This is a genomic window from Streptomyces sp. NPDC015171 (assembly GCF_043079545.1).
GTDB lineage: Bacteria > Actinomycetota > Actinomycetes > Streptomycetales > Streptomycetaceae > Streptomyces.
In genome coordinates this window covers 1-57,671 of sequence record NZ_JBIBUO010000031.1, presented here as the reverse complement: position 1 = coordinate 57,671, position 57,671 = coordinate 1, and the positions used below count along the sequence as shown (strand labels likewise).

The window sequence follows — 57,671 nt, the reverse complement described above, 5'->3', positions numbered from 1 at the left end:
GTTGACGGAGATGTTCCAGTAGGCCGCGCCACCGCCGCTGACCTTCTTGATGGTGTCGACGGAGAAGTCGTCGAACGAGGCGTACCAGGTGCCGTCCCAGCGGAAGTGGTGCTTGCGGGCGGCGTCGTCGAGGGCCGCCGTGGGCGTCGGCACGGCCGAGGGGTGGGCGGCGCCGTTGGTGCCGTCGCATCTGTGGGTGCCGCCGGTGGCGGTGGTGACGTCATGTCCGCGGGTTCTGATCTTTCCCTTGAACAGCAGGCCGTCCGGTCCGTTCACGGTCAGGGTGACCTTCACGGGGGCGTTCGTGCCGGGCGCGCTGTGGGCGTGGGCGGTGGCGGGCATGGCGGCCAGCGCGAGTCCGAGAGCGGTCGCGGCGAGCGCGGTGCGGTGTGCGGAGGTGCGGTGCACGGTGGGAGCCTTCCGGTGGAGGGCGGTCCGCGGCCCGTCACCGAGCGAGCGGCCCCGGGGCGGGGGACGGCGGGACCCGCGCACGGGACGGCACACCGGCCCCGGGGCACCGGGACGAGGCTCTCGGCTTCGCGCTGCGGACCATGACAGTGGGAAGCGGTTCACGGCACGCGCCGGGTGCTCCGACTCGCGGCCGGCCGGCCGCACACGGTTGCAGGTCAGCGCCGGATTCCCACCGGCTTCCCCCGGTCACGCACCTATGCGGTCGTGGTGCGGACGGTTCACGCGCGTACGCCGATCACGTTCGTCACGGCGCATGGCGCGAACCGGCCCGATTCTAGGGTGATTTGACGTCCTTGAGCCAGGTCTTCACGCCTCGTCGCGCCGCCCCGGCGCGGTGAAGGCGTAGAGGTCGAGGATCTCCGGCAGGGGGGCCACGCCCGGCCCGCCCGCCCGGACCCAGCCGACGATGTCCTCGGTCGCGTCCTGGTCGTTGACGAGTCCCAGCCAGACCGGCCGGCCGCCGGCGGCCCGCCCGGCGGCGGACGGCTGGACGACGATGACATTGGCCTGGTCGCACACGTCGAGGCAGTCGGAGATCCGCACCGGTACCTCGGCGCGCAGCCGCGCGGTCTGCGCCGCGTGGTCGATCCCGGTCACCTTGGGGCTGCCGCAGCAGCAGTCCCGGCACACGACGACCCGGCACGGCGCCGGGCCGCCCCCTGCCACGGCCTCGGCCGGCGTCTCGTCCAGCGGTCCTTCGGGCATGCCGCACCACTCCCCTCCCGGGGAGATCCGCCCCGGTGTCGTGTGAGGAGGCGACCGCGTGAGTCTCCTGGCTCCCGGGGCGCGGCTCGTCCGGCCTTCCCACCCGGGTCCGGGTGGTGGCCTGCCGGAACGCGCTCACCGGTCACAGTGGCGGGACCGCGCCGGATTCACACCGGCTTCCTCGGACCGCCGTCGCCCTATGTCGTCGATCATCATCCCATCGCCGGTACCGCCCCCGTCACCCGGCCGCCGGACAACAAGAGGTGTCCGGCGGCGGCAGGTCAGCTCAGCTGCCGCAGGAAGAAGGCGGCGGCCTCCCCGCCGACCCGCAACCGGGCATCCGGGTCGGCGGGTCGCGGCGCGAAGAAGTCGTCGTGGCGCACCCCGGGACCGGCCGAGCGACCGCTCGCCGTGGGAATGTGTTCCAGGTACGGCCTGGTGTCGACGTCGTACGGGGTGACGGTGTCCGCACCGCCCCAGCGGATCTCCACCGGCACCCGCACGCCCGCCAGGCTCTCCGGCGTCACTAACGCGCCGACTCCCGGGGCCACTTGGAAGACGGCGCGCACGCGCCGGTCCGTCAGGTCCGCTCCCGCGGCGTCCAGCGCGTGCCGCGTCGACTCGTCGTCCGGATGCTTCGCGCGCAGCGCCTCCAGCACACCGGGGAACTCGGGGATCTCCGGCGGGGGCACCGCTCCGGTCAGCAGGGCCCGCACGACGCGCGGATCGACGCGGGCCCCGGCGAGGGCGGCCGCCGTATAGGCGCCGACGGAGAAGCCCGCCGCGCCGACCGGGCCGAGGGGCCGCTCCCGGGCGAGCGCGTCCAGGGCGAAGGAGACGTCCCGGGGCCGCTCCCACACATGAAGGAAGCCCTCCGGCTCGTAGCCGTCGACGAAGTTGTTGCCGTGGTGGTCCAGGGCGACCACGCGCAGGCCCGCCTCGCACAGCGGTCGTACCAGCCACTCCATGTCGCCGCCCGAGCCGCCGGTGCCGTGCGAGACGACGACCAGCGGGGCCGGCTCGGCGGCCGGACGGTCCGGCTCCCACTGGTAGAGGCGGACGGGACGCGGACGCCCCGGTTCTCGAAGGTCGGGGCGCAACTCGTCGTACAGCACACGTATGACGGGCTGTTCCCGGTCGGTGAGCGTCATGGCGGCATCCTACGAAGCCGTTGATCACCCGCCGGCGGGCCCGCCCAGCCGCGCCGTCGCGAGGTGGATCCTGAACGCGCGGGGGACGACACCCTCCGGTGTGGTGATGTCGCGCACCTCGGCGACGAAGTCCGCGCGCAGCCGCTCGACGGTCACCGCGTCGAGCGGGCCGAGGTCGTAGAGTCCGGAGACGGCCGCCCAGACCCGGGCGACCGGGCCGCTCAGATCGATGGGAACGGTCTCCCAGTCCACCGGGCCGAAGCCCGCCGGAGCGAGGACCTCGTCGAGCCCGTCGCGGCAGCGTGTCCTCCTGTCGCCCGGCGCCGGGATGCGTCGCGTGACGGGCGTCCTCTCGACCGTGCTCCGCAGCAGCGCGAGGAACCGCTCATAGGCCTCTCCGCCCGCGGCCCGCCGCCCACCACGCAGGCCGGCACCCCTCCGGGGGACAGCACGCGGGCGATCTCGGCCATGACCAGCTCGATCTCCCCCATCAGCATCAGGGCCATGGGGCAGACACAGGCGTCGAAGCCGTCGTCGGCGAAGGGCAAGTGCCTGGGCGCGGCCCGTCTCCAGCCGCGCCCCGGCGAGCGCCGGTCGGCGTCGTGCCGGCGCCACGGAGTCCGCGGACAGGTCGAGTCCGGCGAGGCGGTGCCGTTCGCAGGGAGGCGTGTCCGGTCTCTCCCCGGGCGGCGCGCGACGCGTTCCCGGGCGGCCGGCCCGGAGCCCGGACTCAGCCGTCCGGATGAGGCGCGGCAACCCGTTCGTGGGCGGCCGTCCGCCCCCCGGCGCCCGGGGGGCGGAGGAGGCTCGCGACTCACCCGATGTGACTAATGACGGAACGTGCACCCCTTGTCCCCACTGGCCCCTCCCCCATTCGGAGTTGCAGCCGTACGGGCGACATGAGTCCTTGGAGTCGTGTCCTGCCGGATCTCAATCAGGAGGAGACATGGGCACCAACCACAAGGGCCATTCGGCCGACAAGCTGAGCGTCGTATTCGCCGTCCGGGTGATCGAGGGCGGCGAGCAGGGCTTCCTGGAGCTGTACGAGGACCTCCGGAAGTCGGTGGCCGGCTCCCCCGGCCACATCGTCGAGAGGCTCGGCGAGCCCGCCGACGACTCCCGTCAGTGGGTGATCACCAGCGAGTGGGAGTCGGCCGAGCACTTCTTCGCCTGGCAGCAGAGCGAGGAGCACCGCGAGCTGGTGGCCCCGCTGCGCCAGTGGGTGGACCAGCGGCAGTCACTGCGGTTCCGGATCGTCAAGGAGACCAAGGGGGTGGCGTCGTGACACGCACGACCCACGGCCCCGTAGCCGTACTCGGCCTCGGCACGATGGGCGCCGGCCTGGCCGGCCGCCTCCTCGACCAGGGCATACAGGTACGAGTCTGGAACCGTACGGCGGACCGGACCGCTCCGCTCGCCGAGGCGGGCGCCCACGTCGCCGCGCACCCCGCCGACGCCGTGGCCGGCACGAGCGCCGCCATCTGCGTCGTGGCCGACGGCGAGGCGCTCGGCGCCGTGCTGCGCGGACCCGACGGGGTGCTGGCCAAGGGCCGCTACCCAGGTGTCCTGATCTGCGCCAGCACCGTCTCCCCCGAAGAGGTCGTCCAGATCGCCGGCGACGCCCCCTCGGTCCTGGACGTCGGCATGCTCGGCAACCGCGACCACGCCCGGGACGGAGAGCTGCGGCTCTTCGCCGGCGGCGAGCAGCAGGCGTTCAACACCGTCCGCCCGCTGCTGGAGACGCTGGGCAAGGAGGTCGTCCATCTGGGCGCACTCGGTTCCGGCATGCGGATGAAACTGCTCCTCAACCTGCTGATGGGCATCGAGGTGCAGGCCATGGCCGAGGCCAGCGAGCTGGCGGCGGCCTGCGGACTGGACCGGCAGCTGGTCCTCAAGACCATCGCGGGCAGCGGTTTCGCCTCGCCGGTCATGGCGTTCAAGTCGCGGCGGCTGGCCGCCGGCCGCTTCGAGGAGCCGGACTTCCGGCTGCGGCTGATGGCGAAAGACCTCATGCTCGCTTCCAAGCAGGCAGCGGCAGTCGGCCTGAGTCTGCCGCTGGCGAACGCCGCGGCGGAGACCCACGTCCGCGCCACCGAGCAAGGACTGGGCGACCAGGACTGCGCCGCGGTCGTCCGCGCACTCACACCGAAACCGGGAACCGACACGTGATCATCGACATACACGGGCACCTGTCCCCACCGGAGGCGGCCAAGCGCTTCCCCATGCCCCCGAGCCTGACCGACGTCGACGGCATGCTCTCCGCCCGCGCCGAGGCCGGGATCGACCTCACCATCATCGGCAGCCCCGTGGGGGCCGGTGCGATGGCGCGGGTGCCGGGCGTCGACAACTACGCACAGCCACGCGACCGGCTGCGCGGCTTCCACGCCTGGATGTCAGGCCTGATCCGCAGGTTCCCGGACCAGTTGCGCGGCTACGTGTACGCCAACCCGTTCGGCGACGACGATCACCTCGAAGGGGTGCGCGAGACCCTGGCGGATCCGGCCTTCGTGGGCCTGATCACCACGTCCAGCGTCCACGGCGAGCTGCTCGGCTCGCCGCGCGCCGACTCCTTCTTCGCGCTGGCGGCGGAGGCGGGCGTGCCCGTTCTGGTGCACGCCCCGGCGGAACCGGTCGGCACCGAGCGGGTCGACGAGATCGGCTTCGTGGAGCAGATCGGCCGGTTCGGCGACGTCACCCTGGGCATGGCCATGATCGCGTTCGCGGGATGGCTGGACAAGTACCCCGGTCTGCGGTTGATCGGCGCGACCGGCGGCGGCGCGATGGCGCTGCTGCCGGAGCGCCTGCAGACGGCGGCGCGTCCCCGGCACTGGGCCGGGGGCGCACCGCCCTCCGGCCGGCCCGGGGCGGCCTCCGCCCCGCCGGCGGCAGCGCGGCCCGCGACCTGGAATCCGACGGCCGGGAATCCGACGGCCGGGAATTCCGTGGCGCGGGAACCGGCGTCCGACCCGATCGCCGCGCTCCGGCGCATGTACGTCGACACGAGCCCGTTCAGCGCGGCCCATCTGGGCCTGAACGCCGAGGTGCTGGGCCCCGAGCGGATGCTGTTCGGCACCGACTCGCCACCGATGGCGGCGCCGCTGGAGGACTACATCCGCATGATCGAGAAGCTGCCGGTCGACAAGGCCGCCCAGCAGCTCATCCTCGGCGGCAACGCCGAGGCCCTCTTCGACCTGAGGAGTCGGCCGTGACCACGACGCAGGAGGCCGTCGCAGCGGCCGAGCGGTGCACACCGGAGTTCCGGCGGGATCCGCACGCCGTCTACGCCCAGCTGCGCGACGAGGCGCCGGTGTGCCCCATGAGGCCGCCGCACGGCAACGAGACGTACCTGGTCACCCGGTACGAGGACGCGCGGGCCGCGCTGTCCGACCCGCGGCTGAGCAAGGACATGTACGGCGCCATGGACGCCTACCGGAGGATCTTCGGTGACTCGTCCGTCGCGCTGGACGACAACATGCTCAACTCCGACGCACCCAAGCACACCCGGCTGCGCAGGCTGGTCAACTCCGCGTTCACGCCGCGGCGGGTGCAGGCGCTGCGGCCCCGGATCGAGGAGATCGTCCAGAGCCTGCTGGACGCGTGTCCCGCCCGCGAGCGGTTCGACCTGCTGCCCGCGTTCGCGTTCCCGCTGCCGATCATCGTGATCTGCGATCTGCTCGGCGTGCCGCCCGAGGACCGGTCGCGGATGCAGCACCTGTCCACCACGGTGGCGCAGACCGGCTTCGGCGAGGAGGCCAAGCGGGCCCAGCAGCAGGCGGAGGAGGACCTGCACGCGTACTTCTCGGAGCTGATCGGCGCCAAGCGCGACCGTCCGGGTGATGATCTGCTCAGCGCGCTCACCGCGGTCCGCGACGGCGACGGCGGGCTCACCGAGAACGAACTGGTCTCCACCGCGTTCCTGCTGATGTTCGCGGGCCACAAGACCACCGCGTACCTGATCGGCAACGCCGTCCACCACCTCCTGACGCATCCCGCTCAGCTGCGCGCCGTACGCGAGGACCCGGAGCTGATCCGCGCGGCGGTCGAGGAACTGGTGCGCTACGACGGCTCCGTCGAGAGCGCCACCTTCCGTTACGCCACCGAGGACGTGGAGTACGGCGGCACCCGGATCCCCAAGGGGGCGCTGGTACAGATCGCGATCAGCTCGGCCAACCGCGATCCGCGGAAGTTCGACGCGCCGGACGAGCTGGACGTGACCCGGCCGGGCAACGCGCAGGACGCGCACATCGGCTTCGGGCACGGCAGCCACTACTGCCTGGGGGCGCCGCTGGCCCGGCTGGAGACGCAGCTGGCCCTCACCCGGCTGTTCGAGCGGTTCCCCGGCATGGCCCTGGCCGACCCCGCCGCTGGGCCGCACTGGCTGGAGGTCCCCTTCCCGGCCTTCCGCGGCCTGGCGGAACTCCAGGTCGTCCTCAACCCCGCCGGCTGAGCGGGGACGACCGGCCCTGCCGGGCGGTCCGACCCGCACCGGCCGTACGGCACGGGTCGCGCGGCAGGGGTGGCAGCGGTCGAGCCGTCAGGGCAGGACCGCCCGCCTCCGCCGCGTGGCCCGTGCGCCTCGCGCGGGCCGTGCGAGCCGCGCGGGGCGACGGTCGGGTACGAACGGCTCGCCGGCCGACGAGAACCGGCCCGTCCGCCCCCGCACGCACGCCCGTACGGCACGGGTCCCGCGCAAGAGGTGGCGGCGGCCGAGGCCTGGGGGGCAACCGCACGCGCGGCCCGCGCTTCTCTCGTCCCCGCACCGGGCGACCGGCCCCGTAGCGCCCCGCTCCGGCAGGGGTCAGGTCGGCGTCCGGTGGAGTGCCGCCGGGTCGCCGTCCGCCGGGACATCCCCCCGAACCGACTCGTCCGGCCGCTGCCGGCGGCGGCCGGCGGGTGTGGGGCTGGTGAGGACGGCGAGGCAGGCGACGACGAGGGCGATGCCGGCCCAGCCCGCCGCCGGCAGGCGTTCGCCGACGACCAGGACGGCGAGTACGGCGGCCACGGCCGGTTCGAGCAGGGACAGCGTGGTGGCGGTGCTGGCGGGCACATGGGCGAGTCCCCAGCCGAACAGCAGATAGCCCGCGAACATGGGCACCAGCGCCATGTAGGTGCCGACGGCCGCGTTGGACCAGGAGCTGACGAGCGGGGCACCGGTGGCCAGCAGGACGGGCAGCAGGAGCAGTCCGCCGAGCCCGAAGACGGCGCCCATCGCCGCGCGGGAGGGGATCCGGCGGGTGATGAGCCGGTGCGCGGCCCAGGAGTACAGGGCGTAGGTCACGGCGGCGATCAGACCGAGGCCCACGCCGAGCAGGGTGGCCGCCGGGGACGCCGGTCCGGTGCCGGCACCGGCACCCGTGGCTTCGGCGACGCACAGCAGGACGGTGCCGAGCAGGCCGAGGGCGGCGGCGGCCGTCCAGCGGCGCGTGAGCCGGCGCCGGTCCAGGAAGCGTTCGATCAGGGCCGAGGCGAGGGGGGCGGTGCCGATCGACACCACCGTGCCCACGGCGACGCCGGCCAGGTGCATGGAGCTGTAGAACGCCAGGGGGTAGACCGCCACCGATGCCGCGCCGAGCAGTACCGAGCCGCGCCGCTCGCGCAGACGGGGTGCGTGCCGGGCGATCCGTCCGGCGGCGGCGAGGGCCTGGAGGAGCCCGCCGAGGCCCATGGCTGCGGCGCCGATGGCGAGCGGACCCACGTCCGGCGCGAACGTGGCGGCGGTGCCCGTGGTACCCCACAGCACGGAGGCCGCGAGCACGCACAGCGCTCCCGTCCCGGCGGACCGGCCGGGACGCGAGGGCCGCTTCACAGCCGGTCCAGCAGGGCCGCCGCCATCGAGCGGGCGTGCCGGAGCCGTTCGCCGTCCCCGTCGAGGCCGGCCCGGGCCATCGCGCCCTCCAGGAGGAAGGCCAGGTGCTCGGCCAGCACCCGTGCCTCGTCGGGGCGTTCGGGCAGCAGGCGGGTCACGTGGCCGGCGATGAGGCGCTCGACCTCCTCCTTGTGGGCGCGCACCACGGCCCGGCCCTCGTCGCCGGCCGGCAGCTCGGCGGCGGCGTTCAGCAGCCCGCAGCCGCGGAATCCGCGCTCGTAGGCGAACTCCGCGTGGTCGGCGTACGCGTCGAAGACCGCCAGCACGCCCTCGCGCGGGCTGCCGGCCTGCTCCAGGCGGGCCCGGTAGAGGCCGAGCCACTCCTCGTGCCGGGCGTCCAGATAAGCCCTGACGAGGTCGGCCTTGGAGGAGAAGTTGTTGTAGAGGCTCATCTTCGCCACGCCCGCGTCGGCGGTGATGGTGTCGATGCCGGTCGCCGCGACGCCGTCGGCGTAGAAGCGGCGAGCCGCCGCGGCCAGCAGCCGTTCCCGCGCCGGACGCCGCCGTCCGCTCTCCGCCGTACTCACACCGGGCTCCCTCGTCAGCATCCAGATTAGGTAGGTCGACCTACCTAGAATAGCCGATCGGCGGGAGCAGCGGTGCGGGCCCGGGGCCGCCGGCGGGACGGCCGCGTCAGCCCGCCGCCTTCCTCCAGACGGTGAGCAGGGCCGTGTAACCGGGCGGGTCGAAGGACGTGCTGCCCGAGGAGACGACGTCCGTGAGGCGGAGCATGGCGAGATCGCCCTCGGAGGTGACCGTGCACAGGACGTCGCCCTTCTTGAGGGCTTCCCCCTTGTCCAGCGCGTCGTTGGGCAGCTCCGCGGGAAGCGGCGCGCTGTCGACGGACTGCCGGCAGGTCTCGGGGGCGGTGCCGGGGCTCTTGGCGGTGGCGGTGCGGAAGGTCAGGTACTGGTAGATGTACTGGATCTCGGCGGCGTCGTCGCCGATCTCGCCGTTCGGGTTCACCACGGGCTTGTCCAGGTCGACGGTGATGACCTGCCCGGTGCCCGGCGGCCCGAACGTCAGCGCGCGGTCCTTGACGAGGACTTCGTACGCCGTGGCCGGAGGGTTGCGCCGGGCCCGCGCCGACGGCTTCTCGCCCCCGGCGGTGCCGTGGCCGGCCGAGGCGGTGGCCTGCGCCGGGTGATCGCCCGCCCCGGTCCTGGTGTCATGGCCGGTGTCGCCGTAGACCGACCAGGCCGTGCCGACCGCGGCGGCCAGCACCGCGGCGCCGACGGCGAGGTACACGGGACGCCGCTTGGCAGGGCCGCGCCGGAACCGGGACACGGTGGAGTGCCGCTCCGCGTGCCCGGCGGCGGCCCGCGGTGGCGCCGTGGGCCGGGAGGGGGCGGCCTCGGTGGGGGCGTGGTGCAGGGGGTGGTCGGCGCGCGTGGGCACGTAGGCGGCGGCGGGCCGGTCCCGTTCGGCGGGCTCCGGGGCGAGCAGGCGGCGTACGGCCCGGCTCCGCTCCTCGACCGCCTCGGCGAGCGGTGCGGGGAGCCAGCCGGCGACGTCGCGCGAGGGGCGGCCGGAGGCCCGTTCGCACAGCTCGGCGAGTGCGGCGGGCGCCGGACGGGCGGCCGGGTCCGCGGTGAGGCAGCGCTCAAGGAGCGGGCGCAGCACGTCCGGGTAGCCGGAGAGGTCCGGCGGGCGCTGCGCCGTGTTGGCGATCCGGGTGGCGAGGGCGAGCGCGCCGCCGGAGCCGTAGGGATGCCGGCCGGTGGCGGCGACGGCGGCGATGAGGCCCAGCGAGAACACGTCGCCCGCCGGACCCGCCTCGCCGCCCGTGCCCTGCTCCGGTGACATGAACTGCGGGGTGCCGATGAAGCCGCCGCTGCGCGTCAGCCGGGTGGACTCGGCGGCCCGGGCGATGCCGAAGTCGATGACCCACGGCCCGTCGGCGCCCAGCAGGATGTTGCCCGGCTTGAGGTCGCGGTGCACGACTCCCGCCGCGTGCACCGCGTCCAGGGCGCGGGCGACGCAGGCGACGAGCTGGAGCGCGGTGGCCGCGGGCAGCGGACCGTACCGGTCGACGGCCTCGTCGAGGGGGACTCCCGGTACGTACGTGGAGGCCAGCCAGGGCTGGTCGCCGCTCGTGTCGTGGTCGACCACGGGCACCAGGTGGTATCCGCGGACCCGCCGCGCCGCCTGGACCTCGTGCTGGAACCGCCGCCGGAACTCGCTGTCGTCCGCGTACTCACGGCGGATCATCTTGAGTGCGACGGGCTGGTTGCCCCGGGTGCGGGAGAGGTAGACGGATCCCATGCCGCCCTCCCCGATCCGGGCCAGCAGCCGGTAGCCGGCCAGTTCCCGCGGTTCCTGTGCCGTCAGCGGGCGAAAGACGCCTTCGGTTCCCGTGATGGGACCCACCCCCGTTATGCAGCTGTGCAGCGCTCGTGCCGCCGCATCCTGTCCTCGATGCGGCCGTGTCCAAGATCAGCATCGTAATCGCACACCACCGGGCGGCAGCCGGTCACCGCCTGCGGGCCCGCGGCCCGCGGCGGGGCGGTCACCGGCTCGCGCTCTCCTTGGCCGCGGCGGCGAGGCCGGGCTGGAGGCGGCGGGCGGCGTCGACGTGGTCGGCGGTCCAGATGATCCGGACGGCGGTGGCCGTGGCCCGGCCCCGGCCGTCGACGAGGTCGGTGCGGACCGACTCCACCATGCGGGCCGCGATCTCGGGCCGGCGCCGCAGGGTGTCCGGTACGGGCGTGTTCCGGCCGAGGCCCGCGGCGAGGCCCCGGTACCACTCCGTGACACGGGTGGCGGAGCCGAGGATGGCGCGGTGGGCTTCGGTCTGACCGGCCACGGGGGACGGCGGGCCCGCGCCCCGCCACAGCGAGACGACCGCGTCGGCGGCCAGGCGCAGCGCGGCCACTCCGGTGACGAGCGTGGTCATGTCGGCCAGCGACACGGGCTTGGCGCCGCGCTCGGCCAGATAGGTCCGGAAGGCGTCGTCGAGGCGGCGCGCGGAGGCCGCCGCCTCGCGGTTCTGCCGCTCGGGTTCGCCCGTGTGCGGCGCGGAGGTGCAGTGGCCGAGGGCGTAGTCCACGGCGCCCGCGAGATAGGCGGCGCTGGAGGTGTACGCCTCGGCGAGGGCCTGGTGGACGGCGGCCGCGGCGCCGCGCGGCCAGAAGAACAGCGCGACGACGATACTGACCGCGCAGCCGAGGGCGATGTCCTGGACGCGGAGCAGGGCGATGTGCCAGTCGGGGTTCTGGTCGATGTTGAACAGCACGACGAGGGTGACCGTGAAGGCGGCCTGGCCGGCGGTGAAGGAGATGGCCGCGGGGGCGATGCCGGCCACCAGCACGGCGACCGGGAGCAGGAACCACAGCGCGGCGCCGTGGTGCCCGATCAGGTGCAGCAGCCCGGCGCCGACGAAGGAGCCGAGCACCGTGCCGAGGACGGCCCGCAGGGCGTTCTGGCCGGTGCTGAGCGCGTTGGAGCGCAGTACGGACAGGGTGCCGAGCAGGACCCAGAAGGAGTGCTGTACGCCGGTCAGGTCGGCGAGCAGCACCGCGATGCCGAGGCCGACGGCGCCGCGCAGGCTGTTGTGCAGCCACACCGAGCGGGGCCCGAGATGGGCCGCTGCCCGCTCGCCCGCCGCGGCGAGGGGTTCGGTCAGCGCGCCCGGGTCGCGGCCGAGCAGCCGGTCGGTCCAGGGGCGCTGCCAGGCGGTGGCGGCCAGCTCGACGTTCCCGGCGATCTGCAGGACCACGAACCCCAGCTCCTGGGCGCGGAAGGAGAGGTCGAGGGCGGCGATGAATCCGTAGGTCGCCGCCGGGCTGCCGTCGACCGGGCGGCCGAAGGGCAGGCGGGAGGTCGAGCTCTGCTCCATCCCGTTCATGGCCGTGCGCAGTTCGCTCATGGCGGCCCGCAGCGGTCCGACGTCCCGGCCGGGGTCCGCGAGGAGGTCGGCCGTGCGGTCGAGGACGTCGGCGGAGACGAGCCGTACCGTGCGCGCGGCCGGGTCGCAGGCCGGGGGCTCCTCGGCGGTGTCGGGCTCGTCCGCCAGGATGGTGCTCAGCCAGGTCAGCTCGTCGACCAGGCGGACCAGGGCGCGGGAACTCGTGGCCAGGCCGGTGGGGCGGTACGGGGTGGTGTCGAAGGCGTACCGCAGGTCCGTACTCGCGTCGGCGGTGCGTTCGGCCGCCGCCCGGCGCTGCGCGGGATCGGCGGCGGGGCCCAGTCCGCCGAGGCCGGAGGCGTCCGTGCGCAGGTGCGCGGCGGCGGCGCCGCAGACCCGGGCGGCGGGCCGGCTGAGCGGATCGGCGACGGGACGCGGCCACAGCAGGCCCACGGCGGGCAGCGCCACCGCTGCCGCGAGGCCGGCGCCCGCGAGGCGGTCGGGCAGCTGCGCCAGCGGCACCGGTGCGGTGACCGGCAGGACGAAGCCCAGCAGGAGGGCGGTCGCGCTGCCCGCGAGGACGGAGCTGACGACGCCGCAGAAGAGGATCACGAAGGCGACCAGCAGCGTCGTGACGACGGCGAGCCAGACCGTGGGCGCCACCAGCGTGCCCAGGGAGATCAGCGCCGCCCAGGCCACCGCGAGCCCGGCCTGCGCCCGCAGCCGCTCCATGACGGGGCCGGCGAAGTCGACCAGCAGCAGCATGGAGAAGGAGCCGAAGGCGGCATAGCTCGCCATGGTCGGATTGTGGAAGCCCTCCCCGCACAGGGCGAACAGGGCCGGCATGACCAGCGCGGTCCGCCCGGCCCGCCGCGTGGCCGCGAGATCCGGATCGCGGTCGCGCAACCACGTCGCCCAGCGCGACGCGGGCCGTATCCGCTCCCGGGCCCGCACGGACATGACACCTCCCGTCGACACGGTGACGGCCGGCCGTGACGCACCGCGCCACACGCGTCCCCCACCCCCCATATGCGGACACCGGGCGGGCCCGCGCAACCTAGGCGGGGGCCTCGGCGGCGGGGGCCCGGGCGGGGCGGCGGCGCGAGCGCCGGGATCCCGTCGCCGCACCACGCCCCCTGAGCCGGGTCGCTCAGGACTCCCGGCCCGCGAGGAAGGCGGCCAGGGCCGAGGCCGTCTCCTCGGGTGCTTCGAGCTGTGGATAGTGGCCGACTCCCGGCAGCACGGCGAAGGCGGCGCGGGGGCGGCGTTCGCGCAGGCGGACCAGGACGTGGGCGCCGCTGACGGGGTCCTCGGGACCCCACACGAACAGGAGCGGCCCCTCGTACCGTTCGAGGGAGCCGGTCCAGCGGTCGAAGTGGACGCGGCGTTCGTCGATGTAGCGGAGCAGACGCGGGGCCAGACGGTGGCCGTTCTCGCGGGCCACGGACGTCCACATGTCGTGCAGCAGCGCGTCCGGGACGGGTTTGGCCAGGACGCCGCGCAGGCTCGCGGTGAACCTCTTCTCGTCGGTGAACCGCGCAAGGAGCGGGCCGAGCCGGCCGTGCAGGAGGCGCTGCACGGGGATCGGGCGGTGCAGGTCGGCGTAGAGGCCGCCGTTGAGCAGTGCGGTGCGGGTGATCCGGCCGGGATCGCGGGCCAGCAGTTCCTGGGCGACCGAGACCCCGTAGTCGTGCGCGACCAGCGCGGTCTCGCCGATGCCCAGGCGCCGCCAGAGGGCCTCGATCAGATCGGCCTGTTCAGGGATGGAGTAGCGGTGGCGGCGCGGCTTGTCGCTGTGTCCGAATCCGAGCAGATCGAGGGTGGTCACCCGGCATCCGGCCGCGACCAGGCGCGGGACGGCCGGCGCCCAGTCGTGGGACGAGGTGGGGAAGCCGTGCACCAGTGTCACGGGGATGCCCGTGCCGTCCTGGCGGACGAACAGGCGATGTCCGTTCACCTCCGCCTCGGCGCCGCCGGCGATCCAGTCGGTGAGGTTCATCGGGGGTCTCCCACTCCGTCGAGCAGGGCGGTCAGGCCGAAGCGGAACTCCTGGTCGCCATCGGGAAGGTTGAGCGGTTCGGCGAGTCGTCTGACGAGCGGGTACTCGGGCAGCCCGGCGAAGAGTTCCGTCATCGCGGCCCGCTCCCCGGCGCCGCGTGCGGAGCCGCCGGCGCCCAGCAGCGCGGTGCCGATGACGAAGTGGGCGACGGTCAGATAGATCCGGACGGCCCGCGCCGGTTCCCATCCGGCGCGGATCAACAGGCCGAGGCCGACCTCACGGGCCCGCAGGGCGTGCGGCCCGAGCAGCTGTCCCATGGTGAGCAGCGGTACGACGGCGGGGTGCGCGAGCAGCACCCGCCGGAACTCGTGCGCGCCCGCCTCCAGGTCGGCCCGCCATCCGTCGCCGGTGGCCGGCGGCACCCCCTCGCCGAGCACATGGTCGACGAGTTCCACCAGCAGCTCGTCCCGGCTGGCCACATGCCGGTACAGCGAGGTGTGCCGCACCCCCAGCTCCTCGGCGACCCGGCGCATGGTGAGCGCGGCGAGTCCTTCGGCGTCCGCGATGTCCAGCGCCGCCTGGGTGATCCGGCGCAGTTCGAGACCGCCCGGGCGCGGCCGCTGCCGCTCCCGCGCCGCGTACCGCGCCCGCCACCATGCCGCCGATCCCGCCTTCATGGCGCCACTATGCGTCCACTGGACGCATAGTGCAAGAGCGGGCGCGGACGGACGGGGGTGGGCGGCCGTGCGCGCGAGTACGGGTGCGGGTACGCGTGCGGGTGCGACTAGAAGCAGAGTTCCGCTCGCCCGGGTGACGTGACGTCAGGGCCGTCGGCTGAGCAGATCCGGACCGACGTCGGCGAGCGTGGACCGGCCGGCCAGGGCGAGGGTGAGGTCGAGCTCGGCCATCAGGGAGCGCAGCACATGCCGTACGCCGTCCTCGCCCGCAAGGCCGAGGCCGTAGGCGTAAGGGCGGCCGATCAGTACGGCCTTCGCGCCGAGGGCCAGGGCTTTGGCCACATCGGCGCCCGAGCGGATCCCGGAGTCGAACAGGACGGTGGTCAGCGCGCCGACCTCGGAGGCGATCGCGGGCAGCGCGTCGAGGGAGGCGATCGCCCCGTCCACCTGCCGTCCGCCGTGGTTGGAGACCACGATCCCGTCCATGCCCGCGTCGACGGCGCGGCGGGCGTCGTCGACGTGCTGGATGCCCTTGAGCACGATCGGGCCGTCCCACTGTCGGCGCAGCCACGCCAGGTCGTCCCAGGTCAGGCTGGGGTTGCCGAAGTTGGCCACCCAGTGCAGCAGGGCGAGGTCACGATTGGCGTCGGTGACCGGCCCGCCGACCGCCTTCTGGAAGACCGGGTCGCTCCAGTAGTTCTGTACGCCGATCCCCCGGAGGAACGGCAGGTAGGCGCGGTCGAGATCGCGTGGCCGCCAGGCCATGGCGAAGGTGTCGAGGGTGACGACCAGGGCGGTGTAGCCCGCTTCCGCGGCACGGTGCACGAGGCTGGCCGCCAGCTCGCGGTCCTTCGGCCAGTACAGCTGGTACCAGCGGGGGCCGGCCTCGGCGGCGACCTCCTCCAGCGTGGTCGAGGCGGCCGTCGAGAGGGTCACCGTGACGCCGAGCGCCTTGGCGGCGCGGGCCACGGCGAGTTCGCCGTCCGGGTGGAGGATCCGCAGCACGCCGACCGGGCCGATGATGACCGGGGCGGGCATCTCCGTGCCGAGGACCGTGGTCGAGAAGTCGCGCTCGGCGACGTCGCGGAGCATCCGCGGCACGATCCGCCACTGGTCGAACGCGGCGAGATTGGCGTCGGCCGTCCGCTCGGCCCCCGCCGCCCCCGCGACATAGCCATGGGCCTGCGGGGTCAGCCGCGCCGCCGCCAGTTCCTCCAGCCGGTGCAGATCGGTCGGGAGGTCCGGGACGGCCCCACCGAGGCCGGAGAGGTAGATCTCGTTCTGGAAGTCGGCGAGGTCCAACGGGGCTCCTTCGGCGAGACACGGCTACGGCCGCCACTCTGCGTCCACTGGACGCATAGGGCAACCCCCTGACGGCGGCGGCAGGGAGCGGAAGCCGGACGGACACCGGGGGCGGGGGCGACCACCCGGTCGGCGGCGTCGTCGCCGCTGAAGGCGCCCCCCGGCCGTGCGGCGAACCCCGCCGCCTCCCGTCCGGTGCGGCAGGACCCGCCGGGCACGGCACGTGCCGCCGGGGGCCCCTGGGGTGAGATCATCCCGTTCTGGCCGGATGTGCCGGTCCGAATGGCAGGAGGCGATCGCCGTGCCCGTCCCACCTGTGCTGGTCACCGGCGTCGGCGGCGGAGTCGGCGGCGTCGGACGCACGGTCCTCGACCGCCTCCGTGCCGAGGGCGTGCCGGTCCGGGCCCTTGTGCACCACGACGACGAACGGGCCTCGGCGCTGCGGGCCATGACCGGCGTGGAGGTGGTGGTCGGCGATCTCACCCGCGGCGCCGACGTGGTGAGGGCGCTGGCGGGCTGCCGCCGGGGCTACTTCGGGATGAGCGTGTCGCCCGTCTTCCTGGAGGCCGCCGCGACGGTGGCCGCGGCGGCGCGGGCGGCGGACGGCCTCGAACTGCTGGTGAGCATGTCGCAGCTGACGGTCTCGCAGATGACCCTCACCAGCGACACCGAGTCCCGGCAGCAGCGCCTGCACTGGCTCGCCGAGCACGTCCTCGACTGGTCGGGGGCGCCGGTCGTCCACGTCAGGCCCACGGTGTTCATGGAGAATCCGCTGTTCTCCCGGGTCGCGGTCGCGGGGATCCTGCGGGACGGCACCATCCGGCTGCCGTTCGGGTCCGCCCGGACCTCACCGGTCGCCGCGGCCGACGCGGCGGACGTCGTCGCCCACCTCCTGCTCGCCCCGGCACCGCCGGCCCGCCGGGTCTACGAACTCACCGGGGCCCGTTCCCGTGACATGGCCGCCATCGCGGCCGAGTTCAGCGCCGCCCTGGGCCGTACCGTGACCTACGCCGACGTGCCGTACGAGGAGTGGCTGGCGGACCTCGACGGGCTTGAGCTGCCGCCCCATGTCGCCGAGCACATCGCCACGATGGCCCGGCTGCACGGCGAGAACCGGTACGACCGGGAGACGCACGACATCGCCGACCTGCTCGGACGCCCCCCGCGGGGCTTCGACAGCTTCATCGCCGACACACCCGCCCTGCGGCCGTAGCCGGCGTCCCAGACGCCCGCCCGCACCTCCCTGGCCGCCCCGCCGTTCTCGCGCCGGTCAGCGGGGGACGCCGTGGACCGGTGCGGAGCGGCGGCGTCCGCCGGCGGCCCACGGGGAACACTCCCTGCACGCGCCGCCCCGAGGAGGAACCTCCGCATGACCGCCACCACCCCCGCCGTGCCGGACCAGCAGCGCCAGGTCGAGGACGAGCTGGTCCGCAGGGTGCTCGCGTCCTTCGACGACACACCGGATCCCCGGCTCAAGGAGGTGATGCGGGCCCTGGTCCGGTATCTGCACGCGTTCATCCGCGAGGTCCGGCCGACCGAGGCCGAGTGGCAGCGGGCCGTCGACTTCCTCACCGCGGCCGGCCACCTCACCACCGACCGCCGCCAGGAGTTCGTGCTGCTCTCGGACGTCCTCGGTGCCTCCATGCAGACCATCAACGTCAACCACGAAGCCGCCGACGGCGCCACCGAGGCCACGGTCCTCGGACCGTTCTTCGTGGCGGACTCCCCGGAGATCCCCCGGGGCGGCGACATGGCGGCGGGCGCCCCGGGCGAACCCTGCTGGATCGAAGGCACCGTCACCGACACCGCGGGCGATCCGGTGCCCGGCGCCCGCCTCGACGTCTGGGAGGCCGACGCGGACGGCCTCTACGACGTGCAGTACGACGACGGGAAGCTCGCATGCCGGGCCCGTCTCCACACCGGCGACGACGGCGGATACGCCTTCTGGGGGCTGACCCCCACGCCGTATCCGGTCCCGCACGACGGACCGGTCGGAGCCCTCCTGCGCACCACGGGGCGCTCGCCTCTGCGCGCCTCCCACCTGCACTTCATGGCCACGGCACCCGGCATGCGCACCCTCGTCACCCACATCTTCGTCGCCGGTGACGGCGCGCTGGACTCCGACGCCGTGTTCGGCGTCAAGGAATCCCTCGTCAGGCCGTTCGAACGGCAGCCGGCCGGCACCCCGGCCCCGGGCGGACGCGATCTGTCGGGGCGGAGCTGGAGCCGCGTACGGTTCGACATCGTGCTGCGGCGGCAGTGAGGGCCACCCGCTCCCCCGGCAGCCGCCGCCACCGGCAGAAGAGGAGAAGGCCCCGTGCGATTCGAGCACGAAACCCTGCCGCAGCGCGTGTACTTCGGCTCCGGTGGAGCGGCGGACGCGGTCGGCGCCGAGGCCGCTCGGCTGGGCGCCGCGCGGGTGATGGTGATCGCGTCGGCCTCCGGCGCAGGTCCGGCCGAGAAGATCACCGCGCGGGTGCCGGTGGTCGTGCGCCATGACGAGGCCGTCACGCACGTCCCCGTCGCCGCGGCCGAGCGGGCCCGCGCCGCCGCGACCGCGCACGCGGTGGACCTGCTGGTCAGCGTGGGCGGGGGCGCGGCGACCGGCCTGGCGAAAGCGGTAGCGCTGACCACGGGGATCCCGATCGTCGCCGTCCCCACGACCTACGCGGGTTCGGAGGCCACCAGCGTCTGGGGGCTGACCGAGGGGGCCCGCAAGACCACCGGCAGCGACCCGCGGGTGCTGCCGCGCGCCATCGTGTACGACGCGAGCCTGACCCTGTCGCTGCCGGTGCCGATGAGCGTGGCGTCGGGCCTGAACGCGCTCGCCCACTGCGTGGACTCCTTCTGGGCCCCGCGCACGGACCCGGTCGACCGGGCGCTGGCGGGCGAGGGCATCCGCGCGCTGGCGGCCGGGCTGCCGGCGGTGGTCGCCGACCCGGGCGGGCTCGACGGGCGCGAACAGGTGCTGTACGCGGCCTATCTGTCGGCCCTGGCGTTCTCCTCGGCCGGTTCGGGGCTGCACCACAGGATCTGCCATGTGCTGGGCGGGAGGTACGGACTGCCGCACGCCCAGGCCCACGCGGTCGTCCTGCCGTACGTCCTGGCGTTCAACGCGCCCGCCGCGCCCGAGGCGGAACGCGGGATCGCCGGGGCGTTCGGTGCCGCTTCGGCCGTCGAGGGGCTGCGGCGGCTGCGGAGCGCGGTGGACGCGCCCGTCGCGCTGCGCGACCACGGGTTCCGCGAGGCCGACGTCGAGGACGCCGTGCCGGCCGTCCTGGAGGCGGTGCCGGCGGGCAACCCGCGCCCGGTGACGGCCGAGGACGTACGGCGGATGCTGCGGGCCGCGTGGCAGGGTGCCGACCCGCTGACGGCCGCCTGACGGACTACGCGGCCTCCGCGCCCCGGCCCCGCGCACCTGGCCGGCACCGTGTACGCGGCCGGTCTCGACGGATCGGACCGGCGCGAGATACTCGTCGCGCAGGGCAATCTCACGGGCATCGCCCATGCCGTCCGGCTGGCCGGGAGCTGACCCGTCCCGCGGACGCGGACCGAGGCGTGCGCAACACATGCCTCCCGCATCCGTCCCGGCGCTCCGCGGCGCACCGCCCCCGAAGGGTGGGCGAATCCCTAGTGGCCGGCGGACCGCGCGCGGCAGGGATCCGGCAACGGCCAGACTTGCCCCATGGCTACTCTCAATGGAGCGCCCGCGACCGTGGAGCAGATGACGTGTCTCGCCCTGACGAACTACGGGCATTTCACGACCATGCGGCTCGAGGACGGCGGTATCCGCGGGCTCTCGCTGCACCTGGACCGGCTCGTGCGGGACTGCGCCGAGGTCTTCGGGGCGCCGCTCGACCCGGAGCGGGTCCTGCACTGGGTACGGCAGGAGGTCGGCGCGGAGTCCGGCCCGCTGGTCGTCCGCGTCACCGTCTTCGACCCGGCGCTCGACCTGGCGCATCCGGCCGGGAAGGCGGATCCGCACATCCTCGTGACCACGCGCCCGGCCGGGGCGCTGCCGCCGCCTCCGCTCGCCGTCACGGCCCTGCCCTTCCACCGTGACGCCGCCGCCGTGAAACACGTCGCGCTCTTCGGTCAGCTCCGGCTGCGGCGTGCGGCACAGCTCGACGGGTTCGACGACGTCCTGTTCACCGACTCCGACGGCCGGATCTCCGAAGGCTGCACCTGGAACGTCGGCTTCGTGGACGGGGCCGGAGAGGTGATCTGGCCGGACGCCGAGATGCTGCCGGGCGTCACCATGCGCCTGCTGCGCAGCGCCCACGGGCCCGGCGTCGCACGCGCCGTCCGCAGCACCGAACTGCCGTCCCTGCGGGCCGCCTTCGCCACGAGCGCCGCCGTCGGCGTACGGGCGATCCAGCGCATCGACGACGTGCGGTTCCCGGACGACGACCCCGTGCCGGCGGCGCTCCGGGAGGCCTATGCGGCGCTCCCGGCGGAGCGCCTGTGAGGACGGCGGTCCCTACGACTTTCACTAACGGGACCTCCCTAGGGTCGTGACGGTCCGCGGCGGACCGGGTACGCGCGGGGCCTTTCGTCCAGTGAGAGTCCACTGAAAGGGGACCGGGATCATGGCTGCCACCGGGGATGCCGGAACGCGGGATCTGCTCGCCTGGGTGGGCGAACTCCATTCGCTGGGCGCCGCACTGCACGCCTGGGGCGCTGCGGCGGCGGACGGCCCCCGGCAGGGCGGGGACATCGGTGCGGAGCGAGGGGACGCTGTCCCGCCGGACCTGTCGGCCTGGGCGCCCGCACTGATCCGCGCCTGGGCCCGCATCGACGGATGAACGAGCGCGTCCCCTCCGCCCGCGGGGCGGAGAGGACGCGGGGCTCACTTGACGAAGTCCGGCGCCACCTTGGGCGGCCAGGTGCCCACCTTGAGCACGCCCATCGAGTAGGCGCGGGAGACCAGCGCCGCCCGGTTGGGGACACGGAGCTTACGGAACAGGCAGGTGACGTGGTACTCGACGCCCTGGCGGCTGAGGTACAGCCGGGCCGCCAGCGGGACGGTGGAGACACCGGCGGCTATCCCCTCCAGGATGCGGGCGTCGACCTCGCTGAGGATCTTCTTGCGGGGGGTGGCCATGGCGGGCTCGGCCGCGTCGTCGGGCACCGTCATCATCAGCCAGATGGCCGAGACGTCGGGGGTTCCGCCGCGCACGGCGAACGCCGTGAGGGAGACCCGGAACGGGGTGTCCTCCGGGCCGGCCGCGATGAACTCGGTGGCGAACCGGTCGCGGCGGCCGTCGGTGAGTCCGGCGAACTGCCGCAGCAGCGGCTCCTGGACGCTGGGGTGCACGAGGTCGATGAAGGAACGGTTGACGAGTTGCGGGGCGGAGCCGCCGAAGCGGCGGAAGAACTCGTGGTTCGCCTGCTGGAGCGCGAGGTTGCGGTCGAGGCAGGCCGTCGTGAGACCGGGCTGGTGGAACAGGGGGTGTGCCTCTGCCGGTCCGGGGGCGTCCGCCGGCAGGTCGTGCGTGGCCGGGTTCACCGGGTTCACCGGAGCGGGAGCGGAGGTCGCCAAGGAACTCGTTTCCTTTCACTGCATGCGGGGTGAGGAGGAATTCGCGCCGATCGGCTTCCTGGGTGCGTGCGCTTGTCAGAAAGGCGCTTCCGAGGAATTCTGGTCAGAACCATAAAGACGGTTCGTCAGACTGGTCAACGCCATGTGACGCCGGCACGGGCAAGTTCGTGGCCGTGACCGGCCATGGTGCGGTGCGGGTCGGTGCCTTCGGTGGTTCGGTGCGGTTCGGTCCGCACGACGCCCCAGTTCAGGGCGGACTTGGGAGAGTGGCGGGAGCAGACGGGTGCGGTCGGCCCGAGCACCGAAGACCGGGCTCGGACCGACCGCACCATGACCGGACCACCGAAGGATCGGGGCGGTCCCCGTCAGGTGCGCGGCTCCGTACCGGACCGTTTCAACAGGAGGCCGAGTTCACGTCGTCCGGATATCCCGAGTTTCCGATAGGAATTGGTCAGATGCTTTTCCACGACTCTTGATCCGACGCCGAGTTCCACCGCGATCTCCTGATTGGTGAGACCGTCGCCCGCCAGAGCCGACACACGGGACTCGGTGGGGGTGAGCGCGGTGTCGGGGCGGGTCCCGGTGCCGGTGGCACTCCCGCCCCCCGGCTGCTGAGGCCACCAGAACACACCGCAGGCGGCGGCCAGTCCGGACGCCTCACGCAGCAGGGGTCTCGCCTCGGCGTCGCCGCCGAGTGCCAGACTCAACGCGCGTAGCGCACGGGCGAGTTCGAGTTCGTGAGCGGATCCGCGCAGGATGTGCACCGCGTCGCGCAGCAGGGCGACGCCCTCGCTGTCGCCGCGCAGTCCGCCTCTCAGCCGCTGGGCACGGCCGAGCGCGACCGGTGCGCCCCACAGGAGGGCCTGCTTGTACTCCTCCTCGGCGAGCGCCCGGGCCGCGCGGAGGTCACCCTGCCGGCTCAGCAGGGCGATCGCCCGGGGCCGCCAGGGAAAGAGCACGGGGTTGCGCCACCCGGACGCCTCCAGCCCCCGGCCGCAGTCCAGCACGGTCTCCAACGCGCGTGCGGTGTCCCCGCGTTGGGCTTCCGCGGAGGCGTCGAGGAGCCGCAGCATCGTGGTGAACCCGAGCCCCAGCGGCCGACGCGCGAGGGTGTGGGCCCGTACCCGTTCGCTCAGCGCGGGATCGCGGGTCTCCAGGGCGACGGCGGCCAGCACGATGGTGGCGAGGGCCGCCCCTTCGCGCCGGCCGGACTCGGCCGGCACGAAGGCGCGCTCGGCCTGCTCCCTGGCGTGCGCGAGCCGTCCCCTGGCGAGGGACAGCATGGCCCGCCCGATGTCCAGGAGCGGGCCCGCGGTCCCCGGCGCGGTCCCGTCGCAGGCGGCCTCCGCCCCGCAGAGCCAGGGCCCCAGTTCGTCGACCGCGTCCGCCGCGGCGAGAGCCGACAGCACGAGGGGCAGGACGTCATGGCTCCCGGGGGAGTTGACCGGTTCGCGCTCCAGCACCCGGACCGCCTGCCGCGCCACCTGGGCCGCCGGGAGGCTGCCGCTGAGCGTGACGGCGTGCAGGCGTACGGCGAGCCACTCGCGTTCGGCGGCCGAGCACACCTGGGGCTCCGGCGCCCCGTCACGCAACTGCCGCACCGCGAGAGCGAGTTCGTAGGGGTCCTCACGGGCGCAGTGGCTCAGCCGTGCCTCCAGGCGCAGGGCCAGATCGCGGGGTGTTCCGGTCAGCCGGGCGGGGGAGCCCAGGTCGTCAGCGGCCCGCCGGAGGATGTCCAGGGCGCCGGCGCCGGCGGTGCCCAGGAAGCCGGGCGAGACGTGCAGCGCGGCCGCCGCCCGGTCCCGGGCGGTGCCGAGCAGCGACATGGCCTGGGCGATGTGGCGTTCGGCGGCAGCGGTGTCGAAGTGGCGCTCGGCCGTGGCCAGATGGATCAGCAGCCGGGCCCGCTCCTCCCCCTCGTCCGCGCCGGCCAGCAGGGCGCGGCGCAGATAGCGGGCAGCGGTGTCGGGGGCGCCCCGGCTCAGCGCGGTGTCGGCGGCCGTGCGCAGGACGCCGGCCGACCAGGAGCTGCCGGACGCGGCCACGGCCAGCAGCTGGGCGGCGACCTGCTCGGCGGGGTGTCCGCTCTGGTAGAGCAGGGCCGCCGCCGTCTCGTGCAGCTGCTGGCGCTCGGCCAGCGTCATGGAGGCCTCGGCGGCCTCCTGGACGACCCGGTGCACGAAGCGCGGCTCCTCCTCCCCGGCGAGCAGCCCGAGCTGCCGCAGGGCGCGCGCGGCCACCGTGTATCCGATGGCGTCGAGTCCGGCCAGCCGGGTGACGAGGTCGGGGGTGCCCCGCTCCCCCAGGGTGGCGATGGCCGCCACGAGATCGCGGATCGGCCGGGGCTGGTTGCGCAGGCAGGCCGCCAGACGCTCCCTGAGGTGCGCCGGGATCCGTGATCTGACCGCGGCTGCCTGGTCGGCGGTGGGCCGGTGGCCCGCGAGCGCCATGCCGACGAGCACGGACATCAGGAAGACGGGGTTGCCGCCCGAGGTCTCGTGGCAGGCCCGGACGAACGCGTCGTCGCCGGGCTCGCCGAACTGGTCCCGGACGATCTCGGCGGTGGCGGCCCGGGAGAGCGGGGCTAGGCGCAGCGTCCCGGTGGCCGTCTCCGCGACCTCCCGCACCAGCGGGTCGCGGGTCCGCGGCTCGCCCTCCCGCAGCGCGCACACGATGACCGCTCTGAGGCCGTACGGTCTTCTGGCCAGGTAGGCCAGCCAGCGCAGGGACCAGTCGTCGGCCCACTGGACGTCGTCGACCAGGATCAGCAGGGGCCGTTGCGTGCCGAGTTGTTCCAGCAGTGCCCTGAGGCCGTGCAGGACCGCGTCGGGGGCCGCGCCGCCGTCGGTCTCGGCTGTCGCGGCGGAGTCGTCGCCGAACACCAGCCGTGCGGCGCCCGCCCGGTGCAGGAGCGCCTCGCGGGCGTCCTGCGGCGTGCCGGGTGCCAGGCTGTCGAAGAGCTGGCGTACGACGCCGAAGGCGAAGTCCTGCTCCATGGGGGCCGCGTGGGCGCGCAGCACGAACAGGTCCTGTTCGGGGAAGCAGGAGGGCAGTTCTCTCAGCCATGCCGAACGGCCTATGCCGAGGGGGCCCACCAGCAGTAACAGGGACGAGGTGCCGCCCTCGGCCGCCCGCAGGGCTTCGCGTACCCGTTCCGTCTCACAGACCCGTTCGACCAGCATCGTTCAGCTTCCTTTCCCTCGCACGGACGAGCGCCCGCAGTTCCTGTCGGCCACTGATGCGAAGCTTGGAGTAGGCGCGGCTCAGCCGGAGTTCGACGGTGCGCCGGGACACGGACAGCAACTCGGCGATGCGGCTGTTGCTGTGGCCGTGGGCGGCGAGGACCGCCGTGGCCGCCTCGGACGCCGTGAGCGCGGCCCACAGCGGGCAGGGTGCGGCGGGCGTCCTCGGCGCGGGTTCGAGCCGCTGTGCCAGCAGCCGGGTCCGGGCGGCCATGGGGCTGTGCGGATGGGTGGCGGTGAGCACCGACAGCTCGTCCACGGCGGCCAGGGCCGTGCGCCGGTCCCCGCCCTGCGCCGCCTCCGCGGCGGCGAGTTCGGCGAGCGCGCGCACGAACCAGGGGCTCGCCGGACCGTTCCTGAGCAGGCGGACGGCGTCGCGGATCCCGGCGAGCCGGCCCGCGCCGTCGTCCGGCACGGCGTTCAGCTCGGCCCAGCCGAGCGCTCCGGGTGTGCCCCACTCGCGCGCGAGGCGGCGCTCGGCGTGGCTCAGTCGCTCGGCCTCGGCGCCGCCTCCCGTCCTGCGCAGCAGCCGGGCGGCGCACGAACGCCAGGGCAGCAGCGCCGGGTTGAGGTGGTGCCGGCTCAGCAGCTGCCGTCCGCACTCCTTCATCAGGCCGGCCGCCGCTCGTGCCTCGCCGGCGAAGGCGTGCGCCAGGGCCCGGGCGAAGAGCAGATGGGGCCAGTACGCGCTGTCCTGGGCGGCCCGGGGCACGGGTTCGAGGGCGAGGGAGCGGGCTTCGCGGGCGTGGCCGCGCTCCAGGTCGACGAGGACGCGGACGGCCCTCAGCTGAGGCATCGTCGCCGGATGCCGGCCGGACGGTTTCAGGGACCGCTCGGCGGCGCCGATGTCGCGTTCGGCGACGGCGAGCAGGCCCCGGCGCAGGTTCAGCTCTGCCCGTGTCGCCAGCACCCGGGGAAGGGCCACGCCCATGTCACGGTGGTCGAGTGCGGCCAGCAGGGTGCCGAGTCCGGCCTCCGCCTCCTCGTAGTCCTCGGTGAGGAACAGGGCCCGGCAGGCGGCGAGGCGGGGCAGGACCAGCGCGCCGCCGGCGGGAGCGGCGAGGGCGGCCCGGGCGAGCCGCCGGACGACGGGGAGCCGCTCCCCGCGCACCGCGAGCTGCCAGGCCCGCTGACCGGCCTGGGCGGGCGAGGCGGGCAGGTCGGGCAGCGCGGGCACTTCGGGCACCATCAGCTCGGTGCGCTCGCGTCCGGCCGGTTCGGCCGCCCAGAACAGGGCGATCAGATCGTCCCGCTCGGGGCCCGTGACGGTGGGCAGGGCCTCGGCGGCGGCACGGCGCAGGGTGTCGGCCTCGCCGTCGGCGAGTGCCAGGGCGAGGGCGCGCACCCGCAGTCCGGGCGCGATACCGGGACCGCGGACCAGCGCGCCGAGTCTGCGGCGGCCGGCCTCGGGGGCGGTCACCAGCTCGGCGGCGGCCAGTTCGAAGGTGAGTTCCGCCCGGTGGGCCGGATCGGGTGTCTCGCACACCGCCCGGCTCAGGCAGGCGATGGACCGGGTGTGGTCGCCCTCCCGGCGGGCGGCCCCGGCTGCCCGCCGCAGCACCTGTGCCGCCCAGGGGGCGCCGACCGGACCGGCGCCCAGGAGGAGGGCGGCGACGGCCCGGTCGTCCGCGGCGGCGCGGTGGGCGAGTTCGGCGGCGCGGGCGTGCAGCTCCGCCCGGTCCCGGTGGCTCATCTCTTCCAGCACCCGCGGGCGCACCTGCGCTTCGATCCGGGGTCCCGAGGTGCCCGTGGTGACGAAACCGGTCGCCTCCACGGCGGAGCGCAGCCGGGCCCCGCCGAGGTGCCGAAGACCGGCGAGCCCGCAGACCAGCGGGAAGTCCAGCAGGTCACCGCAGACGGCGAGGGCGCGCAGCAGGGCGACGGTCTCCGCGGGCAGGCCGCGCAGGCCCCGCTCGACGTGGTCGCCGAGGACGGCCGCGCCGATCGTCCGGAGTTCCGGCACCCCGCTCTCGTCGGGTGCGTGTCCCCGCCGTGCGAAGCGGCGCATGGTGTCCCCGAGCACCGCGGGGTTGCCGGTGCTCGCGTGGTGGGCGGCGCTGAGGAAGGCGTCGGCCCCCGGCACGCCGCAGGTGTCCCGTACGACGTCGGCGACGTCGGTGCGGGCCATCCGGTCGAGCACCAGCTCGCGCATGCCGACCGCGGCGGGCGGCGAGGCGGTGACCTCCCGCCAGTCGGGGCCGCTGACCGTGACGCCGCAGCCGCCGGCGAGCACGGCGAGCGGGGCGGCGGCGGCCCGCCGGATCAGCAGGTGCAGCCAGCGCAGTGACTCCTCGTCGAGCCACTGGGCGTCCTCGACGACGACCAGGGTGGGCCGTCCGCGGGCGGTGCGCAGCACCTCGGTGAGTCCGGGCGGGCAGTCCCGGCGCCCCTCGTGCGGCGGTGCGGCGGGGAGGTCCGCGCCGGGCCCGGTCAGCGGGTGGAGCAGCTGCGTCACCACGCCGTAGCGCAGCCCGGACTCGTACGGTGTCCCGCGGGCGCTGAGCACGCGCAGGCCCCGGGCCTCGGCGGTCCTGGACGTCCAGCGGGTGAGGGCGTCCTGGCCGAAGCCGGTCGCTCCGATGACGGTGACGGCGGTGGAGCGGCCCGCGCTCAGGTCGGTGAGGACGGAGCCGAGCACGGCCAGTTCGCGCCGGAGGTGGCGCGGGACGCGGGCGGGCGGGGCGGAGTGCGACCGGGGAGCGGTGGAGGCAGACATGGTGGTACCGGGTCTTCGGATCGTCGTGAAGGTGAGGTGGTCGCCGTGGCGCCGCTCAGCTCGCGCCGGCCGCCGGCGCCGGCTGGACCCCGGGGGTCGCCGGTATGTGCAGGACCGAGGCGAGCTGCTCCCGCCCGGTGACGCCCAGCTTGCGGTAGACGCTGGTCAGATGGGTCTCCACGGTGCGTATCGTCACGCACAGCCGCTGTGCGATCTTGCGGTTGCTCGCGCCGAGCAGCACCATGCCGACGACCGTGCGCTCCGACCTGGTCAGCAGGTCGGCGGGCGACCCGGTGATCGCGCCCATGCGTCCGCCGGCGGTGATCAGCATCCGCCGGGCCGCGCGCGCCTGGGGCAGCGCGCCGTGGCCGCCGGCGATGTCGGCCGCCGCGCGCAGATGGCGGCGGGCCGCCGAGCGGTCCCCTCGGTGCAGCAGGGCCCGCCCCAACTCGTACTCGGCGCGGGCGTGTTCGAGCCGTGCGGGTGAGCGGCCCAGGGCGGCGGTGGCCTCGGCGAGCAGCCCGATCCGCTCCGCGGGGGCGGCGATGACGCCCCGGGCGAGGGCGGCGACGCCGAGGGCGCGGGGTGTCCCCCACCGGCGTGCGGCCTCGGCGCCGAACTCGGCGTAGCCGCGCGCCTCGGCGGGGCGGCGCAGGGCGGCGAGGATGTGGCAGGCGTCCGCCCACCAGGGGGCGAGGACGGGGTTGACCAGGCCGGCCTCCTCCTGGGCGCGGCCGCTGGCGCGCAGGAGGTCGAGCGCCGTCTCGCCGTCGCCCAGGGCCCAGCGGGCACGGGCACGTGTCATCAGGTAGACCTGGTGGTCCAGCGCGAAGTGCGTGGCCTCGGCCGGGTTCACCGCGGCGAGCAGCTCCTCGGCGCGGGATGCCTCGCCGCGGCCGGTCAGCGCACCGGCGAGGATCAGCCGAGGCAGCAGCGGGCGGGTGTCCCGCCCGGTGTCGCCGGCCGCGTCGAGGGCGGCGCGTGCGGCGGTGACCGTGGCGTCGAGCGCTCCGGTGCCGGACAGCAGCAACGCGCGTGCGGTCAGGGCGAAGACGCGGGAGCGGGGGGCGGCCGTCTCGCCGGACCGCGGGGCGCGGTCCACGGCGTGCAGGGCGTCGGCGGTCTCGTCGGCGAGGGCCAGCGCCGCGCACGCGGCGAGCAGCGGCCATCCGTCGCAGGGCTGTCCCGGACGGCCCAGGGCCCGCCGGGCCTGGCGTACGGCCAGTTCCGGGGTGCCGCCGTACAGGGCGGCGACGAGCGCGCCGAGCGCGTCCTCGTGCGGCTCCGCGCCGCCGGGGTACGGGGGGACGCGTGCGAGGCGGGCAAGGACGGCGTCCGCCGCGTCCTGTCTCGCCCGGCCGGTGAGGAGGACGACGGACTCCAGTGCGGTGCGCAGCCGGTGCCCGGCGGGGCCGCCGCCGTCCCCCTCGGCGCCGAGTGCGCGCAACGCGGCGACGGCCGCTTCCCGGGCCGCGCCGGGTTGTTGCGAGGCCAGGCAGGTGGTGGCGTAGGACACGGCGATACCGGCCCGGGCCCGCGGGTCGGCGGCCCGCTCCAGCACGTTCCGGAAGGCGGGTCCGGCCTCGAACGGGTCCGTCCGGGCGAGCAGCCCGGCCAGTCGCAGCCGCACCCCGTCGTCCTCGGGTGCCGCGCCGAGCAGCCGGCGCAGATAGGCCGCGGCGGCGGCGGGTGCGCCGAGGTCCTCGGCCTCCGTGGCCGCGTCGCGCAGGATGCCGGACATCCATGGTTCGGGGGTTCCCGGCATCTCGACGAGGTGCCGGGCCGCCTCCTGCGCGGGGCGGCCCGCGTCGCTCAGCACCAGCGCGGCCCGCTTGCGCAGCCGGGTCAGGGCGTCGGTGCCGAGCCGGGCGAGCAGGGCGGACCGTACGGCCTCGTGGACCGGCCGGGTCCGGCCGGGGGCGAGGGCTCCGGTCTCCCGCAGCGAGGCGAGGGCCTCCTGGGCGAGCGTGGTGGAGACTCCGGCGAGCGCGGCGATGTGTTCCGGCGCGGCGCCGTCGAGGAGGGCGAGCGCGGTGGCGACCGCGCTCATCCAGGCGGGCCCGTGGCCGAGCAGTCTGCGCACGGCGAGGGCGATCATCGCGATGCCGAGGTCGTGGGCGCGGCGGCAGCCGTCGGCGTCGGGCCGGGTGCCTTCCCTGTGCAGTGCGCGCAGCAGGCGGGCGGCGGTGCCGGGGGCGCCCCCGCAGACCTCCGCGACCCGTGCGACGAACGCGGGGTCGACGGGTGCGGCGAAGACGTGCCGGGCCAGTTCACCGATCGCGTCCGCCTCCAGCGGTCCGAGGACCAGCCTGGAGCAGGCGGGGCTGGCGGTGAGGTACGGCCAGACGCCGGTGCCCGCCGAGTCGTCCTCGCCCCGCCGGGCGAGGACCACCAGCAGGGGCAGTCCGTCGGCGCGGCGCAGCAGGAACTCGAACCAGCGCAGGGAGAGTTGGTCGCATCGGTGGGCGTCGTCGAGGACGAGGACGAGCGGACGCTGCGCCGCCAGGGCGACGGTGAGCCGGTACAGGCCCTGGAACACCGGATAGGCCGATCCCGCGGCGGGCTGTGCGCCACCGGCGGCGGGCGCGGCGAGCGCGGGCAGCGCCTGCCGGGCGGCACCCCGCAGCAGCGGATGGTCCGCCGCTCCCGCGCTGGCCAGGCCGAGGGCGCCGTACAGCGCGCGCACTCCGGCGTACGGCGGCACGGCCGTCGCATTCCCGGCGCACCTGCCACGCAGCACTGTCATGTCTTTAACACCGAGGTCGCTGGAAAACGCTTTCAGGAGGCTGCTTTTACCCATTCCGTCGGGCCCCGACACCACCACGATGCCGGCCCGCCCCTCCCGCGCGTCCCGCGCCCGGGCAGCGAGCATCGACATCTCGCCAGCGCGACCGAAAGTTGCACCGCCGCACGAATCACCGGGCGCCGTTTGGCTGAATACCACGTTCCCCCCGCTATCCGCAAAGATGCCGGCCCCCGTCGAAGCTCCTTGCAGTAAGACACAAAGCTGCGTGAACCAGGCCAGGTTACCCGATCGAGATGTGGCCGACTATAAGGGACCCATTAAGAAGCGCCAGCCAAGAAAACTTGAACATCAGGAACGGTTGCCCTTTGAACAGAAGAGCGGAGCCGGGGGAACAGCCGGTGCCGCGGCCGGGGCGGGTCCGTAGGGGGCGGCGGACCGGGCCGCCGGGCGAGACTAAGGAAATCCCGGATCCGGCCATGAGACCACAGTGGGTGTGCAGCCAACCAGCCCCCCGGCCATGCCCCTAGGAGTCCGATGAGCACCCCGCAGCGGCCGATCCTGTTCGTGAGCCTCCCCGAAAGCGGCCTGCTCAACCCGCTGCTCGTGCTGGCCGGCGAGCTGTCCCGGCGGGGCGTGCCCGATCTGTGGTTCGCCACGGACGAACCGCGCCGCGCCGACGTCGAGCGGCAGGTCACGGGCAGCCCGGTCGAGTTCGCCTCGCTCGGTGAGGTGTTCTCCGAGCTGTCCGCCGTCACCTGGAGCGACGAGGTGTACCGGGAGGTCACCCAGACCTCGCGCTTCCGGGCGCACCGCGCCGTCGTCCGCCAGTCGTACCGGCCGGACCTCCAGGCCGACAAATACCGGCGGCTGGAAACCGTCGTGGACAAAGTGAGACCGGCTCTCATGGTGATCGACTGCGTAAGCGGTTTCGCCGTCGACCTGGCCGTCAAGCGGGGCATCCCCTTTGTGCTCAGCGTTCCTTTTCTGCCCAGCAACGTACTGACGTCGCTGAATCCTTTCGGCCCGTCCGGAACACCGCGCGGTTTTCCGGTCCCGCACTCCGGTCTGCCTTTCCCGATGACCTTCACTCAAAAGATCCGTAACGATCTCTTCAAGTGGCGCACCCTGGGGATGTTCTTCCATCCCGCCATGGGAAAGGTGCTCTCCGCGGACGCGCGCATGCGGAAGGAACTCGGGCTGCCGAAGCCGAGTCCCATGACCAGGGTCAAGCTGGCCGAAATCATTCTGTGCAATTCGGTTGCGGAGTTGGACTATCCCTTCCCGGTGCCGGAGAAGATGAAACTGGTCGGCGCCATGGTGCCCCCGCTGCCGGAGACGGGGCCGGACGCCGGCGACGACGGCCTCACGGACTGGCTCGACGCCCAGTCGTCCGTCGTCTACATGGGCTTCGGCACCATCACCCGGCTCACCCGGGACCAGGTCGGCTCGCTGGTCGAGGTCGCGCGGCGCCTTGAGGGCCGGCACCAGTTCCTGTGGAAGCTGCCGCGCGAGCAGCAGCATCTGCTGCCGCCCCGGCAGTCGCTGCCCGGCAATCTGCGGATCGAGAGCTGGGTGCCCTCCCAGCTCGATGTGCTCGCCCATCCGAACATCGGCGTGTTCTTCACCCACGGCGGCGGCAACGGCTTCCACGAGGGCATCTACTTCGGCAAGCCCCTGGTGGTGCGCCCCCTGTGGGTGGACTGCTACGACCAGGCCGTACGCGGCCGGGACCTGGGCATCAGCCTGACCCTCGACCGTCCGCGGGACATGGATCCGGACGACGTCGTCGACAAGCTCACCCGGGTCCTCGGGGACCCGTCGTTCCGTGAACGCGCCGCGCACATCGGCGCGTTGCAGCGCGCGGCGGGCGGCCGGACGACGGCCGCCGACCTCCTGCTCGGACTACCCGCTCTGGCATGACGCGGCCCGCACACGAACAGAACGAGGACTGGATGTCGTACAAGTACCCCGTTTCCCGACCCTCGCTCGACGGGCGGGAGCGTGAATATGTCGCCGAAACCGTGAAGGACGGGTGGATCTCCTCTCAGGGTCCGTTCGTCAAGCGATTCGAGCAGGCATTCGCGGACTACAACGGAATCAGCCATGGCGTGGCCTGCTCGTCGGGGACGGCGGCACTGACTCTCGCGCTGCGCGCCCTGGACATCGGGCCCGGCGACGAGGTGATCGTTCCGGAATTCACCATGATCGCCTCCGCCTGGGCGGTCACCTACACCGGCGCGACACCGGTGTTCGTCGACTGCGCGGACGATCTCAACATCGACGTGCGGAAGATCGAAGAGAAGATCACGCCCCGGACCAAGGCCATCATGCCGGTCCATGTCTACGGCCGGCACTGCGCGATGGACGCGATCATGGATCTCGCCCACCAGTACAACCTGCGCGTGGTGGAGGACTCGGCCGAGGCGCACGGCATCCGCCCGGTCGGCGACATCGCCTGCTTCTCGCTGTACGCGAACAAGATCATCACGTCGGGCGAGGGCGGCATATGTCTCACCGACGACAGCAGGCTCGCCGAACAGCTGGCCCATCTGCGGGCGATGGCGTTCACCAAGGACCACAGCTTCCTGCACAAGAAGCTGGCCTACAACTTCCGGATGACCTCCATGCAGGCGGCGGTCGCGCTGGCCCAGGTGGAGCGCATCGACGAGATCCTCGCCGAGCGCCGCGCCATCGAGAGCCGCTACGACCAGGGCCTGAAGGACGTCCGCGGCATCACCCTGATGCCGCCGCGCGATGTGCTGTGGATGTACGACATCCGGGCCGAGCGGCGGGAGGAGCTGCGGGCGTTCCTGGCGGCCGAGGGCATCGAGACCCGGCTGTTCTTCAAGCCCATGAGCAGGCAGCCCGGTTACCACGATCCCGTCTGGCCGTACCTCAACGCGACCCGGTTCAGCGCGGACGGGCTGTACCTGCCGACGTACGTCGGGCTGACCGCCGCCGACCAGGAGTACGTGACCTCGAGGATCCGCGCCTTCTACGGCGCGGCCTGACCGCCGCCCCGGCTCCGGCCAGGAGGAGACCGATGAGCATGACGAACAGCGAGACCGGCACCGGACCGCGGTCGGTGGAGTTCCCGTTGCGGGTGCCCGGCGAGGCCTTCCCGCCGCCCCGGTACGAGGAGTACCGGCGCGATCCGGGTCTGGTCCTGACCCACCTCCCGAACGGGAACAAGGTGTGGCTGGTGACCCGGCACCAGGAGGTCCGTGCCGTTCTCACCAGCAAGAAGATCAGCTCCAACCCCTCGCACGAGGGCTTTCCGCACATCAGCGACACCATCGGGGTGCCCCGCCCGGAGCAGATCCCCGGCTGGTTCGTCGGGCTCGACTCCCCGGAGCACGACCGGTTCCGCAAGGCGCTGATCCCCGAGTTCACCGTGCGCCGGGTGCGCACCATGCGGCCGGCGATCGAGCGCACCGTGGACGAGCGCATCGACGCCCTGCTCGCCGCGGGCGACTCGGCCGATCTGGTGGCCGACTTCGCGCTGCCGATCCCGTCCCTGGTGATCTCCGCCCTGCTCGGTGTGCCGCCCGTCGACCGCGACTTCTTCGAGTCCCGCACCCGCACCCTGGTGTCGATCCGCACCTCCACCGAGCAGCAACGCGACTTGGCGTCACGGGAGTTGCTCAGGTACATCAACCGGCTGATCGCCATCAAGCAGGACTGGCCGGGTGAGGACCTGGTGAGCCGGCTGCTGGCCACCGGCGGCATCTCCGCGCAGGAGCTGACCGGGGTGCTGATGCTGCTGCTCATCGCGGGGCACGAGACCACCGCCAACAACATCGCCCTCGGGGTGGTGACCCTGCTGCTGAACCCGGAGTGGATCGGCGACGAGCGTGCCGTCGAGGAGACCCTGCGGTTCCACTCGGTGGCCGATCTGGTGTCCCTGCGGGTCGCGGTGGAGGACGTGGAGATCGCCGGCCAGCCGATCAAAGCGGGCGAGGGCATCATCCCGCTGGTCGCCGCGGCCAACCACGACCCCGAGGCGTTCGCCTGCCCGCACGCCTTCGACCCGGCCCGCACCGAACGCCACCACGTGGCCTTCGGCTACGGAGTGCACCAGTGCCTCGGCCAGAACCTCGTCCGGGCCGAGATGGAGATCGCCTACCGCAGGCTCTTCGAGCGCATCCCCTCCCTCGAACTCGCCGTCCCCGCCGAGGAACTGCCGCTGAAGTACGACGGCGTGCTGTGCGGGCTGCACGCGCTCCCCGTGCGCTGGTAGCCCGAGCGCCGGTGATCCCGCGCGCCGGTGTTCCCCGTGCGCCGGCAACCCCAAGGAAAGAGAGCCCATGCGTATCACCGTCGACACCGACCGCTGTGTCGGAGCCGGGCAGTGCGTGCTGTCCGCTCCCGAGGTGTTCGACCAGGACGACGACGGTCTGGTCACCCTCCTCGCCGACCGCCCCGACCCGGAGGACCACGATGCCGTCCTGCGGGCGGGCGACCTGTGCCCGGCGCACACCATCACCGTCCACGAGGACTGACCCTCGCTCCCCTCGCCCGCCCCGCCCTGTCCCGAAAGGACCGACGCCTTGTACAGCACGGACCGTTCCACGGCCCTCTGGCTGCGCCGATTCCATCCGGCCGAGGACGCACCCGTCCGGCTGGTCTGCTTCCCCCACGCCGGCGGGTCCGCCAGCTTCTACCACCCGGTGTCGGCCCGGTTCGCCCCCGGCGTCGACGTGGTCGCGCTCCAGTACCCCGGCCGCCAGGACCGCCGCAGGGAACCCTGTGTCCAGGACATCCAGAGCCTGGCCGACCTGATCACCGACGAGCTGCTGCTCCTGGACGAGCGGCCCACCCTGTTCTTCGGCCACAGCATGGGGGCCGTCCTGGCCTTCGAGACCGCCTGGCGGCTGGAGCAGAAGGGCTCGCACGCCCCGGGGCACGTCATCGCCTCCGGTCGCCGGGCGCCCTCGACCGTGCGCGCGGAGTCGGTGCACCGCCGCGACGACAACGGCATCATCGCCGAACTGCGGCTGCTCGACGGGACCAACCCGGACCTGCTCGGCGACGAGGAGATCCTGCGGATGGCGCTGCCGGCGATCCGCGGCGACTACGCGGCCATCGAGAAGTACACCTGCGCGCCGGACCGCACCGTCGCCTGCCCGATCACCGCGCTCACCGGCGACGCCGACCCGCGCACCTCGCGGGCGGAGGCGGAGGCGTGGCGGCGGCACACCCGGGGCGCCTTCCGGCTGGAGGTGTTCCCCGGCGGCCACTTCTTCGTCAGCGAGCACCCTGCGGCGGTGTGCGACGAGATCGACCGCACACTCGGGACGCTGTGATGCGCACCCTCCTCGTCGACAACTACGACTCCTTCACCTACAACCTCTTCCACTACCTGGCCGAGGTCAACGGGCGGGAACCCGTGGTGATCCGCAACGACGACCCGGACTGGCACGACGGTCTGCTCGACGGCTTCGACAACGTCGTCCTCTCCCCCGGCCCCGGTGCCCCGCACCGCCCGGCCGACTTCGGCCTGTGCGCGCAGATCGCCGAGGAGGCCCGGCTGCCCGTGCTCGGGGTGTGCCTCGGCCACCAGGGCATCGCCCTCGCCCACGGCGCCGCCGTGGGCCGCGCGCCCGAACCGCGGCACGGCCGCTCCTCGCTGGTACGGCACGACGGCACCGGTCTGTTCGAGGGGCTGCCCGACCCGCTGGAGGTGGTCCGCTACCACTCGCTGGCCGCCACCGGGATCCCCCCGGCCCTCGAAGTGATCGCCCGGTCCGCGGACGACGACCTGGTGATGGCCGTACGCCATCGTGAACTTCCCTTGTGGGGTGTGCAGTTCCACCCCGAGTCGATCGGCACCCAGGGCGGCCACCGGCTGCTGGCCAACTTCGCCGAACTCACCCGGCGGCACGGGCGGCCCGCACGGCGCACGGTCCGGCCGCCGTCCGCGGACGGTGCCGCCGTACCGGCCCCGGACGGTGCCGCCGTGCCGGCCGGGGCGGAGCCGGAGCGTCCGGGGCGCCGGCTGCGGGTGCTCGCCGGCCAGGTTCCCACCCGGTGGGACGCCGAAGTGGTTTTCGACCGGCTTTTCCGCAGGGGACCGCATCCCTTCTGGCTGGACAGCAGCAGGCCGGACGGCGTCCTCGGCCGGCTGTCCGTCCTGGGCGACGCCTCCGGACCGCTGGCCCGGATCGCCACCGCCGATGTGTACCAGGGCACGGTGACCGTCACCGCCGCCGGGGACAGCCGTACCGTCACCACGCCCTTCCTGGAGTGGCTGGAACGGGACCTCGGCTCGCTGCACACGGACGTACCCGACCTCCCCTTCGACTTCGCCCTCGGCTGGGTCGGCTACCTCGGCTACGAGCTGAAGGCCGAGTGCGGCGGTGACCGGGCGCACCGTTCGCCCGACCCGGACGCCTGCCTGGTCTTCGCCGACCACGCCCTCGTGCTGGACCACGTCACCGGCACCACCCACCTCCTCGCCCTCGCCGAGGAGGGCGAGGAGGACGCGGCCAGAGCCTGGCTCGACACCACCGAGGCGGAACTCCGCGCGCTCGCCGGGCGCGCGCCCGCGCCCTGTGCCCCGCCCCCGCGCGCCGAGACCTCGGGCCTGCGGCTGCGCCACGACCGGGACACCTACCTGAAGCTGATCGACACCAGCCAGGAGGAGATAAGGGCGGGTGAGACGTACGAGGTGTGCCTCACCAACATGATCGAGGCGAGCACCGCCGTCGATCCCTGGCACGCCTACCGTCATCTGCGGCGGGTCAGCCCCGCCCCGTTCGCCGCGTTCCTCGGCTTCGGCGAGCTGTCCGTGCTGAGCACCTCACCGGAGCGCTTCCTGCGGATCGACCGGCACGGCGCGATGGAGTCCAAGCCCATCAAGGGCACCCGGCCCCGGGGCGCCACACCCGCCGAGGACGCCTTGCAGGTCGCCGACCTGACGACCAGTGAGAAGGACCGCGCCGAGAACCTGATGATCGTCGATCTGGTCCGGCACGACCTGGGCCGGTGCGCCGAGGTCGGCTCCGTGGTGGCCGATCCGGTGTTCCAGGTCGAGACCTACGCCACCGTCCACCAGCTGGTCAGCACGGTACGGGCCACCCTGCGCGCCGGCGTGGGTGCCGTGGCGGGCGTACGGGCGGCCTTTCCCGGCGGCTCGATGACCGGGGCGCCGAAGATCCGGACCATGCAGATCATCGACCGTCTGGAGGGGGGTCCGCGAGGTGTCTACTCGGGGGCCATCGGCTACTTCTCGCTGAACGGCGCCGCCGATCTGTCGATCGTCATCCGCACGGTCGTCCTGCGCGGCGGCCGGCTCCGCTACGGCGTCGGCGGCGCGATCATCGCGCTGTCGGACCCGGAGGCGGAGTTCGACGAGACGGTGGTGAAGACGGCTCCGCTGCGGGCGCTGCTGGGCTGCCGCATCCCGGGGCAGCGCGTCGGCGCCGAGGGCGTGCCCGCCGACCCGGTCTCCGGTCTGACCGCGGGCCCGGTACCGGCACGGACCCAGGTCTGATGCACGCCGGGCCGGCGACCCGGTCCCGGCGAGGCCACAGGCCCGGTCCCGGCGGCGGTGCGCGCCAGGGCCGGGCCCGACCGCCGGCCGGTTCCGGCGCGGGACACGTCCAGGGCTTTTCCCGCGGCGGCCGCCGGCCGGTTCCGGCGCGGGTCACCTCTAGGGCTTTTCCTGCGGCGGCGAGCCCAGCATGGGGCCGACCGCCAGTGGCCGGCTTTCTCGGGAGTGATGGTGTCCGTCCATGTCGATGATTTCCAAACCGCGGCTCTCCCCGATCCACAGGGGCTGCTGCGCGGTCTGACGCTGCCGGCGGTCTTCGAGGCCGCCGTGGCCGCCGCACCGGACGCGCCGGCCCTGACCGACGGCGACCGGACGTGGACGTGGGCCGCGTGGCGGTCGGCCACCGCCGCACTGACCCGCGGCTTGCAGGAGCTGGGCGTCGGCAGCGGAGACGTGGTCGCCGTCCAGCTCCCGAACTGCTGGGAGTACCAGACCCTGCACCTGGCCGTCGCGGCGGCCGGTGCCGTGATGATGCCCGTCCACCAGGGCAACGGCAGCGCCGATGTGCGCGCGCTGCTGGAGCGGACCGCCCCTTCGGTCGCCGTCCTGGCCGCCGACTCCGCTCATCTGGCCGGCGCGGACGCCGTCGCCGCCCTGCGCTCGGCGGTGCCCTCGCTGCACAGCGTGCTCGTCGCCGGCGAAGCCCCCGAGGGCAGCGCAGCGGTGCCGGTGGAGGACCTGCTCGCCCGGTGGGCCGGGCACCCCGCCCTGCCGGTGGAGCTGCGGCCCGAGATGCCCTTCGTCCTGCTGCCGTCCTCGGGGACGACCTCGGCGCGGCCGAAGATCTGCCTGCACAGCCACGACGGCCTGCTGTCGAACACGGCCGCCGTGGCCGAGGACGCCGCGGCGTCCTTCACCGGTCCGGTCGTCACCGCCTGCCCGCTGACCCATCTGTTCGGCCTCCAGTCCCTGCACACCGCGCTGTTCACCCGGTGCCGGCAGGTCCTGCTGCGCGGCTGGGACCCGGACCGCTTCCTGGAACTGGCCCGCGCCGAACAGCCCGCCGTCGTCTTCGCCGTACCCGCGCAGCTCCACGACGTCGTGGGCAGGCTCGCGGACAGCGGGGAGCCGGCCGGTTTCCGGCCCCGGGAGATCCGGACGGCGGGCGCGGCGGTCCCGGGCGCGCTGGTCTCCGGGGTGCGCGCCGCGCTGGGCAGCCCGCTCGTCGTCGTCTGGGGGATGTCCGAGCTCGGCACCGGCACCTGTACCCGTGCCGACGACCCGGCCGATGTGCCCGAGCGCAGTGTGGGGCGGCCGACGTACGGCGCGCGGGTGCGGATCGCCGCCGAGGACGGAGCCGAGTGCGCGCCGGGCGAACCCGGTGAGCTGTGGTACCGCAGCCCCGGTCTGTTCCGCGGCTACCATCGCGAACCCGAGCTGACCCGGTCGGCGGTGACCGAGGACGGGTGGCTGCGCACCGGGGACCTGGCGAGCGTCGGCCACGACGGGCGGGTCGCGTTCCTGGGGCGCGCAGCGGAGCTGATCAACGTGGGCGGCCGGAAGTTCAACGCCACCGAGATCCAGGGCGTGCTCGCCGAGCTGCCCGGCATCGGGCCGCTCGCCGTGGTCGCGAGGCCCGATGCGCGGCTCGGCGAGTACCCCTGTCTGGTCGTCACCGGCCGGGCGGACGCCTCCCTCGGCCTCGACGAGGTGACCGCCTTCCTCGTGGAGCGCGGCGTCGCCGAGTACAAGATCCCCCTGGAGCTGCTGGTCGTCGACGACCTGCCCCGCACTCCGGCGGGCAAGCTGCACCGCCGGGCGCTGGAACGGCTGCTGGCCGAGGACGGGCTGCGGGCCGCACCGCGCCGGCCGGGCGCGGCGGCGCCGCGGTCCTTCGGCGCGGCCCTCGACCTGGTGCACGCCTGTGTGCGGACAGTGCTCGCGCCGGACGCCGGGGACGGCCCCGCGGTCGAGGGCGGCCCCGTGGCCCGGCCCGCGGCCGACGCCACCTTCCGCGGCCTCGGGCTGGACTCGGTCCGCTGCATCAGGCTGCGCAACCTCCTCGCGGAGGCGACCGGTCTGCCGCTGCCCGCCTCGCTCGCCTTCGACCACCCCACGCCCGCCGAGGTGGCCCGGCTGCTGACGTCGGGTCAGCCGGAGGCGGCCGGCGCCGCCGGGGACGACGAGGCGTTGCGTCCCGTCTCCGGTGCGGTGGCGGACGATCCGGTGGCCGTCGTCGGCATGGCCTGCCGGCTGCCGGGCGGGGTGCGGGGCCCGGACGACCTGTGGGCGCTGGTCCTCGGCGAGACCGACGCCGTCTCCGGCTTCCCCGCCGACCGCGGCTGGGACCTCGACACCCTCTTCTCCGACGATCCGGACCGGCCCGGCACCTCGTACACCCGCGAGGGCGGATTCCTGTACGACGCTGGCGCGTTCGACGCCGCCTTCTTCGGTTTCTCCGACCGCGAGGCGCTGGCCACCGACCCCCAGCAGCGGCTGCTGCTGGAGACGGCCTGGGAGGCCCTGGAGCGGGCCCGGATCGACCCGGGAACCCTGCGCGGCTCCCGCACCGCCGTGTTCGCCGGCGCCATGTACCACGACTACGCGGCCGACGCGCGGGGCGCGGCGGGCCCCCTCGAAGGGCTGCTGGGCATCGGTACCGCGGGCAGCGCCCTGGCCGGCCGGGTCGCCTACACCTTCGGTCTGCAGGGCCCTGCCGTCACCGTGGACACTGCCTGTTCGTCCTCGCTCGTCGCACTGCACCTGGCCTGCCGGTCGCTGCGGTCCGGGGAGTCGTCGCTCGCGCTGGCCGGCGGTGTCGCGGTCATGGCGACACCGTCGTCGTTCACCGAGTTCTCCCGGCTGCGCGGCCTGGCACCGGACGGCCGCTGCAAGTCCTTCGCGGACGCCGCCGACGGCGCGGCCTGGGCGGAGGGGGTCGGCCTGCTGGTGCTGGAGCGGCTCTCCGACGCGCGCCGCGCCGGTCACCCCGTGCTCGCCCTGGTCCGCGGGTCCGCCGTCAACCAGGACGGCGTCTCGAACGGTCTGACCGCCCCGAACGGCACCGCGCAGCGCCGCGTCGTCCGGGAGGCGCTCGCCGACGCACGGCTGGCGGCCGCCGACGTGGACGCCGTGGAGGCCCATGGCACGGGGACCATGCTCGGGGACCCGATCGAGGCGCGGGCGCTGCTGGCCACCTACGGGCGGGAGCGCCCGGCGGACCGGCCGCTGTGGCTCGGCTCGGTGAAGTCGAACATCGGGCACACCCAGGCCGCGGCCGGTGTCGCCGGGGTGATCAGGACCGTGCTGGCGCTGCGGCACGGCATGTTGCCGAAGACCCTGCACGTGGACGCGCCCTCCTCGCACGTGGACTGGTCGGCGGGCGCGGTGCGGCTGCTGACGGAGGCGCGGCCGTGGCCGCGGACCCCGGAGCGGGTCCGTCGCGCGGGGGTGTCCTCCTTCGGCATCAGCGGGACCAACGCCCATGTGATCCTGGAGGAGGCGCCCCACGAGCCGCGGACCGCCGGGGCCGGCCCCGCCGCCGGGGCGACCGTGCCCTGGATGCTGTCCGCGCGGAGCCCGGAGGCGCTGCGCGAACAGGCGGTCAGACTGCTCGCCCATGCCACCGCCCGGCCCGGACTGTCGCCCCGCGACATCGCGTTCTCCCTGGCCACGACGCGTGCCGTGCACTCCCATCAGGCGTACGCCGTCGGCCGGGACCGGGGCGAACTCCTGGACGCGCTCCGGGCCCTGGCGGAACGCCCGCCGAACGTCGAGGGCGGCCGTACGAGCGCGCAGGGCCTCGGCTTCGTCTTCACCGGCCAAGGCAGTCAGCGGCCCGGCATGGGCCGGGACCTGGCCCGTGCCTTCCCCGTCTTCGACGCGGCGCTGTCCGAGGTCTGCGCGGTGCTCGACCCGCTGCTGGGCAGGTCGCTGCGGGAGCTGATGTGGTCGGGTCCGGCGGAGCTGCTGGACCGTACGCGGTACGCCCAGCCCGCGCTGTTCGCCTACGAGGTCGCCCTGTACCGGCTGGTGGGGTCCTGGGGGGTGGTGCCGGACCGGCTGGTCGGCCACTCCGTCGGCGAGATAGCCGCCGCGCAGGTGGCGGGCGCGCTGTCCCTTCCGGACGCCTGCCGGCTGGTCGCCGCACGCGGACGGCTGATGGAGGCGCTGCCCGCGGGCGGGGCCATGGCGGCGGTACGGCTGTCGGAGCGGGAGATCACGCCCTGGCTCGACGGGCAGCCGGCCGGCGGTGTCGCGGTGGCCGCGGTGAACGGCCCGCACTCCGTGGTGCTGTCCGGCGCCGAGGGGCCGCTGACGGAGCTGACCGCCCGGCTGGCTAACGCCGGCCACCGGACCAAGCGGCTCACCGTGAGCCATGCCTTCCACTCCCCGCTGATGGACCCGATGCTGGCGGACTTCAGGACCGCCGTCGGCGAACTCGACGCCGCCGAGCCGTCCGTGCCCCTGGTCTCCTGTCTCACCGGGCGCCCGCTCACCCGGGACGAGGCACGGGATCCGGACCACTGGGTGCGGCATGTGCGCGAACCGGTGCGGTTCGCTCAGGCGATGGACCGGCTGCTGGGCGAGGGCATCGACGTCTTCCTCGAACTGGGCCCGCAGGCCGCGCTGACCCCGATGGTCGACGCCTGCGCGGCCGGCGCGTCCGGCGTCACGGCCGTACCGGCCGCGGCCGTGGGCGGACCCGAGGCGCGGGACGAGGAGCGTGCCCTGCTCGCGGCGCTCGCCCGGCTGCACCTGCGGGGTGTGCCGGTGGCCTGGGAGGCGGTCCTGCCCGGTGCGGCCGGGGTGGCGCTGCCCACCTATCCGTTCCGGCACCGCACATACTGGCTGGCATCGTCCGGGCGGTCCGCCGGGCGGCCGGCGTCCGAGGCGGACACCGCACCCGCCGCCGGCCCCGGCCCCTCGGCGCTCGCCGCACACCTGTCCGGGCTCGGCGAGGCCGAGCGACGGCGTACGGTGCTGCGCCTGGTGCTGGACGAGGCCGCTGCGGTGCTCGGCGGGCGTCCGCTGACCGAGTCCGACGCCGGTACGTCCTTCACCGACATGGGCGTCACCTCGGTCAGCGCGGTCGAACTGCGCGACCGGATCATCTCGGCCACCGGGGCGCGGCTGCCCGCCACCCTGGTCTTCGACCATCCCACGCCCGACGCCGTCGCCCTTCTGGTCCGGCGGGACCTCGTGCGGGCCGAGGAGCCGGTGTCCGTGCCGTCCGTCGCCGGACTCCTGGACACGCTGGACCGCGTGCTCACGGCCGGTGCCGGCCTCGACCCCGTGGCGGCCGCGCGCCTGAAGGAGCTGGCCGAACGCGCGGATCCGGCGCTGTCCGGCGGCCCGGCGGGCGGCCTGGATCTCGACAGCGCGTCCGACGAGGAGCTGTTCCGCCTCATGGACGGCGCGGCCGGCTAAGCCGCCGGTGCCCTCGCCCCGTTCCGCAGCCGACCGGCGCCCCTCCAGCCGGTCGGCTTCTCGCGTTCCGCAATCCCCTTGAATCCCCTTGAATCCCCTTGCCCGTCCGACCCTTGGGAGTCAGCAGATGACCCGGCTCTTCGAGCCCCGCGCGGTCCCGCGGACCGCACCACCCCCCGAGACCATGATCGAGGCGCACGGCGTGAGCAGGGCGTTCGGATCCGTCCGTGCGCTGGACTCGGTCGACGTGTCCGCCCGGCGGGGCACCGTGCTCGCCCTGCTCGGCCACAACGGCGCGGGCAAGACGACCCTCGTCGGCGTCCTCACCGGCGCCCTCCCGGCCACCTCGGGACGGGCTGTGGTGGCCGGCTTCGATGTGGCGGCCCAGCCCCGCGAGGTCCGCCGGCGCATCGGCCTGACCGGCCAGTTCGCCTCCGTGGACGGGCAGTTGACCGGTGTGGAGAACCTGGTGCTGATCGCCCGGCTGCTCGGTGCGAGCCGGAAGGCGGCCCGGGCGCGGGCCGGCGAGCTGCTGGAGATCTTCGCCCTGCGGGACGTGGCGGACCGCCGTGCCCGCACCTACTCGGGCGGCCTGCGCCGGCGGCTCGATCTCGCGGCGAGCCTGGTCGGCCGTCCCGAGGTGCTCTTCCTCGACGAGCCCACGACGGGGCTCGACCCGTCGAGCCGGCTGACGCTGTGGGAGATCGTGGAGGGGCTGGTCGCCGACGGCACCACGGTGCTCCTCACCACGCAGTACCTGGAGGAGGCGGACCGGCTGGCCGACTCGGTCACCGTCCTGTCCTCCGGTTCGGTGATCGCGAGCGGCACCCCGGCCGAGCTGAAGGCCCGCGTGGGCCGGCGCACGGTCACGGTCACGCTGGAGGCGGCCGAGGACACCGGTGCGGCCGTCGACGCGCTGCGCGGCGCCGCGCTGGAGGTGACGGCGGCCCGCGGGGCGGGCACGGTCGTCGTCCCCATCGAGGCCTCGAAGGACGTGGCGACCGTCATCCGGGCACTCGACCAGGCCGGTGTCGAGGCCGCCGAGCTGTCCTTCGGCGAACCGACCCTCGACGACGTCTACCTGACCCTCGCCGGGCAGCGCCCCCAGCACCTCGTCCCCTCGCTCTCGGGAGGTCCGGCGGCATGACCGCGCTCACCACTCCGCCGGCCACCCCGGCCCCGAACCCCGCGCAGTGGCAGGGAAGTTCGGTGTTCCTCCAGATCAAGGTGCTCACCGGCCGGTCCCTGCGCTCCCTGGTGACCGATCCCGGCGTGGTCCTCTTCGGACTGCTCCAGCCCGTCGTCATCCTCTTCGTCCTGACCCAGGTCTTCAGCAAGATGGGGGCACCGCCGCACTTCCCCGCCGGCGTCAGCTACCTCGACTTCGTGCTGCCCGCCGTTCTGGTGGACAACGCCGTGCAGGCCGCCGTGCAGTCCGGCGTGGGCCTCGTGGAGGATCTCAAGAACGGCGTGGTGGCCCGGCTGCGGTCCCTGCCGATCAACCCCGGCACGCTGCTGGTCGCCCGGAGCATCTCCAACCTGGTGCGCAGTGCCGTGCAGGCGGTGGTCATCATGGTGCTGGCCATCGCCGTGCTCGGCTACCGGCCGCGGGGCGGGGCCGCCGAACTGGCCGCATCGGTCGGCCTGACGCTGTTCATGAGCTGGTCCATCGGCTGGGCGTTCATCGCGGCGGGCGCCTGGCTGCGCCGCGCCGAGCCGATGCAGAACCTCGCGGTCATCGCGATCCTGCCGTTGATGTTCGCCTCCAGCGCCTACGTACCGGTCGCGGATCTGCCCGCGTGGCTGCGGGCCGTGGCCGAGGTCAACCCGCTCACGTACGCGATCGACGCCACGCGGGCGCTCGCGCTGGGCGTCCCGGGCCGGGACGCGATCGTGCCCTCGCTGCTCACCGGCGGCGCCGTGGCCGCCGCGGGCGGCACCCTCGCGGTGCTCGGGTTCCGGCGCCCGATGTGACCTACGGCCGGCCCGCCCGGGCGTTCTCGGGAACCGCCGGCCGGCCACCGGAAAGCTCTGGGGCCCTGCCCGCCGAGGAAGTCTCGGCGGGCAGGGCCCCGGTCCGTCTCAGGCGCTTCCACGGGTGCGTTTCGCGCATCTCCACAGGTGCGTCTCGGGCACCTCCACGAGTGCGTCTCGGGCACCTCCGTGGGTGCGTTTCGCGCACCTCCACAGGTGCGTCCCGGGCACCTCCACAGGTGCGTCCCGGGCACCTCCACAGGTGCGTCCCGGGCACCTCCACAGGTGCGTCCCGGGCGCCTCCACGGGTGCGGGGCCGCGGGCCCCGCACCCGGGCGTCCGCTACAGGCCCAGCTGCTTGTCGAGCAGGTCGAACACCTCGTCGTCGGAGGCCGCGTCGAAGTCGAACGCCCCGTCGCCCGCGCCGGGCTCCGCGGTGCCGCCGCGCTGGCCGGCCCGCAGCGCGCTCCACTTCTCCCTCAGGACATCCAGCCGGCCCGCGACCTGCTCGAAGAGTTCCTCACTGATCTCGGCCCCGCCGAACGCCCGCTCCAGATCGGCCAGTTCGGCCAGGAGGGTCGTCCCCCCGGCCTCCCCAGCCCCCGGGGCGAGGTCGAGCCGCGCGTACAGGTGGTCCACCAGCTCGCCGGTCGTCGGGTAGTCGAAGACCAGGGTGGCGGGCAGCCGGACCTCCGCGAGGGCACTCAGCCGGTTACGCAGCTCGATCGCGGTCAGCGAGTCGAAGCCGAGGTCCTGGAACGACCGCTCCGGGTCCACCTCGGCCGCCCGCGCATGCCCCAGCACCGCCGCGACCTGCCCCCGTACCTCGTCCAGGAGCCTCTCGTACCGCTCGGCCCGCGGCAGCGCCGACAGCCGGGCCGCGAGGCCGCCGGGCACGCCTCCCGTGACCGCGGTACGGCGTACGGGCGTACGGATCAGGCCGCGCAGCAGCGCGGGCACCTCGCCCCGGGCGCGGAACGCCGCGAGGTCGAGCCGCACCGGCAGCAGGTCCGGCAGGTCGCCGTCGAGAGCGGTGTCGAACAGCTGGAGCCCCTGCTCCGGGTCGAGCGGCGGCATCCCGGCCCGCGCCAGCCGCTCGGCCTCGGCCTCGCTCAGGGCGCGGGTCATACCGCCGCCGGCACCCGTCCACGGACCCCACGCCAGCGAGAGGGCCGGCAGGCCCTTCGCGCGGCGGTGCCGGGCGAGCGCGTCGAGGTAGGCGTTGGCGGCGGCGTAGTTGGCCTGGCCCGCGTTGCCGAGCGTGCCGGCGGCGGAGGAGAACAGGACGAACGCGTCGAGTGCCAGGTGCCGGGTGGCCTCGTGGAGGTGCCAGGCCGCGTCCGCCTTGGCCCGCAGCACCCCGGCGATCCGCTCCGGGGTGAGGGAGCCGAGGACACCGTCGTCCAGGACACCGGCGGTGTGGACGACCGCACGCACCGGGTGGCGGGCGATCAGGCCGGCCACCGCGTCGGGGTCGGACACGTCACACGCCTCGACGACGGTCTCGGCACCGCGCTCTGCCAGCTCCGCGACGAGTTCCGCCACGCCATCCGCCTCGGTACCCCGGCGGCTGACGAGCAGCAGGCCGCGTACGCCGTGCTCGGCCACCAGGTGCCGGGCCAGCAGGCGTCCGAGCCCGCCCGTGCCACCGGTGATCAGTACGGTGCCTTCGCCGCCGAATCCGCCTCTCCGGCTGCTCCGGCCGCTCCGGCCGGTCTCGCCGTGCTCGCCGTCCTCGACCGCCTTGAGGGCCTTGACGGCCTTGACGGCCTTGACGGCCTCGGGTGCCGGGGCCGGCACCCGGGCGAGCCGGGCCGCGAGTACCTCGCCGTCGCGGAGCGCCAGCTGCGGCTCCCCCGCGGCGAGCGCGGCGACGGCCCGCGGCACGAGCCCCGCCGTGTCGGTTCCGTCCAGGTCCGGGTCCAGGTCCAGCAGCCCGAAGCGGTCCGGGTCCTCCGAGTGTGCCGACCGCACCAGGCCCCACACCGCCGCTCCGGCCAGGTCGGCGCCGCAGACCGCGCCTCGGGTGACGAAGACCAGACGGGAGCCGGCGAACCGGTCCTCGGCCAGCCACGCCTGAGCGTGTTCCAGAACATCGGCCGTCAGGCCGTGTACGGACTCCGGCGATCCGGCCGGGAGGTCGCCGGCGCCGAAGGCGGGCACGAGGACCACGTCCGGGAGACCGGAGCCCGTGTCGGCAAGGGCCGAGAGCCGGGTGAGATCGTCATGGACCGGATACTTTCCGAGCGTCCCGGCCGTTTCCCGCGCACCGACCACGACGATCCCTTCGCCCGTGGCGGCTTCGGTCTCGACCGGGGTCCAGTCGAGCCGGAACAGGGCGTCATGACCGGGACCGCCCGCGGGGTTCAGCTGCTCCGCGCTGATGGGCCGGACGACGAGGGACTCGACGGACGCGACCGGGACACCGGCGGCGTCGGCGAGCGCCAGGGAGAGACCTCCCGCATCGGTCCGGCCGAGCCGGGCACGGAGCGCCGAGGCACCCGCAGCGTGCAGGGTCACGCCGGACCACGAGAACGGGACACCGGCGTGACCGTCACCGTCGTCCTCGCCGCTGAGCGCGACCGCGTGGAGGGCTGCGTCGAGGAGTGCCGGGTGCAGCCCGAACGCACCGGCCCCGGCACCCTCCCCGCCGTCGGGCAAGACGATCTCGGCGAAGACGTCGTCCCCGAGCCGCCAGGCCGCCGTCAGACCCTGGAAGACCGGACCGTACTCGAACCCGGCGTCCGCGAACCGGTCGTAGACCCCGGTCACGTCGAGCGGTTCAGCTCCCGCCGGCGGCCACACCGAGGCGTCGAAATCGGCGGGAGCGACCGGCTCGGACGCGAGCACACCGCTGGCGTGCTGCGTCCACGGCTCATCGCCGCCCCGGCCGGACCGGGAGTGGACGGTGAGCGTGCGCCGCCCCGTGCCGTCGGGGGCGCCGACACCCACCTGCACCTGCACTCCCCCACCGGCGCCGGAGAGCATCAGCGGCGCGGCGAGCGTGAGTTCCTCCACGGTTCCGCATCCCAGCTCGTCGGCGGCGCGCACCGCCAGTTCGAGCAGCGCGGTGCCGGGTACGAGGACGGATCCCATGACGACGTGGTCCGCCAGCCAGGGGTGCGTCGACGCCGACAGCCGCCCGGTGAACAGGAACCCGTCGGAGCCGGCGAGTTCCACGGCCCCGGAGAGCAGCGGATGTCCAGCGGACCGCAGGCCGACAGCCTCCGCACCCCGTCCAGCGGCGATGCCGACGGGCCAGTAGCGCCGGTGCTGGAAGGCGTAGGTGGGCAGGTCGACGCGGCGGGCGCCGGTGCCTGCGAAGAGGGCCTTCCAATCGGTCTTGGCGCCGTCGACGTAGAGGCGGGCCAGGGCGGTGAGGGCAGTGGTCTCCTCATCTCGGTCCTTGCGGAGTACGGGGACGAGGACTGCCTCTTCGGCTGCGGATGCCGCCGCCATGGCGGTCAGGGTGCCGTCGGGGCCCAGTTCGAGGAAACGGGTCACGCCCGCCTCGGAGAGCGTGCGGACGCCGTCGGCGAAACGGACCGCCTCACGGACGTGCCGCACCCAGTAATCGGCGGAGCCCAGCTCCTCGGCCGTCGCGATGCGACCGGTCAGATTCGACACGACCGGAACGGACGGCGTACCGAAGGACAGACCTTCGACCACCGCGCGGAAGTCGTCCAGCATCGGATCCATCAACGGCGAATGGAACGCATGCGAGACACGCAGCAGGCTCGACTTACGGCCCTCGAAGTACGCCCGGATCCCCTCCACCGCTTCGACGGTGCCCGAAACGACCACGGCCCGAGGGCCATTGACCGCCGCGATCGACACCAACTCGCCCAGCAACGGGCGTACTTCCTCCTCCGCCACCTGGACAGCCAGCATCGCACCGCCCTCCGGCAGCGCCTGCATCAACCGACCACGCGCCGCCACCAGCCGACAGGCGTCCGCAAGCGAGAACACCCCAGCCACGTGCGCTGCCGCCACCTCACCGATCGAGTGACCGGCGACGAAGTCCGGCCGCACGCCCAGCGATTCGACCAGACGGAACAGCGCCACCTCCACCGCGAACAGCGCGGCCTGCGCATGCACGGTCCGGTTCAGCAGGTCGGCTTCCTCACCCCAGACCACCTCCCGCACCGACCCATCCAAGTGCTCGTCCAGACCGGCGCACACCGCGTCGAACGCCTCCGCGAACACCGGGAACCGCGCGTACAACTCCCGCCCCATACCGAGCCGTTGCGACCCCTGACCCGAGAACAGGAAGGCGGTCCTACCCGGCTTCGCACGGCCGCGCACGATGTCGGTGCCGTTGAGAACCACGGCGCGGTGAGCGAACTCCGAGCGGGAGGAGATCAGCGAGAGGCCCACGTCCACCGGGCGTCCGGCCGGGCCGGCCAGCAGACGGTCGACCTGGCCGTGCAGCGCTTCCTCCGTCTTGGCGGAGACCACCCACGGGACCACACCGGGGACCACCGCCGCGGCCTCGTCGGCCACGGTCACGTCCTCGGAGTGTTCCAGGACGATGTGTGCGTTGGTGCCGCTGATCCCGAACGACGACACGCCCGCACGACGAGCACGGCCCGTCTCCGGCCACGCCCGCTCCTCCGTCAGCAGCTCCACATCCCCCGCGGACCAGTCCACGTGCGAGGACGGGGCGTCCACATGCAGCGTCCTCGGAGCCGTTCCGTGCCGCATCGCCATGACCATCTTGATCACACCGGCCACACCGGCCGCGGCCTGGGTGTGGCCGATGTTCGACTTCACCGAGCCGAGCAGCAGCGGCCGGCCTTCCGGCCGGTCCTGGCCGTAGGTGGCGATCAGTGCCTGCGCCTCGATCGGGTCGCCCAGCGTCGTGCCCGTACCGTGTGCCTCCACCACATCCACATCGGCGGTGCTCAGCCCGCCACTGGCCAACGCCTGCCGGATCACCCGCTGCTGCGAAGGACCGTTGGGGGCCGTGAGGCCGTTGCTCGCGCCGTCCTGGTTGACCGCCGAGCCACGCACCACCGCCAGCACGCGGTGCCCGTTGCGGCGCGCGTCCGACAGCCGCTCCAGCACCACCATGCCGATGCCCTCGCCCCAGCCGACGCCGTCGGCGGTGTCCGCGAAGGCCTTGCACCGGCCGTCCTCCGACAGTCCTCGCTGCCGGGAGAACTCCACGAACGTCGTGGGTGTCGACATCACGGTCACGCCGCCGGCCACCGCGAGCGAGGACTCGCCGGACCGCAGGGACTGCGCGGCCAGGTGCATCGCCACCAGGGACGACGAGCACGCCGTGTCCACCGTGACCGCAGGCCCCTCAAGGCCCAGCGTGTACGACACCCGGCCCGAGGCGACGCTGCCCGCGCTGCCGCTGCCCTGGTGCCCCTCGAACTCGGGGCCGCCGAGGAGGTTGGCGTAGTCGTTGTACATGACGCCTGCGAAGACGCCGGTCTGCGAGCCGCGCAGCGACACCGGGTCGATCCCGGCCCGCTCGATCGCCTCCCACGTCGTCTCCAGCAGCAGGCGCTGCTGGGCATCCGTGGCGAGGGCCTCGCGCGGGCTCATTCCGAAGAACGCGGCATCGAATTCCGCCGCGTCGCTCAGGAAGGCGCCGGACCGGGTGTAGCTGGTGCCCTTGTGGGCCGGGTCGGGGTGGTGGAGCGACTCCAGGTCCCAGCCGCGGTCCGCCGGGAATCCGGTGACCGCGTCCGCGCCGCCCGAGACGAGCCGCCACAGGTCCTCGGGGGTGGTGACGCCGCCCGGGAAGCGGCAGGCCATGCCCACGATCACCACGGGGTCGTCGGCGGTGGCGGCGGGCGCCGGCAGCCGACCGGCCCGCGTGTCCCCCGTCTCCGCCTCCGCCTCCGCCTCCGTCCGGAACAACTCGGTGAGCAGGTGGTTCACGAGGGTGTCCGCCGTCGGATAGTCGAAGACCAGCGTGGCCGGCAGTCGCAGGCCGGTCGCGGCGTCCAGGCGGTTGCGCAGTTCCACCGCGGTCAGCGAGTCGAAGCCCAGTTCCTGGAAGTTCCGGGTCGGGTCGACGTCCGCCGCTCCGGTGTGTCCGAGGACGTGCGCGATGTGCGTCCGTACCTCGTCCAGCAGTGCTTCGGGTCGCGCGTGCGGTGTGAGGTCGCGCAGGTGCGCGGTGAGGGTGAGGCGGGCGGCGGCGACGGGCGCGGACCGCCGGCCCTGCGTACGGATCAGGCCGCGCAGCAGGGCGGGGACCGTGTCCCCGCGCCTGCGCAGTGCGCCGAGGTCGAGGCGTACCGGCAGGAGCGCCGGGCGCTCGTCCGCGACGGCCGCGTCGAAGAGAGCGAGGCCCTGTTCCGGGGCGAGCGGCGGCATGCCGGCCCGTGTCATCCGTTCGACGTCGGCCTCGGTCAGGGTTCCGGTCATCCCGCCGTCCGTACGGGACCACGGTCCCCAGGCCAGCGACACGCCCGGCAGCCCCAGAGTGTGCCGGCGCAGGGCCAGGGCGTCGAGGAACGCGTTGCCCGCCGCGTAGTTGGCCTGGCCCGCGTTGCCGAACACTCCGGCCACCGAGGAGAACAGGACGAACCGGGAGACACCCTGGTCCTGGGACGCCTCGTGCAGGTTCCACGCGGCGTCGGCCTTCGGCCGGAGTACGGCGGCGAGCCGCTCCGGGGTCAGTGAGCCGATCACCGCGTCGTCCAGGACTCCGGCCGTGTGGACGATCGCCCGGACCGCATGCCGGGACATCAGGGCGTCCACGGCGGTCCGGTCGGCGAGGTCGCAGGCGTCGACGGTCACCTCGGCTCCCGCCGCGCCGAGTTCGCGGACGAGGTCGGCCACTCCGTCGGCGTCGGCACCGCGCCGGCTGACCAGCAGCAGGCTCCGTACGCCGTGCTCGGCCACCAGGTGCCGGGCGAGGAGCCGGCCGAGACCGCCGGTGCCACCGGTGATCAGTGTCGTTCCCTCGGTGTCCCATACCGGCCGGTCCGTGCCGGTGTCAGCGGCGCGCGCCAGCCTGGCCGCCAGGATCTCGCCGTCCCGGAGGCACAGCTGGGGCTCTTCGGTCGCGAGGGCGGCGTCCAGCCGGGCGTACGCGCCGTCGTCCGCGACGTCGATCAGGCCGAACCGGCCCGGGTTCTCCGACTGCGCCGACCGCACCAAGCCCCACACCGCTGCCCCGGCCAGATCCACACCGGCCGTCGCACCCCGCGTCACGAACACCAGACGGGAACCGGCGAACCGCTCCTCCCCCAGCCACGTCCGGACCAGCTCCAGCGCCCGAGCTGTCGTCGCATGCACCGATGCCACCACAGCACCGTCGTCCGTGCCGCCCGTACCGCCCATACCGCGCATGCGGTCCATGGCGTCCATGCCGTCCATGCGTACGACGACCAGGTCCGAGGGGTCCGTCGGCAGCGCGTCCGGACCGCACTCCACGTACGCGGGGGTGGCGTCGGCGGGCACCCGTACCGAGGTCCACTCCAGGGTGAACATGGCGTCCCGGCCGATGCCGGAGGCGGTCGTGGCGCCCATGCGCTCGGCCGAGATCGGCCGCACCGCGAGGGACTTCACCGCGGCGACCGGTTCCCCGGCGGCATCGGCGATCTCCACGGACACCGCTCCGTCGCCCGCGCGGACCAGTCGCACCCGCACCGCGGACGCACCGGGTGCGTACAGGGACACGCCGCACCAGGCGAAGGGCACACCGCCGGGTTCCGTCTCCAGCTCGTCGCCGGTGCCCGTCGCCGCGAGGGCGTGCAGGGCGGCGTCGAGGAGTGCGGGGTGCAGGGCGAACGCCGGGCCGTCGACGTCCTGGTCCAGCGCGACCTCCGCGAACACCTCGCCGTCGCGCCGCCATGCGGCTCTGAGGCCCTGGAACACGGGCCCGTATCCGAAGCCAGCGTCGGCGAACCGCTCGTACACGCCGGTCACGTCCAGTGGTTCGGATCCGGTCGGCGGCCACACCGTGGCGTCGAAGCCGGTGGCGGGGGTGCCGGTGCCGGTGCCGAGCGATCCGGTGGCGTGCAGGGTCCACACGGTTGCGTCGCCGTCGTCCGGACGCGAGTGCACGCGCACGGCGCGGCGCCCGGACCCGTCGGGCTCGCCCACCCACAGCTGCACCTGCACGCCGTCCTGCGCGGGCAGCACGAGCGGTGCGGCCAGCGTCAGTTCCTCCACCTCGGGGCAGCCGACCTCGTCGCCCGCGCGCAGGGCGAGTTCGACCAGGGCGGTGCCGGGGACGAGGACAGTGCCCATGACCTCGTGGTCCACGAGCCACGGATGGGTCCGGGCCGAAAGCCGTCCGGTGAACAACTGGCCCTCTGATCCGGCCAGTTCGACCGTGCCCGTCAGGATCGGGTGCTCGGCGGACCGCAGCCCGACGGATTCCGCCGAGCCGGTGTACGGCATCACGGGGGGCCAGAACCTGCGGTGCTGGAACGGATAGGTCGGCAATTCGACGCGGCGGGCACCGGAACCGGCGTAGAAGGCGGTCCAGTCGACCTTGACGCCGTGCTGGTGCAGCCGGGCCAACGCGTCGAGGAACGAGACCTCCTCGGGCCTGCGGGCGCGCAGCGACGGCAGCAGGGTGACGTCGGTGACCGACTGCTCGGCCAGAGCGGTCAGGGTGCCGTCGGGGCCGAGTTCGAGGAAACGGGTCACCCCGGCGTCGGCGAGTGTGCGGACGCCGTCCGCGAAACGGACCGCCTCACGGACGTGCCGCACCCAGTAGTCGGCGGAGCCCAGCTCCTCGGCCGTCGCGATACGGCCGGTCAGGTTCGACACGACCGGAACGGACGGCGTGCCGAAGGACAGTCCTTCGACCACCGCGCGGAAGTCGTCCAGCATCGGATCCATCAGCGGCGAGTGGAACGCGTGCGAGACACGCAGCAGGGTCGTCTTGCGGCCCTCGAAGTGCGCCCCGATCTCCGCCACCGCCTCCGTGTCACCGGAGACAACCACGGCCCGAGGGCCATTGACCGCCGCGATGGACACCAACTCGCACATCAGCGGGCGTACTTCCTCCTCCGTCGCCTGGACGGCCAGCATCGCACCGCCCTCGGGCAGCGCCTGCATCAACCGACCACGCGCCGTCACCAGCGCGCACGCGTCGGCGAGGGAGAACACCCCGGCCACATGCGCCGCCGTCACCTCACCGATCGAATGGCCGGCGACGAAGTCCGGCCGGACGCCGAGGGATTCGGTGAGGCGGAACAGCGCCACCTCCACCGCGAACAGCGCGGCCTGCGCATGCACGGTCCGGTTCAGCAGCTCCTCGCTCTCACCCCAGACCACCTCCCGCACGGACCCATCCAGGTGCTCGTCCAGACCGGCGCACACCGCGTCGAACGCCTCCGCGAACACCGGGAACCGGCCGTACAACTCCCGTCCCATACCGAGCCGTTGCGAGCCCTGGCCCGAGAACAGGAAGGCCAGCGGAGCGGAGGTCGCCGTCGTCGTCGGTACGGCCGGATCGCCCTCGGCCAGTGCCCGGAGGCCGGCCAGGAGCTGTTCCCTGTCGGTCGCGACGAACGCGGCGCGGTGGGTGAGCGCGGCCCTGGTCGTGGCGAGGGAGTACCCGAGGTCGGCGGGGCGGAGCAACTCCGTGCGGTCGACGGCCGTCAGCAGGCGCGTGGCCTGGGCGCGCAGGGCCTCCGGGCTCGCGGCGGTCACTACGACCGGTGCCGGGAGGGGCGCCTGCGGCTCGGCCGCGGCTGTTGGGGCGGTGCCGGCCGTGGCCGGGGCTTCTTCCACGATCACGTGTGCGTTGGTGCCGCTGATACCGAAGGACGAGACGCCCGCGCGCCGGGTGCGCGCGCCGGCCGGCCAGTCCCGCGTACCGGTCAGCAGCCGGACAGCGCCCGTGGTCCAGTCGACCTCCCGGCTCGGCTCGTCGACGTGCAGCGTCGACGGCAGCGTGCCGTGGCGCAGCGCCATGACCATCTTGATCACACCGGCGACGCCGGCCGCGGCCTGCGAGTGACCGATGTTCGACTTCACGGAGCCGAGCCACAGCGGACGCTCCTCCGGCCGGTCCTGGCCGTACGTCGCCAGCAGGGCCTGGGCCTCGATCGGGTCGCCGAGCGTCGTGCCGGTGCCGTGCGCCTCGACCGCGTCGATCTGGTCGGCGGCGAGCCGCGCGTTGGCGAGGGCCTGGCGGATCACGCGGCGCTGCGAGGGGCCGTTCGGGGCGGTGAGCCCGTTGGAGGCGCCGTCCTGGTTGACGGCCGTACCGCGGACCACGGCGAGCACCGGGTGCCCGTTGCGTACGGCGTCGGAGAGGCGCTCGACCACGAGGAAGCCCGCACCCTCGGCGAAGCCGGTCCCGTCCGCCGCCGAGGCGAACGACTTGCACCGGCCGTCGGGGGCGAGGCCGCCCTGCCTGCCGAACTCGGCGAAGACGCCCGGAGTGGCCATGACGGTCACACCGCCGGTCAGCGCCAGTGAGCACTCGCCCTGGCGCAGCGCCTGCACCGCGAGGTGCAGGGCGACGAGGGAGGACGAGCAGGCGGTGTCCACGGCGACGGCCGGTCCTTCCAGGCCCAGCTTGTAGGACACCCGGCCGGACACGACGCTGCCGTTGCCGTCGCTGCCCGGGTAGTCGTGGTACATCACGCCGGTGAAGACGCCGGTGCGGGTTCCCTTGAGCGTGGTGGGGTCGATGCCCGCCCGCTCCAGTGCCTCCCAGGACAGTTCGAGCGTCAGCCGCTGCTGCGGGTCCATGGCGAGGGCCTCGCGCGGGGAGATGCCGAAGAAGGCGGGGTCGAAGTCCGCGGCTCCGTCGAGGAAGCCGCCGGTGCGGGTGTAGTAGGTGTCGGGGGCGTCGGCGTTCGGGTCGCGCAGCGGGGACAGGTCCCAGCCGCGGTCCGCCGGGAACGCGGAGATCGCGTCGCCGCCGGAGGAGACGAGCCGCCACAGGTCCTCGGGGCTGCTCACCCCGCCCGGGTAGCGGCAGGAGATGCCGACGACGGCGATCGGCTCGTGCCGCAGCGCGGCGAGCTTCCTGTTGTCGGCACGCAGCCGGGCTGTCTCACGACGGGCGGCCTTCAGCTCATCGCCGTCGCCATCGCCATCGCCGTCGGAGTAGCCGCCGTCGTCGTCGGCGGCGGTCTGCGTGTACCGCGGGTCTGCCTCGGATACGGCTCCGGGTTCCCCGGTGTCCCGCTGATCGGCCGGATCGCCGGCGTCTGCCGGATCGGTCGATGCGACGCGGACCTCGGCCAGTTCCAGCAGGTTCTCCATGAGTCCGGCGTCGCGCAGCCGGTTCATCGGGATCGACTGGAGCGCGCGCCGGACCGCGTCATCGCCCGAACCGGCGGCGGGGCCGTCGGCGAACTCGCCGAGTTCCTCCAGAAGGAGGTCGGTGACCGCGTCGGCGTTGGGGTGGTCGAAGGCGAGGGTGGCGGGCAGTCGCAGGCCAGTGGCCCTGCTCAGCTGGTTGCGCAGTTCGGTGGCGGCCAGTGAGTCGAAGCCCAGTTCCTTGAAGGCCCGGTCGGCGCCGATCGCCTCGGCCGAGGCATGGCCGAGGACGGACGCCACCTCCCCGCACACGATCCGCAGCACGGTACGGCGCCGGTCGCCCGCCGACAGTCCGGCCAGCCGCTCCTTGAGGGCGGGAGCAGCCGAGGGGCCGGACGCGCCGGACGCGGCCCGTCGTACGGCGGGCGCCAGGCCGCGCAGCAGGGCCGGGACCTCGCCGGTACGGGTACGCAGGGCGGCTGTGTCGATCCGGACGGGGACGACGGTGGCGAGCCCGGATCGCAGGGCCGCGCCGAAGAGGGCGAGACCCGTGTCGTGGTCCATGGGCGGCACACCCTGGGTGGTCATCCGTTTGCGGTCGACCTCCGTCAGGTACGAGCCGAGTCCACCGCCGACTTCCCAGAGGCCGTAGGCCATGGCGGTGGCGGGCAGGCCCTCGGCGGCGCGGCGCGTGGCGAGGGCGTCAAGGAAGACGTTGGCCGCCGCGTAGTTGCCCTGCCCCGCGGTCAGGACCAGCCCGCCCGCCGAGGAGAACAGCACGAACGCGGCCAGCTCCATCTCCCGCGTCAGTTCGTGCAGATGCCAGGCCGCGTCGACCTTCGGCGCGAACACGGTGTCCAGCTGAGCGTGCGTGAGGGCACTCGTCAGGGCGCTGTCGCCGACTCCGGCTGCGTGGACGACGGCGGTGAGGGACCGTTCAGCCACGATGTCACCGACCAGCCCGGCCAGCGCATCCCGGTCCGACACATCACACGCGACGACACGCACACCCTCGGCACCCAGAGCCCGCAGCTCCCCGGCCAACACCCCCGCACCAGGAGCATCCAGACCCCGACGGCTCGTCAGCACAAGATGACGCACCCCATGCTCCACCACCAAGAACCGCGCCACCACAGCACCCAGACCACCCGTACCACCGGTGACCAGGACCACACCCTCCGCATCAAACCCCGGCACCACTCCCCCACCGGCAGGCACCCGCACCAGACGCGGCACCCACACCTCACCCGCACGCACCGCAGACTCCGGCTCACCCGACACCACAGCCGGCACCACCGCATCCACC

At 74.0% G+C, this 57,671-nt stretch carries 36 protein-coding genes and 2 riboswitches (1 of these 38 running past the window's edge); of the genes, 19 read left to right on the top strand and 17 right to left on the bottom strand.

Features of this window, described 5'->3' with window-relative positions; translation table 11 throughout:
- From ACF073_RS40160 to ACF073_RS40140, 5 genes are all read right to left on the bottom strand, one after another.
- Positions 1-408: the 5' portion of a DUF4430 domain-containing protein gene (locus ACF073_RS40160; RefSeq protein WP_392076490.1), read on the bottom strand. It extends 81 nt beyond the left edge of the window; 408 of the gene's 489 nt are visible here — the first part of the coding sequence; it begins with the start codon at positions 406-408; its stop codon lies beyond the left edge, outside the window.
- Positions 409-562: 154 nt separating this feature from the next.
- Positions 563-698, bottom strand: a riboswitch (cobalamin riboswitch).
- A 79-nt stretch (positions 699-777) separates the two neighbouring features.
- Positions 778-1,176 (bottom strand): (2Fe-2S) ferredoxin domain-containing protein, encoded by a 399-nt coding sequence (locus ACF073_RS40155; protein WP_392076489.1) that lies wholly within the window; start codon positions 1,174-1,176, stop codon positions 778-780.
- A 60-nt stretch (positions 1,177-1,236) separates the two neighbouring features.
- A riboswitch (cobalamin riboswitch) is annotated at positions 1,237-1,359 on the bottom strand.
- Positions 1,360-1,457: 98 nt separating this feature from the next.
- Entirely contained in the window at positions 1,458-2,327 is an 870-nt protein-coding gene (locus tag ACF073_RS40150; RefSeq protein WP_392076488.1) for an alpha/beta hydrolase family protein, read from the bottom strand.
- Between the two features lie 24 nt (positions 2,328-2,351).
- Positions 2,352-2,579, bottom strand: coding sequence for a hypothetical protein (locus ACF073_RS40145; RefSeq protein WP_392076487.1), 228 nt, complete (start codon positions 2,577-2,579; stop codon positions 2,352-2,354).
- The gene (locus ACF073_RS40140) at positions 2,549-3,145 is read right to left on the bottom strand and encodes a class I SAM-dependent methyltransferase (protein WP_392076486.1); all 597 of its coding nucleotides are present in this window, start codon (positions 3,143-3,145) and stop codon (positions 2,549-2,551) included. The genes ACF073_RS40145 and ACF073_RS40140 overlap by 31 nt, the downstream gene beginning before the upstream one ends.
- 128 nt (positions 3,146-3,273) lie before the next feature.
- Here ACF073_RS40140 and ACF073_RS40135 point away from each other — a divergent pair, with 128 nt between their 5' ends.
- The 4 genes from ACF073_RS40135 to ACF073_RS40120 are packed head-to-tail and all read left to right on the top strand — an operon-like array spanning position 3,274 to position 6,774.
- On the top strand, positions 3,274-3,612 hold the full coding sequence (locus ACF073_RS40135; RefSeq protein WP_392076485.1) for an antibiotic biosynthesis monooxygenase family protein: 339 nt from the start codon (positions 3,274-3,276) through the stop codon (positions 3,610-3,612).
- A complete protein-coding gene (locus ACF073_RS40130) occupies positions 3,609-4,496 on the top strand; it encodes an NAD(P)-dependent oxidoreductase (RefSeq protein WP_392076484.1) in 888 nt (295 codons plus the stop codon). The genes ACF073_RS40135 and ACF073_RS40130 overlap by 4 nt, the downstream gene beginning before the upstream one ends.
- Positions 4,493-5,536, top strand: a complete 1,044-nt coding sequence (locus ACF073_RS40125) for an amidohydrolase family protein (protein ID WP_392076483.1) — start codon at positions 4,493-4,495, stop codon at positions 5,534-5,536. The genes ACF073_RS40130 and ACF073_RS40125 overlap by 4 nt, the downstream gene beginning before the upstream one ends.
- On the top strand, positions 5,533-6,774 hold the full coding sequence (locus tag ACF073_RS40120; protein WP_392076482.1) for a cytochrome P450: 1,242 nt from the start codon (positions 5,533-5,535) through the stop codon (positions 6,772-6,774). Before ACF073_RS40125 ends, ACF073_RS40120 begins: the two co-directional genes overlap by 4 nt.
- Positions 6,775-7,125: 351 nt before the next feature.
- Here the strand turns inward: ACF073_RS40120 and ACF073_RS40115 are convergent, their stop codons facing one another.
- The 7 genes from ACF073_RS40115 to ACF073_RS40085 form a co-directional block, all read right to left on the bottom strand.
- Positions 7,126-8,082: a DMT family transporter gene (locus tag ACF073_RS40115; protein ID WP_392076481.1), complete on the bottom strand. Its 957-nt coding sequence runs from the start codon at positions 8,080-8,082 to the stop codon at positions 7,126-7,128.
- 47 nt (positions 8,083-8,129) lie between these two features.
- Entirely contained in the window at positions 8,130-8,741 is a 612-nt protein-coding gene (locus tag ACF073_RS40110) for a TetR/AcrR family transcriptional regulator (protein ID WP_392076480.1), read from the bottom strand.
- 85 nt (positions 8,742-8,826) lie between these two features.
- On the bottom strand, positions 8,827-10,563 hold the full coding sequence (locus tag ACF073_RS40105; protein ID WP_392076479.1) for a serine/threonine-protein kinase: 1,737 nt from the start codon (positions 10,561-10,563) through the stop codon (positions 8,827-8,829).
- 139 nt (positions 10,564-10,702) lie between these two features.
- A complete protein-coding gene (locus tag ACF073_RS40100; protein ID WP_392076478.1) occupies positions 10,703-13,000 on the bottom strand; it encodes an FUSC family protein in 2,298 nt (765 codons plus the stop codon).
- Between the two features lie 190 nt (positions 13,001-13,190).
- A complete protein-coding gene (locus tag ACF073_RS40095) occupies positions 13,191-14,039 on the bottom strand; it encodes an alpha/beta fold hydrolase (RefSeq protein ID WP_392076477.1) in 849 nt (282 codons plus the stop codon).
- Entirely contained in the window at positions 14,036-14,716 is a 681-nt protein-coding gene (locus ACF073_RS40090) for a TetR/AcrR family transcriptional regulator C-terminal domain-containing protein (RefSeq protein ID WP_392076476.1), read from the bottom strand. The genes ACF073_RS40095 and ACF073_RS40090 overlap by 4 nt, the downstream gene beginning before the upstream one ends.
- 144 nt (positions 14,717-14,860) lie before the next feature.
- Positions 14,861-16,018: a lactate 2-monooxygenase gene (locus ACF073_RS40085; RefSeq protein WP_392076475.1), complete on the bottom strand. Its 1,158-nt coding sequence runs from the start codon at positions 16,016-16,018 to the stop codon at positions 14,861-14,863.
- Between the two features lie 301 nt (positions 16,019-16,319).
- Here ACF073_RS40085 and ACF073_RS40080 point away from each other — a divergent pair, with 301 nt between their 5' ends.
- The 5 genes from ACF073_RS40080 to ACF073_RS40060 all read left to right on the top strand — a co-directional run bounded on the left by ACF073_RS40080 (position 16,320) and on the right by ACF073_RS40060 (position 20,823).
- Complete coding sequence (locus tag ACF073_RS40080) at positions 16,320-17,231, top strand: NAD(P)H-binding protein (RefSeq protein ID WP_392076474.1); 912 nt, start codon at positions 16,320-16,322, stop codon at positions 17,229-17,231.
- A 156-nt stretch (positions 17,232-17,387) separates the two neighbouring features.
- Entirely contained in the window at positions 17,388-18,281 is an 894-nt protein-coding gene (locus tag ACF073_RS40075) for a dioxygenase (RefSeq protein ID WP_392076473.1), read from the top strand.
- Positions 18,282-18,335: 54 nt separating this feature from the next.
- Complete coding sequence (locus ACF073_RS40070; RefSeq protein WP_392076472.1) at positions 18,336-19,400, top strand: maleylacetate reductase; 1,065 nt, start codon at positions 18,336-18,338, stop codon at positions 19,398-19,400.
- A 303-nt stretch (positions 19,401-19,703) separates the two neighbouring features.
- Positions 19,704-20,486: an aminotransferase class IV gene (locus tag ACF073_RS40065; RefSeq protein WP_392076471.1), complete on the top strand. Its 783-nt coding sequence runs from the start codon at positions 19,704-19,706 to the stop codon at positions 20,484-20,486.
- Between the two features lie 121 nt (positions 20,487-20,607).
- Positions 20,608-20,823, top strand: a complete 216-nt coding sequence (locus ACF073_RS40060; RefSeq protein ID WP_392076470.1) for a hypothetical protein — start codon at positions 20,608-20,610, stop codon at positions 20,821-20,823.
- Between the two features lie 44 nt (positions 20,824-20,867).
- Here the strand turns inward: ACF073_RS40060 and ACF073_RS40055 are convergent, their stop codons facing one another.
- The 4 genes from ACF073_RS40055 to ACF073_RS40040 form a co-directional block, all read right to left on the bottom strand.
- Positions 20,868-21,560, bottom strand: a complete 693-nt coding sequence (locus ACF073_RS40055) for a LuxR C-terminal-related transcriptional regulator (RefSeq protein ID WP_392076469.1) — start codon at positions 21,558-21,560, stop codon at positions 20,868-20,870.
- Positions 21,561-21,925: 365 nt separating this feature from the next.
- A complete protein-coding gene (locus ACF073_RS40050) occupies positions 21,926-24,742 on the bottom strand; it encodes an AAA family ATPase (protein WP_392076468.1) in 2,817 nt (938 codons plus the stop codon).
- The gene (locus ACF073_RS40045) at positions 24,720-27,518 is read right to left on the bottom strand and encodes an AAA family ATPase (RefSeq protein WP_392076467.1); all 2,799 of its coding nucleotides are present in this window, start codon (positions 27,516-27,518) and stop codon (positions 24,720-24,722) included. The genes ACF073_RS40050 and ACF073_RS40045 overlap by 23 nt, the downstream gene beginning before the upstream one ends.
- A 55-nt stretch (positions 27,519-27,573) precedes the next feature.
- The gene (locus ACF073_RS40040; protein ID WP_392076466.1) at positions 27,574-30,462 is read right to left on the bottom strand and encodes an AAA family ATPase; all 2,889 of its coding nucleotides are present in this window, start codon (positions 30,460-30,462) and stop codon (positions 27,574-27,576) included.
- A 336-nt stretch (positions 30,463-30,798) separates the two neighbouring features.
- On the opposite strand from ACF073_RS40040, the gene ACF073_RS40035 reads away from it, so the two are divergent.
- The 9 genes from ACF073_RS40035 (at position 30,799) to ACF073_RS39995 (ending at position 45,163) form a co-directional block, all read left to right on the top strand.
- A complete protein-coding gene (locus ACF073_RS40035; protein WP_392076465.1) occupies positions 30,799-32,184 on the top strand; it encodes a glycosyltransferase in 1,386 nt (461 codons plus the stop codon).
- A 32-nt stretch (positions 32,185-32,216) separates the two neighbouring features.
- The gene (locus ACF073_RS40030) at positions 32,217-33,275 is read left to right on the top strand and encodes a DegT/DnrJ/EryC1/StrS family aminotransferase (RefSeq protein ID WP_392076493.1); all 1,059 of its coding nucleotides are present in this window, start codon (positions 32,217-32,219) and stop codon (positions 33,273-33,275) included.
- Between the two features lie 38 nt (positions 33,276-33,313).
- Positions 33,314-34,504 (top strand): cytochrome P450, encoded by a 1,191-nt coding sequence (locus ACF073_RS40025; protein ID WP_392076464.1) that lies wholly within the window; start codon positions 33,314-33,316, stop codon positions 34,502-34,504.
- Positions 34,505-34,571: 67 nt separating this feature from the next.
- Complete coding sequence (locus ACF073_RS40020; protein WP_392076463.1) at positions 34,572-34,766, top strand: ferredoxin; 195 nt, start codon at positions 34,572-34,574, stop codon at positions 34,764-34,766.
- A 48-nt stretch (positions 34,767-34,814) separates the two neighbouring features.
- A complete protein-coding gene (locus tag ACF073_RS40015; RefSeq protein WP_392076462.1) occupies positions 34,815-35,570 on the top strand; it encodes a thioesterase II family protein in 756 nt (251 codons plus the stop codon).
- Positions 35,570-37,759, top strand: a complete 2,190-nt coding sequence (gene pabB, locus ACF073_RS40010) for an aminodeoxychorismate synthase component I (protein ID WP_392076461.1) — start codon at positions 35,570-35,572, stop codon at positions 37,757-37,759. Before ACF073_RS40015 ends, pabB begins: the two co-directional genes overlap by 1 nt.
- A 228-nt stretch (positions 37,760-37,987) precedes the next feature.
- Entirely contained in the window at positions 37,988-43,189 is a 5,202-nt protein-coding gene (locus ACF073_RS40005) for a beta-ketoacyl synthase N-terminal-like domain-containing protein (protein ID WP_392076459.1), read from the top strand.
- Positions 43,190-43,316: 127 nt separating this feature from the next.
- Entirely contained in the window at positions 43,317-44,336 is a 1,020-nt protein-coding gene (locus ACF073_RS40000) for an ATP-binding cassette domain-containing protein (protein WP_392076458.1), read from the top strand.
- Positions 44,333-45,163, top strand: a complete 831-nt coding sequence (locus ACF073_RS39995) for an ABC transporter permease (protein WP_392076457.1) — start codon at positions 44,333-44,335, stop codon at positions 45,161-45,163. Before ACF073_RS40000 ends, ACF073_RS39995 begins: the two co-directional genes overlap by 4 nt.
- A gap of 342 nt (positions 45,164-45,505) precedes the next feature.
- Here the strand turns inward: ACF073_RS39995 and ACF073_RS39990 are convergent, their stop codons facing one another.
- Entirely contained in the window at positions 45,506-57,481 is an 11,976-nt protein-coding gene (locus ACF073_RS39990; RefSeq protein ID WP_392076492.1) for an SDR family NAD(P)-dependent oxidoreductase, read from the bottom strand.
- Here ACF073_RS39990 and ACF073_RS39985 point away from each other — a divergent pair.
- Positions 57,470-57,671 (top strand): hypothetical protein (locus tag ACF073_RS39985; protein WP_392076456.1); only part of this gene is annotated, 202 nt, incomplete at its 3' end. The genes ACF073_RS39990 and ACF073_RS39985 overlap by 12 nt on opposite strands.

What these genes read in the sequence shown, in the direction of transcription:
- ACF073_RS39995 (WP_392076457.1), top strand. Translation starts at nt 44,333, where the DNA reads ATGACCGCGCTCACCACTCCGCCGGCCACCCCGGCCCCGAACCCCGCG.
- ACF073_RS40060 (WP_392076470.1), top strand. Translation starts at nt 20,608, where the DNA reads ATGGCTGCCACCGGGGATGCCGGAACGCGGGATCTGCTCGCCTGGGTG.
- ACF073_RS40025 (WP_392076464.1), top strand. Translation starts at nt 33,314, where the DNA reads ATGACGAACAGCGAGACCGGCACCGGACCGCGGTCGGTGGAGTTCCCG.
- pabB (WP_392076461.1), top strand. Translation starts at nt 35,570, where the DNA reads ATGCGCACCCTCCTCGTCGACAACTACGACTCCTTCACCTACAACCTC.
- ACF073_RS40100 (WP_392076478.1), bottom strand. Translation starts at nt 13,000, where the DNA reads ATGTCCGTGCGGGCCCGGGAGCGGATACGGCCCGCGTCGCGCTGGGCG.
- ACF073_RS40135 (WP_392076485.1), top strand. Translation starts at nt 3,274, where the DNA reads ATGGGCACCAACCACAAGGGCCATTCGGCCGACAAGCTGAGCGTCGTA.
- ACF073_RS40065 (WP_392076471.1), top strand. Translation starts at nt 19,704, where the DNA reads ATGGCTACTCTCAATGGAGCGCCCGCGACCGTGGAGCAGATGACGTGT.
- ACF073_RS40110 (WP_392076480.1), bottom strand. Translation starts at nt 8,741, where the DNA reads ATGCTGACGAGGGAGCCCGGTGTGAGTACGGCGGAGAGCGGACGGCGG.
- ACF073_RS40045 (WP_392076467.1), bottom strand. Translation starts at nt 27,518, where the DNA reads ATGTCTGCCTCCACCGCTCCCCGGTCGCACTCCGCCCCGCCCGCCCGC.
- ACF073_RS40030 (WP_392076493.1), top strand. Translation starts at nt 32,217, where the DNA reads ATGTCGTACAAGTACCCCGTTTCCCGACCCTCGCTCGACGGGCGGGAG.
- ACF073_RS40000 (WP_392076458.1), top strand. Translation starts at nt 43,317, where the DNA reads ATGACCCGGCTCTTCGAGCCCCGCGCGGTCCCGCGGACCGCACCACCC.
- ACF073_RS40035 (WP_392076465.1), top strand. Translation starts at nt 30,799, where the DNA reads ATGAGCACCCCGCAGCGGCCGATCCTGTTCGTGAGCCTCCCCGAAAGC.
- ACF073_RS40075 (WP_392076473.1), top strand. Translation starts at nt 17,388, where the DNA reads ATGACCGCCACCACCCCCGCCGTGCCGGACCAGCAGCGCCAGGTCGAG.
- ACF073_RS40050 (WP_392076468.1), bottom strand. Translation starts at nt 24,742, where the DNA reads ATGCTGGTCGAACGGGTCTGTGAGACGGAACGGGTACGCGAAGCCCTG.
- ACF073_RS40090 (WP_392076476.1), bottom strand. Translation starts at nt 14,716, where the DNA reads ATGAAGGCGGGATCGGCGGCATGGTGGCGGGCGCGGTACGCGGCGCGG.
- ACF073_RS40020 (WP_392076463.1), top strand. Translation starts at nt 34,572, where the DNA reads ATGCGTATCACCGTCGACACCGACCGCTGTGTCGGAGCCGGGCAGTGC.
- ACF073_RS40095 (WP_392076477.1), bottom strand. Translation starts at nt 14,039, where the DNA reads ATGAACCTCACCGACTGGATCGCCGGCGGCGCCGAGGCGGAGGTGAAC.
- ACF073_RS40150 (WP_392076488.1), bottom strand. Translation starts at nt 2,327, where the DNA reads ATGACGCTCACCGACCGGGAACAGCCCGTCATACGTGTGCTGTACGAC.
- ACF073_RS40155 (WP_392076489.1), bottom strand. Translation starts at nt 1,176, where the DNA reads ATGCCCGAAGGACCGCTGGACGAGACGCCGGCCGAGGCCGTGGCAGGG.
- ACF073_RS40005 (WP_392076459.1), top strand. Translation starts at nt 37,988, where the DNA reads ATGGTGTCCGTCCATGTCGATGATTTCCAAACCGCGGCTCTCCCCGAT.